At 29.1% G+C, this 57,479-nt stretch carries 68 protein-coding genes (1 of these 68 running past the window's edge); 57 read left to right on the top strand and 11 right to left on the bottom strand.

Features of this window, described 5'->3' with window-relative positions:
• The first annotated feature begins 245 nt into the window (after window positions 1-245).
• From cmk to codY, 7 genes are all read left to right on the top strand, one after another.
• On the top strand, window positions 246-920 hold the full coding sequence (gene cmk / locus O3801_RS00005; protein ID WP_371453430.1) for a (d)CMP kinase: 675 nt from the start codon (window positions 246-248) through the stop codon (window positions 918-920).
• Window positions 921-939: 19 nt separating this feature from the next.
• Window positions 940-1,527, top strand: coding sequence for a lysophospholipid acyltransferase family protein (locus O3801_RS00010; RefSeq protein ID WP_294683402.1), 588 nt, complete (start codon window positions 940-942; stop codon window positions 1,525-1,527).
• 1 nt (window position 1,528) lies between these two features.
• Window positions 1,529-1,960 (top strand): acyl-CoA thioesterase, encoded by a 432-nt coding sequence (locus O3801_RS00015; protein ID WP_294683401.1) that lies wholly within the window; start codon window positions 1,529-1,531, stop codon window positions 1,958-1,960.
• A 255-nt stretch (window positions 1,961-2,215) separates the two neighbouring features.
• Window positions 2,216-3,367 (top strand): cysteine desulfurase family protein, encoded by a 1,152-nt coding sequence (locus tag O3801_RS00020; RefSeq protein ID WP_371453432.1) that lies wholly within the window; start codon window positions 2,216-2,218, stop codon window positions 3,365-3,367.
• Window positions 3,357-4,607, top strand: coding sequence for a tRNA uracil 4-sulfurtransferase ThiI (gene thiI, locus O3801_RS00025; RefSeq protein ID WP_371453434.1), 1,251 nt, complete (start codon window positions 3,357-3,359; stop codon window positions 4,605-4,607). Before O3801_RS00020 ends, thiI begins: the two co-directional genes overlap by 11 nt.
• A 20-nt stretch (window positions 4,608-4,627) precedes the next feature.
• Complete coding sequence (gene trmFO, locus O3801_RS00030; protein ID WP_371453436.1) at window positions 4,628-5,932, top strand: FADH(2)-oxidizing methylenetetrahydrofolate--tRNA-(uracil(54)-C(5))-methyltransferase TrmFO; 1,305 nt, start codon at window positions 4,628-4,630, stop codon at window positions 5,930-5,932.
• A gap of 80 nt (window positions 5,933-6,012) precedes the next feature.
• Window positions 6,013-6,795, top strand: coding sequence for a GTP-sensing pleiotropic transcriptional regulator CodY (gene codY, locus O3801_RS00035; protein WP_294683397.1), 783 nt, complete (start codon window positions 6,013-6,015; stop codon window positions 6,793-6,795).
• 89 nt (window positions 6,796-6,884) lie between these two features.
• On the opposite strand, the gene O3801_RS00040 is transcribed toward codY, so the two are convergent.
• The 3 genes from O3801_RS00040 to O3801_RS00050 form a co-directional block, all read right to left on the bottom strand.
• Entirely contained in the window at window positions 6,885-7,289 is a 405-nt protein-coding gene (locus O3801_RS00040; protein ID WP_371453439.1) for a thioesterase family protein, read from the bottom strand.
• On the bottom strand, window positions 7,282-7,755 hold the full coding sequence (locus O3801_RS00045; RefSeq protein ID WP_294682463.1) for an NUDIX hydrolase: 474 nt from the start codon (window positions 7,753-7,755) through the stop codon (window positions 7,282-7,284). Before O3801_RS00045 ends, O3801_RS00040 begins: the two co-directional genes overlap by 8 nt.
• Before the next feature lie 92 nt (window positions 7,756-7,847).
• The gene (locus tag O3801_RS00050; protein ID WP_060914693.1) at window positions 7,848-8,039 is read right to left on the bottom strand and encodes a DUF2929 family protein; all 192 of its coding nucleotides are present in this window, start codon (window positions 8,037-8,039) and stop codon (window positions 7,848-7,850) included.
• 254 nt (window positions 8,040-8,293) lie between these two features.
• Between O3801_RS00050 and O3801_RS00055 the strand changes: the two genes are divergently transcribed.
• The 9 genes from O3801_RS00055 (at window position 8,294) to O3801_RS00095 (ending at window position 15,777) form a co-directional block, all read left to right on the top strand.
• Window positions 8,294-9,178, top strand: a complete 885-nt coding sequence (locus O3801_RS00055) for an NUDIX hydrolase N-terminal domain-containing protein (RefSeq protein WP_371453442.1) — start codon at window positions 8,294-8,296, stop codon at window positions 9,176-9,178.
• 27 nt (window positions 9,179-9,205) lie between these two features.
• Window positions 9,206-9,910 (top strand): YoaK family protein, encoded by a 705-nt coding sequence (locus tag O3801_RS00060; protein ID WP_371453444.1) that lies wholly within the window; start codon window positions 9,206-9,208, stop codon window positions 9,908-9,910.
• 174 nt (window positions 9,911-10,084) lie between these two features.
• Window positions 10,085-10,984, top strand: a complete 900-nt coding sequence (locus O3801_RS00065) for a tyrosine-type recombinase/integrase (protein WP_371453446.1) — start codon at window positions 10,085-10,087, stop codon at window positions 10,982-10,984.
• Window positions 10,985-10,996: 12 nt separating this feature from the next.
• Entirely contained in the window at window positions 10,997-11,698 is a 702-nt protein-coding gene (locus O3801_RS00070) for a segregation and condensation protein A (protein ID WP_371453448.1), read from the top strand.
• Between the two features lies 1 nt (window position 11,699).
• Entirely contained in the window at window positions 11,700-12,248 is a 549-nt protein-coding gene (gene scpB, locus O3801_RS00075) for an SMC-Scp complex subunit ScpB (protein ID WP_060914698.1), read from the top strand.
• 9 nt (window positions 12,249-12,257) lie between these two features.
• A complete protein-coding gene (locus tag O3801_RS00080) occupies window positions 12,258-12,989 on the top strand; it encodes a pseudouridine synthase (RefSeq protein ID WP_294682450.1) in 732 nt (243 codons plus the stop codon).
• Between the two features lie 25 nt (window positions 12,990-13,014).
• Entirely contained in the window at window positions 13,015-13,731 is a 717-nt protein-coding gene (locus O3801_RS00085) for a response regulator transcription factor (protein WP_371453451.1), read from the top strand.
• An 11-nt stretch (window positions 13,732-13,742) separates the two neighbouring features.
• Window positions 13,743-15,044, top strand: a complete 1,302-nt coding sequence (locus O3801_RS00090; RefSeq protein ID WP_371453453.1) for a MurT ligase domain-containing protein — start codon at window positions 13,743-13,745, stop codon at window positions 15,042-15,044.
• Between the two features lie 4 nt (window positions 15,045-15,048).
• Window positions 15,049-15,777 (top strand): type 1 glutamine amidotransferase, encoded by a 729-nt coding sequence (locus O3801_RS00095; protein WP_003145098.1) that lies wholly within the window; start codon window positions 15,049-15,051, stop codon window positions 15,775-15,777.
• Window positions 15,778-15,823: 46 nt separating this feature from the next.
• On the opposite strand, the gene O3801_RS00100 is transcribed toward O3801_RS00095, so the two are convergent.
• Window positions 15,824-17,065, bottom strand: coding sequence for an aminotransferase class I/II-fold pyridoxal phosphate-dependent enzyme (locus O3801_RS00100; RefSeq protein WP_371453455.1), 1,242 nt, complete (start codon window positions 17,063-17,065; stop codon window positions 15,824-15,826).
• A gap of 145 nt (window positions 17,066-17,210) precedes the next feature.
• Between O3801_RS00100 and O3801_RS00105 the strand changes: the two genes are divergently transcribed.
• From O3801_RS00105 to prmC, 12 genes are all read left to right on the top strand, one after another.
• Window positions 17,211-18,062 carry a CPBP family intramembrane glutamic endopeptidase gene (locus O3801_RS00105; RefSeq protein WP_371453457.1) on the top strand — a complete coding sequence of 284 codons (852 nt, stop codon included), beginning with the start codon at window positions 17,211-17,213 and terminating at the stop codon, window positions 18,060-18,062.
• Between the two features lie 244 nt (window positions 18,063-18,306).
• Window positions 18,307-19,515, top strand: coding sequence for an ATP-dependent Clp protease ATP-binding subunit ClpX (gene clpX / locus O3801_RS00110; RefSeq protein WP_294682436.1), 1,209 nt, complete (start codon window positions 18,307-18,309; stop codon window positions 19,513-19,515).
• A 22-nt stretch (window positions 19,516-19,537) separates the two neighbouring features.
• On the top strand, window positions 19,538-21,835 hold the full coding sequence (gene lon, locus O3801_RS00115) for an endopeptidase La (protein WP_371453459.1): 2,298 nt from the start codon (window positions 19,538-19,540) through the stop codon (window positions 21,833-21,835).
• 2 nt (window positions 21,836-21,837) lie between these two features.
• Window positions 21,838-22,434: a ribosome biogenesis GTP-binding protein YihA/YsxC gene (gene yihA / locus O3801_RS00120; protein ID WP_294682432.1), complete on the top strand. Its 597-nt coding sequence runs from the start codon at window positions 21,838-21,840 to the stop codon at window positions 22,432-22,434.
• 345 nt (window positions 22,435-22,779) lie between these two features.
• Window positions 22,780-23,052, top strand: coding sequence for a 30S ribosomal protein S16 (gene rpsP / locus O3801_RS00125; protein ID WP_003145074.1), 273 nt, complete (start codon window positions 22,780-22,782; stop codon window positions 23,050-23,052).
• A gap of 134 nt (window positions 23,053-23,186) precedes the next feature.
• The gene (locus tag O3801_RS00130; RefSeq protein ID WP_371453461.1) at window positions 23,187-23,831 is read left to right on the top strand and encodes an amino acid ABC transporter permease; all 645 of its coding nucleotides are present in this window, start codon (window positions 23,187-23,189) and stop codon (window positions 23,829-23,831) included.
• A 3-nt stretch (window positions 23,832-23,834) separates the two neighbouring features.
• Entirely contained in the window at window positions 23,835-24,464 is a 630-nt protein-coding gene (locus tag O3801_RS00135) for an amino acid ABC transporter ATP-binding protein (RefSeq protein WP_371453463.1), read from the top strand.
• Window positions 24,465-24,475: 11 nt separating this feature from the next.
• The gene (locus O3801_RS00140; protein WP_371453465.1) at window positions 24,476-25,312 is read left to right on the top strand and encodes an amino acid ABC transporter substrate-binding protein; all 837 of its coding nucleotides are present in this window, start codon (window positions 24,476-24,478) and stop codon (window positions 25,310-25,312) included.
• A 273-nt stretch (window positions 25,313-25,585) separates the two neighbouring features.
• On the top strand, window positions 25,586-25,831 hold the full coding sequence (locus O3801_RS00145) for a type B 50S ribosomal protein L31 (protein ID WP_003145327.1): 246 nt from the start codon (window positions 25,586-25,588) through the stop codon (window positions 25,829-25,831).
• A gap of 85 nt (window positions 25,832-25,916) precedes the next feature.
• Window positions 25,917-26,495, top strand: coding sequence for a thymidine kinase (locus O3801_RS00150; RefSeq protein ID WP_371453466.1), 579 nt, complete (start codon window positions 25,917-25,919; stop codon window positions 26,493-26,495).
• A 14-nt stretch (window positions 26,496-26,509) separates the two neighbouring features.
• Window positions 26,510-27,598 carry a peptide chain release factor 1 gene (prfA, locus tag O3801_RS00155; RefSeq protein ID WP_003145535.1) on the top strand — a complete coding sequence of 363 codons (1,089 nt, stop codon included), beginning with the start codon at window positions 26,510-26,512 and terminating at the stop codon, window positions 27,596-27,598.
• On the top strand, window positions 27,598-28,440 hold the full coding sequence (gene prmC / locus O3801_RS00160; protein WP_371453467.1) for a peptide chain release factor N(5)-glutamine methyltransferase: 843 nt from the start codon (window positions 27,598-27,600) through the stop codon (window positions 28,438-28,440). Before prfA ends, prmC begins: the two co-directional genes overlap by 1 nt.
• A gap of 86 nt (window positions 28,441-28,526) precedes the next feature.
• On the opposite strand, the gene O3801_RS00165 is transcribed toward prmC, so the two are convergent.
• Window positions 28,527-29,159 carry a LexA family protein gene (locus tag O3801_RS00165; RefSeq protein WP_371453470.1) on the bottom strand — a complete coding sequence of 211 codons (633 nt, stop codon included), beginning with the start codon at window positions 29,157-29,159 and terminating at the stop codon, window positions 28,527-28,529.
• Between the two features lie 556 nt (window positions 29,160-29,715).
• Here O3801_RS00165 and gpmA point away from each other — a divergent pair.
• Window positions 29,716-30,402 (top strand): 2,3-diphosphoglycerate-dependent phosphoglycerate mutase, encoded by a 687-nt coding sequence (gene gpmA, locus O3801_RS00170; protein ID WP_060914713.1) that lies wholly within the window; start codon window positions 29,716-29,718, stop codon window positions 30,400-30,402.
• A 6-nt stretch (window positions 30,403-30,408) separates the two neighbouring features.
• A complete protein-coding gene (locus O3801_RS00175) occupies window positions 30,409-31,170 on the top strand; it encodes a hypothetical protein (protein WP_371453472.1) in 762 nt (253 codons plus the stop codon).
• A 54-nt stretch (window positions 31,171-31,224) separates the two neighbouring features.
• On the opposite strand, the gene recD2 is transcribed toward O3801_RS00175, so the two are convergent.
• Window positions 31,225-33,561 carry an SF1B family DNA helicase RecD2 gene (gene recD2, locus O3801_RS00180; RefSeq protein ID WP_371453473.1) on the bottom strand — a complete coding sequence of 779 codons (2,337 nt, stop codon included), beginning with the start codon at window positions 33,559-33,561 and terminating at the stop codon, window positions 31,225-31,227.
• Window positions 33,562-34,064: 503 nt separating this feature from the next.
• On the opposite strand from recD2, the gene O3801_RS00185 reads away from it, so the two are divergent.
• Genes O3801_RS00185 through O3801_RS00195 form a run of 3 tightly spaced genes read left to right on the top strand, consistent with a single transcriptional unit; the run spans window position 34,065 to window position 36,190 of the window.
• Complete coding sequence (locus tag O3801_RS00185; RefSeq protein WP_294682626.1) at window positions 34,065-34,841, top strand: Nif3-like dinuclear metal center hexameric protein; 777 nt, start codon at window positions 34,065-34,067, stop codon at window positions 34,839-34,841.
• A 14-nt stretch (window positions 34,842-34,855) separates the two neighbouring features.
• Window positions 34,856-35,245: a transcriptional regulator MntR gene (gene mntR, locus O3801_RS00190; protein WP_003145030.1), complete on the top strand. Its 390-nt coding sequence runs from the start codon at window positions 34,856-34,858 to the stop codon at window positions 35,243-35,245.
• 6 nt (window positions 35,246-35,251) lie between these two features.
• On the top strand, window positions 35,252-36,190 hold the full coding sequence (locus O3801_RS00195; protein WP_294682673.1) for a thymidylate synthase: 939 nt from the start codon (window positions 35,252-35,254) through the stop codon (window positions 36,188-36,190).
• Here the strand turns inward: O3801_RS00195 and O3801_RS00200 are convergent.
• Window positions 36,086-36,325: a DUF1360 domain-containing protein gene (locus tag O3801_RS00200; RefSeq protein ID WP_367249688.1), complete on the bottom strand. Its 240-nt coding sequence runs from the start codon at window positions 36,323-36,325 to the stop codon at window positions 36,086-36,088. The two genes, O3801_RS00195 and O3801_RS00200, sit on opposite strands and share 105 nt — an antisense overlap.
• Between O3801_RS00200 and O3801_RS00205 the strand changes: the two genes are divergently transcribed.
• The 24 genes from O3801_RS00205 to O3801_RS00320 all read left to right on the top strand — a co-directional run bounded on the left by O3801_RS00205 (window position 36,213) and on the right by O3801_RS00320 (window position 55,221).
• The gene (locus O3801_RS00205; protein ID WP_367249690.1) at window positions 36,213-36,689 is read left to right on the top strand and encodes a dihydrofolate reductase; all 477 of its coding nucleotides are present in this window, start codon (window positions 36,213-36,215) and stop codon (window positions 36,687-36,689) included. The two genes, O3801_RS00200 and O3801_RS00205, sit on opposite strands and share 113 nt — an antisense overlap.
• Window positions 36,690-36,692: 3 nt before the next feature.
• Window positions 36,693-37,535, top strand: a complete 843-nt coding sequence (locus tag O3801_RS00210; protein WP_294682630.1) for a DegV family protein — start codon at window positions 36,693-36,695, stop codon at window positions 37,533-37,535.
• A 15-nt stretch (window positions 37,536-37,550) separates the two neighbouring features.
• On the top strand, window positions 37,551-37,805 hold the full coding sequence (locus tag O3801_RS00215) for an IreB family regulatory phosphoprotein (RefSeq protein ID WP_003146016.1): 255 nt from the start codon (window positions 37,551-37,553) through the stop codon (window positions 37,803-37,805).
• Window positions 37,806-38,234 (top strand): Holliday junction resolvase RuvX, encoded by a 429-nt coding sequence (ruvX, locus tag O3801_RS00220; protein ID WP_294682633.1) that lies wholly within the window; start codon window positions 37,806-37,808, stop codon window positions 38,232-38,234.
• Between the two features lie 24 nt (window positions 38,235-38,258).
• Window positions 38,259-38,564 (top strand): DUF1292 domain-containing protein, encoded by a 306-nt coding sequence (locus O3801_RS00225; RefSeq protein WP_003145557.1) that lies wholly within the window; start codon window positions 38,259-38,261, stop codon window positions 38,562-38,564.
• Window positions 38,565-38,567: 3 nt separating this feature from the next.
• A complete protein-coding gene (mltG, locus tag O3801_RS00230) occupies window positions 38,568-39,698 on the top strand; it encodes an endolytic transglycosylase MltG (RefSeq protein WP_294682636.1) in 1,131 nt (376 codons plus the stop codon).
• Between the two features lie 186 nt (window positions 39,699-39,884).
• Window positions 39,885-40,634 carry an RsmE family RNA methyltransferase gene (locus tag O3801_RS00235; RefSeq protein ID WP_294682638.1) on the top strand — a complete coding sequence of 250 codons (750 nt, stop codon included), beginning with the start codon at window positions 39,885-39,887 and terminating at the stop codon, window positions 40,632-40,634.
• A gap of 12 nt (window positions 40,635-40,646) precedes the next feature.
• The gene (locus O3801_RS00240; protein WP_294682640.1) at window positions 40,647-40,970 is read left to right on the top strand and encodes a DivIVA domain-containing protein; all 324 of its coding nucleotides are present in this window, start codon (window positions 40,647-40,649) and stop codon (window positions 40,968-40,970) included.
• 21 nt (window positions 40,971-40,991) lie between these two features.
• Window positions 40,992-42,167, top strand: a complete 1,176-nt coding sequence (coaBC, locus tag O3801_RS00245; RefSeq protein ID WP_294682642.1) for a bifunctional phosphopantothenoylcysteine decarboxylase/phosphopantothenate--cysteine ligase CoaBC — start codon at window positions 40,992-40,994, stop codon at window positions 42,165-42,167.
• Window positions 42,168-42,196: 29 nt separating this feature from the next.
• Complete coding sequence (gene priA, locus O3801_RS00250) at window positions 42,197-44,560, top strand: replication restart helicase PriA (RefSeq protein ID WP_294682644.1); 2,364 nt, start codon at window positions 42,197-42,199, stop codon at window positions 44,558-44,560.
• Window positions 44,561-44,747: 187 nt separating this feature from the next.
• Complete coding sequence (gene ylxM, locus O3801_RS00255) at window positions 44,748-45,071, top strand: YlxM family DNA-binding protein (RefSeq protein WP_294682646.1); 324 nt, start codon at window positions 44,748-44,750, stop codon at window positions 45,069-45,071.
• A 10-nt stretch (window positions 45,072-45,081) separates the two neighbouring features.
• Window positions 45,082-46,434: a signal recognition particle protein gene (ffh, locus tag O3801_RS00260; RefSeq protein WP_060914725.1), complete on the top strand. Its 1,353-nt coding sequence runs from the start codon at window positions 45,082-45,084 to the stop codon at window positions 46,432-46,434.
• Window positions 46,435-46,437: 3 nt separating this feature from the next.
• Window positions 46,438-46,914, top strand: coding sequence for a tRNA (uridine(34)/cytosine(34)/5-carboxymethylaminomethyluridine(34)-2'-O)-methyltransferase TrmL (gene trmL, locus O3801_RS00265; protein ID WP_294682675.1), 477 nt, complete (start codon window positions 46,438-46,440; stop codon window positions 46,912-46,914).
• Window positions 46,915-46,986: 72 nt separating this feature from the next.
• Window positions 46,987-47,460, top strand: coding sequence for an rRNA maturation RNase YbeY (gene ybeY, locus O3801_RS00270; protein WP_060914727.1), 474 nt, complete (start codon window positions 46,987-46,989; stop codon window positions 47,458-47,460).
• 2 nt (window positions 47,461-47,462) lie between these two features.
• Window positions 47,463-48,371, top strand: a complete 909-nt coding sequence (gene era / locus O3801_RS00275) for a GTPase Era (protein ID WP_294682652.1) — start codon at window positions 47,463-47,465, stop codon at window positions 48,369-48,371.
• Window positions 48,355-49,086 carry a DNA repair protein RecO gene (gene recO, locus O3801_RS00280; RefSeq protein ID WP_294682654.1) on the top strand — a complete coding sequence of 244 codons (732 nt, stop codon included), beginning with the start codon at window positions 48,355-48,357 and terminating at the stop codon, window positions 49,084-49,086. Before era ends, recO begins: the two co-directional genes overlap by 17 nt.
• Window positions 49,087-49,100: 14 nt before the next feature.
• Window positions 49,101-49,895 carry a glutamate racemase gene (racE, locus tag O3801_RS00285; RefSeq protein ID WP_294682656.1) on the top strand — a complete coding sequence of 265 codons (795 nt, stop codon included), beginning with the start codon at window positions 49,101-49,103 and terminating at the stop codon, window positions 49,893-49,895.
• A 10-nt stretch (window positions 49,896-49,905) separates the two neighbouring features.
• A complete protein-coding gene (locus tag O3801_RS00290; RefSeq protein WP_294682664.1) occupies window positions 49,906-50,490 on the top strand; it encodes an XTP/dITP diphosphatase in 585 nt (194 codons plus the stop codon).
• Window positions 50,480-50,692 carry a ferredoxin gene (locus O3801_RS00295; protein ID WP_294682666.1) on the top strand — a complete coding sequence of 71 codons (213 nt, stop codon included), beginning with the start codon at window positions 50,480-50,482 and terminating at the stop codon, window positions 50,690-50,692. The genes O3801_RS00290 and O3801_RS00295 overlap by 11 nt, the downstream gene beginning before the upstream one ends.
• A gap of 211 nt (window positions 50,693-50,903) precedes the next feature.
• Window positions 50,904-53,027 (top strand): DNA translocase FtsK, encoded by a 2,124-nt coding sequence (locus O3801_RS00300; RefSeq protein WP_371453702.1) that lies wholly within the window; start codon window positions 50,904-50,906, stop codon window positions 53,025-53,027.
• Between the two features lie 66 nt (window positions 53,028-53,093).
• Entirely contained in the window at window positions 53,094-53,927 is an 834-nt protein-coding gene (locus O3801_RS00305) for a hypothetical protein (RefSeq protein WP_294682670.1), read from the top strand.
• A 122-nt stretch (window positions 53,928-54,049) separates the two neighbouring features.
• The gene (pgsA, locus tag O3801_RS00310) at window positions 54,050-54,619 is read left to right on the top strand and encodes a CDP-diacylglycerol--glycerol-3-phosphate 3-phosphatidyltransferase (protein ID WP_294682671.1); all 570 of its coding nucleotides are present in this window, start codon (window positions 54,050-54,052) and stop codon (window positions 54,617-54,619) included.
• A gap of 60 nt (window positions 54,620-54,679) precedes the next feature.
• Window positions 54,680-54,880 (top strand): GrpB family protein, encoded by a 201-nt coding sequence (locus tag O3801_RS00315; protein ID WP_371453478.1) that lies wholly within the window; start codon window positions 54,680-54,682, stop codon window positions 54,878-54,880.
• A 47-nt stretch (window positions 54,881-54,927) separates the two neighbouring features.
• A complete protein-coding gene (locus O3801_RS00320) occupies window positions 54,928-55,221 on the top strand; it encodes a GrpB family protein (RefSeq protein ID WP_371453704.1) in 294 nt (97 codons plus the stop codon).
• Between the two features lie 25 nt (window positions 55,222-55,246).
• Here the strand turns inward: O3801_RS00320 and O3801_RS00325 are convergent, their stop codons facing one another.
• The 4 genes from O3801_RS00325 to O3801_RS00340 all read right to left on the bottom strand — a co-directional run.
• Window positions 55,247-55,483, bottom strand: a complete 237-nt coding sequence (locus O3801_RS00325; protein ID WP_294683288.1) for a CBU_0592 family membrane protein — start codon at window positions 55,481-55,483, stop codon at window positions 55,247-55,249.
• Between the two features lie 62 nt (window positions 55,484-55,545).
• The gene (xerS, locus tag O3801_RS00330; RefSeq protein WP_371453480.1) at window positions 55,546-56,592 is read right to left on the bottom strand and encodes a tyrosine recombinase XerS; all 1,047 of its coding nucleotides are present in this window, start codon (window positions 56,590-56,592) and stop codon (window positions 55,546-55,548) included.
• Window positions 56,593-57,158: 566 nt separating this feature from the next.
• Entirely contained in the window at window positions 57,159-57,347 is a 189-nt protein-coding gene (gene rpmB, locus O3801_RS00335) for a 50S ribosomal protein L28 (RefSeq protein ID WP_003144993.1), read from the bottom strand.
• 117 nt (window positions 57,348-57,464) lie between these two features.
• Window positions 57,465-57,479: the 3' end of a GntP family permease gene (locus O3801_RS00340; protein WP_294683289.1), read on the bottom strand. 1,386 nt of this gene lie beyond the right edge of the window; only the last 15 of its 1,401 coding nucleotides appear in the window; the start codon falls outside the window, past its right edge — the gene reads right to left on this strand; the stop codon is at window positions 57,465-57,467.

The raw sequence follows: 57,479 nt of genomic DNA on the forward strand, positions 1-57,479 counted from the left end.
TCGCTTAATAAAAGCTTTTTAGATATCTAATAAACTTTGCGGGGGTGACTCTACAAAATCGATTTCTCTGAAATCACGATTTTTGAGTCACTCCTAATGTAAAATTATTTATAGTGTAATATATTTTTTAATTAAATTTATCGATTAATTATAGCTGATAAATTAACTTTTTTCACTTTAATCTAGTGTTTAAAACAACTCTATGCTATAATATATATTGAAAAAATTTGTCTGAGAGGTAAATGATGAAATATGTATCAGTGGCTGTAGATGGGCCAGCAGGATCAGGAAAAAGTACAATAACAAAAATGGTAGCAAAATCATTAGGATTCAACTATGTTGATACTGGTGCAATGTATAGAGCTTTAACGTATAATTTCTTATCTAATGGATTAGATAAATTAGAAGAAGAAATAATTAAAGACTTATTAAGTAAAATTGAATTCAGAGTCGAGTATGTTGAGGGGGTTCAACATGTATATGTTAACGACGAAGAAGTAAGTGATAAAATTAGAACAGCAGAAGTATCGAAATTTACATCGTTATTCGCTAAATCTCCAGCGGTGAGAGATTTCTTAATTGATACTCAAAGAAATCTAGCGAATACTAATAATATTATTATGGATGGTAGAGATATCGCATCTGTAGTGCTTCCAAATGCTGATGTTAAAATTTTCTTAACTGCGTCAGTAGAAGAAAGAGCTAGAAGAAGAGTACTAGATTTCGAGCGTCAAGGTATCGAAAATGTAGATTTTGAAAAAGTAAAAGAAGATATTAAAGCGCGTGATTGGCAAGATGAGAATAGAGATATAGCGCCACTAGTTAAAGTAGATTCGGCTACATTATTAGATACAACAAGCTTAAGTATTGATGAAGTTGTTGAAAAGATGACTGAACTAGTTAAAAGTGTAGAAAAATAGAAATTAGTAGGAGAGTACTATGTATAATTTTATTAGAAAGTTATTAGCACTGTATTATAAAACTTTTTACAAGGTTACTATTGTTAATAAAGAAAAAATCGAGAATGCTAAGGGTGTTGTAATTTCTGGAAATCACTTGAGTAATCATGACCCACTATTATTTCCGGCGTTCTTTGACAAAAAAATACGCTTCATAGCAAAAGAAGAATTGTTTAAAATTATTTTTGTGAAACAGGCTTTAGAAGCTACAGGAGCAATTCCAATTAAGCGTGGAACGTTCGATAGAACTGCTATTAATAATAGTATTAAATTACTTAGAGAAGGTGAAGTTGTTGGGATATTTCCTGAAGGGACACGTTCGCACTCTAAAGAACTAGATTTAGGTGAATCTCATAATGGTGCGTCATTTATAGCGACAAGAGCAAAAACAAAAATTATCCCATTTGCAATTATTCCTAATAAAAATTTCAGAATTTTTTCTAGTATTAAGATTGTAGTTGGGGATGAAATTGATGCAGCTTCTTTAAAAGAAGAAGGCAAGAGTCATGATGAAATTACTGCGATCTTAATGGAAAAGATTTCTGAGTTAATTGCGAAGGAGAAATAAAGTGTACGAAAAAACAATAAAATTCAAATTAGAAAAAAAATTCTTTAATCAAGCAGGTTTCTTAGATAATAAATATGTTTATGATTGGATGAATTTAGCTAAAAAATATTATTTAAATGGTTTAGGAATTGATATTGATTCATTAATAAACTATGATTTATATTATGCTGATATCGATGTTAAATATTCAATTAGATCAAATATTAGATATAATAGTCAAGATATTTTCATTAAAACATGGATAGAAAAACATAGTGGTATTAAAACTATTTTTTCTTATGAATTCTATGTAGACGGGGAAGTTGTGATTCTTGCTACAAGTTCTCACAATATTCTTGGTACTGATAGTGATCGTGCTATTAGAATAGACCGTAATTTACCGAAATGGGATCAAATCCTTAAAGATGTAGTAGGTAATGAATATACAGAGTAAGATTTTTAAAAAATTAGTGAGCAATTAGTAACTATATACATAAAAGATAGTTACTAGTTGTTCATTTTTAATTACACTGTTAGTCACTACAGGAGAAACTTGAATTTTTAATCATCGTTAAGTTACAGTTTGTTTATTTACAATAGCCACTTTAATTGATAAAATATCTATTTTGTTATATACTTTAAGGTGGTTTAAAATGTAATTATTTTAAAATTAGATATTTTTAAAAATAAAAAAAGAAAGGTAGATAGTATGATATATTTAGATAATTGTGCTACAACTAAACCGTATAAAGAAGTACTTGATACATTTGTTGAAGTTAACAATTCATATTTTGGTAACGCTGCTAGTATCAATAAGTTTGGGAAAACAACTAATAAACTTCTTTCAGCTGCCAGAGGACAAGTAGCATCTATCTTACAAGTTGCTGAAGATAGTATATTTTTTACTTCTTGTGCTACTGAAAGTAATAATATAGCTTTACTAGGAAGTGTTGAACATAAGAAAGATTTTGGTAATAGGATTATTGTTTCAAAAATAGAACACCCGTCTGTTTTAGAATCTTTTAGAGAGTTGGAAAGAAGAGGATTTATACTAGACTATTTGAATGTTGATGAAGATGGAGTAGTGGATTTAAATCATCTAAAAACATTATTAACAAAAGAGACAATTCTATTAAGTGTGATGCAAGTTAATAATGTATTTGGAGCAATTCAGCCGATTGAAGAAATTTCAGAAATATTAAAAGATTATCCAAAGGTACACTTTCACGTAGATGGGGTGCAAGGGGTATTAAAAGATAAAATAGATTTATCAAAAGTTGATAGCTATGCAATTTCTGCGCATAAGTTTCACGGAATAAAAGGTGTTGGAGTACTGTACTTAAAATCTAGAAGAACAGTTCACAATATTACTTTTGGTGGAGGTCAAGAAGATGGCTTACGAAGTGGGACTGTTAATGTTGCAGCTGCAGCAAGTCTTGCAAAAGCTCTAAGATTATCACAAGAAAAAGTAGATTCTGTAAAAGTAAAACATAAAGAATTTAAGAATATGATTGTTGAAGGTTTTTCAGAATACAATCACATAGTAATTAATTCTCCATTAAGTGAAAAGTATATTGATTCAATTATAAATATCAGTTTACCTAAGATCAAAGGAGAGGCGATTGTCAATGCTCTTAATGAGAGAGGGATAATGGTATCAACTACTAGTGCATGTTCTTCTAAAACTTTCCATCTAAATGAGGCTCTTTTCGCAAGAGGATTATCGAGAGAGAATATTGAGGGAAGTATTCGAGTAAGTTTTTCAAATGAAACTACTAAAAAGGAAGTAGAAACATTTATCGAAGTGTTTATTGATGAATATAATAAAAAATTTAAAGAGGTAATTGAAAGTGGAATTTAGTCATATTATAGTGAGATATGGAGAACTTACTCTGAAATCTGGTAACAGAAATGAGTTCTTAAAAAAATTAACAAAAAACATACGTTATAATCTTCAAGGTTTAACAGGTTTCCATGTTCAAACTAAAAGAGATAGAATGTATATACATCTAGATCATAATGAAGATGTACAGGAGATTATGGAACGATTAAAGAAAGTTCCAGGTATTCACAACTTTTCTCCAGTATTAAGAGCAGGATTAGATGTTGAAGAAGCTAAAAAAGTTATAGACAGACTTCTAGAAACTAAGTTAGATAAAGAATATAAATTTAAAATTCAAACTAAACGACCAAATAAAAACTTCCCACATAATACAAATGAATTAAACAATGTATTTGGAAGCCATGTTCTAATTAATTATAAGAATTTAAAAGTAAATGTTAAACAACCTGATTTTATAATTAATGTTGAAGTAAGAAGTGAAGGGATTTTTATCTTTACCGACTTTATTAAAGGTGTAGGAGGATTCCCAGTAAATACATCTTCTAAAGCATTGTTATTATTATCTGGAGGAATCGATTCACCAGTAGCGGCTCATACGTTACAAGTAAAAGGTGTAGAAGTTGAAATGATTCACTTCCAATCGCCACCATTTACTTCAGCAGAAGCTTTACAAAAGATTTTTGATTTAACAATTAAATTAAGTCAGGTTGTGGGTAGAATTAAACTTCATGTTGTAAACTTTACTAAGTTACAAACAGAAATTGTAAAACGTGTACCTTCAAATTACACAATGACTTCAACTAGAAGATTCATGTTACGTATTGCTGAAGAAGTAGCGAAAAAAGAAGGTTGTTTAGCAATAGCTACAGGAGAATCACTTGGACAAGTAGCATCTCAAACTCTTGAGTCAATGAATTGTATCAATGAGGTAACTAACTTACCAGTTTTACGTCCATTATTAACTATGGATAAAGTTGATATTATTAAAATTGCACAAGATATTGATACTTTAGAGATTTCCAACTTGCCGTTTGAAGACTGTTGTACAATTTTCACACCTAAAGCTCCAAAAACTAAGCCAAGATTAGAAAAAATCAAAGCTTACGAAGCTCGTGATGATTATTCAGATCTTATCGCTGAAACGCTAGCTAGTGTAGAAACATATTTATTCGATAAGAATGGTAGAGTAGTAACGCAAGACATGAGAGAAAAAGAAGTTAAAAACGAAGAAAAAGAAGATTTTTCAGGATTATTATAATATAGAAAGTGAGATAATTAATGGAAAAAAAAGTAATAGTAATTGGAGCTGGTTTAGCAGGTAGTGAAGCTGCTTGGCAACTAGCAAAACGTGGTGTTAAAGTGGATCTTTATGAGATGAGACCGAAAAAAATGACACCTGCACATAAGACTCAAAACTTTGGAGAATTAGTATGTTCTAACTCATTAAGAGCAAACAATATAACTAATGCTGTAGGTCTTTTAAAAGAAGAAATGAGAATGTTAGATTCTATTATAATTAAATGTGCAGATGCAACACAAGTACCTGCAGGTGGCGCATTAGCCGTAGATAGAGATAAATTCTCAGAGATGATTACTGAAACAATTAAAAATCATCCGAATATTAATGTAATAGGCGAGGAACTTCCAACAATACCTAAAGGTGATATTCCTGTAATTGTTGCGACAGGTCCACTTACATCAGATGCATTAAGCCAAGATATTAGAAATTATACTAAACAAGATGGATTATACTTCTACGATGCTGCGGCTCCTATTATTGAAAAAGATTCAATCGATATGGATAAAGTTTACCTTAAATCAAGATATGATAAAGGTGAAGCTGCATACCTAAACTGCCCGATGACAAAAGAAGAATTCACTAACTTTTATAATGAATTAATAAATGCAGAAGCTGCACCATTAAAAGAATTTGAAAAAGAAATTTATTTTGAAGGTTGCATGCCTTTTGAAGAAATGGCTAAACGTGGTGAAAAAACGTTATTATTTGGACCTATGAAGCCAGTAGGTTTAGAAGATCCAAAAACAGATAAACGTCCATATGCAGTAGTGCAACTACGTCAAGATAATAGCGAAGGAACTTTATATAATATCGTAGGATTCCAAACACACCTAAAATGGGGAGAACAAAAGAGAATTATTAACATGATCCCTGGGTTAGAAAATGCCAATATTGTACGTTATGGTGTTATGCACAGAAATACTTACTTAAATTCTCCGCAATTATTAGAGAAAACATATAGACTAAAAGAGGAGAAAAATATCTACTTTGCTGGTCAAATGACTGGTGTTGAAGGTTATGTTGAAAGTGCAGCTTCTGGAATTGTTGCAGCATTAAATGCTTTATACAATACTGAGGATAAAGAAATAGTATTCCCAACTGAAACTATGATAGGTGCTATGGCAAACTATATTGTAGATAACACTAGTAAAAATTTCCAGCCTATGAATGCGAATTTTGGAATTATTAAACCACTTCCAGAAAGAATTAAGGATAAAAAGGAAAAATATGAAAGATATGCTAAAAGATCTTTAGAATTGTTAGAAAATTTCAAAATTGATTAAATTAATTTCTTAAAAAGTCTTACAATTTATAAAAATTAATGGTATAATAGTCAAGGAAGTATTTTGTAAGGAGAAAATTAATGGCAAGTTTATTACAAAAAACACGAAAAATTAGTACAATTTTACAAGAAGGACGCCATGAAAATGTTGACTTTGAGGCTATGGCAATGCGCTTAAGCCCAATCTTAGATTCAGTCGTGTATATTCTTGATACTGAAGGTAATATACTTGGATACGATTCGATTATTGATTACTCTAATGAGCGAATGGAAAAAATTATTCAAGATAGAAAGGTGCCAAAAGCATACTTAGACGCAACATTAAAAGTGTATGCGACTAAAGTAAATATCCCATTCCAAGATCCATTATCTATCTTCCCTGAGGAAGAACAAGAACGTTTCGAAAGTAACAGTTATACGGTTATCTTACCTATTCGTGGTGGGGGAGATCGTTTAGGAACATTAGTTATTGGTAGAATGGATAGTGATTTTAAGGATGAGGATTTAGTTTTAGCTGAATATGCATCAACAGTAGTAGGAATTGAAATTTTACACGAGAAACAAGATAAAGAGAAAAACTTAGCACGTGATAAAGATATGGTTAATATGGCATTGAATTCATTATCATTCTCTGAAAAAGAAGCTATTGAACATATCTTTAGAGAATTAGATGGAACTGAAGGATTGCTTATCGCAAGTAAAATCGCAGATAGAGTGGGGATTACTAGATCTGTAATCGTTAATGCATTAAGAAAATTAGAAAGTGCTGGAATTATTGAATCTAAGTCTTTAGGTATGAAAGGAACTTATATTAAAGTTCTAAAAGAGTATTTCTTAGAATTAATGTTTTCTAATGAATTTTAATAAGTAAAATTGTAAAAAAAAAAAGAAAGATCGTTTGTGTACGGTCTTTCTTTTTTTGGTTGATTTAGTTTTGAATTAGGTATTTTATATTATTGCAATTTACTTAAGAATTTTTCGTTATTAATTATAACTCTTGTATGAGAAGCATCTCCGATTTTTTTATCTTGCTCGTATGCTTCTAAAGAAAAGATGATTATTTTTTCTTTGATGATTTCAGTTATCTTACCTTGTACTGTTATTTCTTTGCCTACTAGAGTAGGTGCTATGTGATTAATATTTATGTTGCTTCCAACTGAACCTAATTCTTCAGGTAAAAATGTGTTTAAGTATTCTTTTGCAGCATTTTCCATAAATGCAACAAGACTTGGTGTGGCAAATACTTCTAGGTCGCCACTCCCCATACTAATCGCAGTATTATTTTCTTGAACTAAATAAGTTTTTTTAAACTCTTTATTGATTTCTATATTCATAATATTATCCCTCTGTTTATTCATAAAATGTTACTTCATAATCTACAAATTTATTATCTTTGTAATTAAATTTGGCTGAAAAGAATGGTTTTTCTTTTACTAACCAATCTAGAAAGATATAATCACCTTCCCAAGTCTTAATATTTTGTATTTCTGACTTTTTAACCCAAACTAAATCACCTTCGTTGCAGTCTTCGGTTAAAGTACCTTCATAGTTAGTTGCTGTATATACGTATGTGTACCAATCTTTTTCACCATCAAAATTAGGAAATGTGATGATTCCTCTTAATTTAGGTTTAATAATATCTAAATTTGTTTCCTCTTTGACTTCTCTTATTACGCAATCTTCTGGACTTTCTCCTGGTTCAAACTTTCCTCCAACACTGATAGTTAGTCCTTCGTGTATATCATTTTCTTTTTTTGTTCTTTTAAGCATCAGAAAGTTTTGTCCATCATCAACATAACACATAGTTGCTAGTACGTTGTTCATATAATATCTCCTGTATTTAAATAAAAAGTAGGAAGGAGGAAAAACTCCTCGATACCTACTTTATAAAATTTCTATATACTAATTGTTAAAGTTTATTTTTCTTCGCGTTTTTTATCGATACCTACTACGTCAAATAAAGCAGCAAAAATTGTAAATAATACAGCTAAAATTGCGCAGTCACGAATTGTATTGATTTCACCGTTGCTTCCTAAAATAGATGATACGATAAATACTATAACAGCTGAAAATATAAATGACCAAAATAGTGAAATAATATATCTCATTGTTACCACTCCTTAATTTTTATCTACATTAATTATTATACAACTATTCTTACGATCTAGCAAGATTTTTATTGATAAATTGTTTAATAAATATATTGCTTTTAAATATAATTAAATAGGTGTAGAATTAATTTAGTTAAAAATCATTTTGAAATAAATATGTAAATAGTGAAAATGTCTATGGTTTATTTTCAAAAAATCTAGATTAAAATTAAAAATGTGTTATAATATAAACAATAGTAAGGAGAATGCTTATGTACAAAAAAATATACATTGACAAAAATATGGAGCAATTAATATCAGAAGATTTTAAAAGAATATTAATTGATAGCAGTATTCCTTTTGATTTTACAGATGAGTTGAATATTGTTGACAGGAATACGTTATATTTAACTAATGACAAGAACCGACTTAGCAAAAATTTAATAAATGTATTTTTATTAACAAATGACTATGATTTTTTAGATGTAAAAAATTCAATTTTTATAAAAAATATAGAAGATATTGCTAATGTTATAAAAAATGATGTTTGGAAACAATGGGCACAAGAACTACAGTTTTTAGCTCAGTGTAGCCTAGCATATAGTAAAGATAAATTTGATAGAGAACGCTCTGAGAGAATTAGAGAGATTGCTTGTGAAATGTTATCCTTTAAATATGATTTACCTCTAGAAAAGATTAAGATGGATTTTGCAGGAGAGATTGGCTATCAAACGCCTAAGGTGGAAACAAGGGCAGCAGTTATTAAAGATGATAAGATATTATTGGTAAAAGAACAATTTGATGGAAAATGGGCATTACCAGGTGGGTATCAAGATGTTAATGTAAGTATTAGAGAAAATGTAATTAAAGAATCAAGTGAAGAGGCGGGTGCCGTAGTTAATCCGATAAAGGTAGTTGCAGTACTAGATTATAATAGACATCACCATGTCAATTTCCCGTATGGAATGGTTAAGATCTTTGTATTATGTGAGTATATTACGCATAGCTTTAATGAAAATACGGAGACATTAGGAGCGGATTTCTTTTCTCTTGATGAATTACCTGAATTATCTATAACAAGAACTACCAAAAAACAGTTAGAAATGTGTTTTGAATGTTATAAAAATCCTCAAAATTGGGATACAATTTTTGATTAAATTAGACAAGGAGTTGATTTATAAAATATGAATTTGAGAGAGACTTTAATTAATAAAAATCTTCCAGTCCATGAGCAACTAATTTTTTGTTTATTATTAACAGCAGTTGGAGGTTTTTTTGATGCGTATACCTTTGTTAATTGTGATGGAATATTCGCAAATGCCCAAACTGGGAATTTGATTTTTGTTGGTATTGACCTAATCGAAGGGAATTATCGTGATGTTATACATTATTCAATTCCTATTTTATCTTTTATTATAGGGGTATTAGTAAGTAAATTTATTGAGTCGAAGTATAAGGAATTATCAATATTTAAACATATTTATATGTTGTTACTTATTCAGATATTTGCATTACTAGTTATTTTTATAAAATATAAGTTTTTTGGACTAGATATTAGACCAATTGTTATTTCTTTTATTTGTGCTATACAATTTGATGGATTTAGAAAAGTAAATAATTTAGTTTTTGCAAGTGTATTTTGCACTGGGAATTTACGTTCGATGAGTGAACACTTATATAAATTTGTTGTTTTAAAAAAGAAAGAGAGTAAAATTCCATTATTAATATACTTTACTCTTATTTTGGTATTTTTAACAGGGGTAATTTTAGGTGCAGCAATGTCTAAATACTTCATGCATAAAGCGATATTTTTACCTCTAGTTATTATATGTATTAATTTGATTTTTGTTACAATTATTTATCATAAATTTGGAAGAAAAAGAATATAAAATAATAAAATTTCAAGGCGATTTTAGGTAACACTTTTTATCTATGAGAAGCGTCTTGAAATTTTTTATATTTAGCCAAAAATTGTTGTAAATGCATTTACATAAAGTTTTATAGATGTTATAATCAATATAGAAATAAAATTAGGGTAATTTTAATACTAAGGGGGTAATTACATGAGTGAAACAGTATTAAAAAATTTCAATGAATATTTACTAAAAAGAAAAGGATTTTCTACGAATACTATTAATTCATACGATAGAGATTTAAAAAAAATCTTTTTATATTTAGCTGAAAAAGGGTATTCTACTGAAGATTATTCTTGGTTAAATGAAGAGTTTGTGACTAGATATATTGATTATTTAAAAGATAAAGAGTATTCTTCTGCAACACTTTCAAGAACTATTTCTACGGTTCATATTTTTGTGGAGTATTTATGGTCTGCAAAAATTATTCCAAATAGAGTAAATATAGATGTACACATTGATAAAGATGAACATGCTGATTTAGTAATTTTTACAAGACAAGAAATTTCTAAAATCTTAGATATAGAAACAAAGAATCTGATGAACTATCGAGATAAAGCAATATTTGAATTATCTTATTCAATTGGAATTAAACCAACAGAATGTATTAATATAGAACTTGGAGATGTTAATACAAATATAGGGTATATAAAATATAAGAAAAAAGATGGATATAGAACAGTTCCTTTAAACAGGGAATGTGTAGAAGCTCTTGAGAACTATATTGTAGAGTTGAAGAAAGAATATCCAGAAATCAAAGATAACAGCAAGTTATTCTTGAACCACGATGGTGAAAGTATTAGTCGTCAAGGGTTCTGGAAAATTTTCAAAAAACGTCAGCAAGATTTAGGTTTGACAAAAGAATTAAATACTATGAATTTTAGAAATTCTCTAGCTATTCATCTTCTAGAAGAAAAAGTGCCAGCTGAAGAGGTACAAGAATTATTGGGATTAAAAAATATTCATAGTCTAAAATTATATTTCTCTAGTCTTGAGGGAAATAAATCGAAAAGAATGATGACGAATCATCCAAGAAAAACGATTAATTAAAGGAAAAAATAAATGTATAATGTTAACTTAGAGGTTTTTCAAGGTCCACTTGATTTACTTTTGCATTTAATTGAAAAGATGGAGATTGATATTTATAATATTCCAATAGCTCAACTAACAGAAAGTTATTTGGAGTATATTAATAATAGTGATGAATTTTCATTGGAAAATGCAGAAGAATATATTGTAATGGCTGCAACATTACTACATATAAAAAGTAAAAATTTACTTCCTAAGTTTGAAGACGAAACTATAGAAGATGAAGAGGATTTGGTTCAACAACTTCTAGATTATAAAAATTATAAAGAACTTAGTGAAAAACTGGATAATCTTCAAAAAATTCGAGCACAATACTTAGATAAAGAAAGTGTAAGTATTGAAGTAGAAGCTAATGTTAAAAATCTTAGAATACCATCTTCAAAATTACTTAGAGCAATGGAAAATATCCTTAGGTCTTTAGATGATGTAGAAGACGAGGTTTCATTAATTAGCTATAGGAGAGAAGTTTCATTTGAACAAGTAAAAGAAGAACTAAAAGATAAGTTTAAAAATAAGGGAAATATATCATTTTTCGAATTGATTAAATCATATTCACAAAAAAATGAGGTTGTTCTAGTATTTATGGGAATATTGGCAATGATTAAAGACCAAGAATTGCTATGTGTTGACAAAGATAGTGGAATCATTCTAGAATATAAATCAAAGGAAAATTAATATGTTATTAGATGAAATAAAAAAAATAATAGAGGCTTTACTTTTTATGAAAGGTGAAGAGGGTCTTAATATAGAGTATTTTTCAACTTTTATGGAAGTTGAGCCACATGAAGCTGAAAATATGTTAAATGTATTTTGTGAAGAGTACAATAAGTTTAATAATTCTTTAATTATTAAAAAATTTGGAACTACATACAAAATGCTAATAAGAGATGAAATGGCTGAAATAATCAAAAAAGCTGTAATATCTAAAAACCTTGTAAAGTTATCTAAGGCTTCTTTGGAAACTTTAGCGATTATCGCGTATAATCAGCCGATAACAAAAATTCAAATTGATAAAATAAGGGGTGTAAGTAGTGATTCTATATTACACTCTCTTGTTAGTAAAGAGCTTATAGTTTCGAACAAAACTTTAGATACTATTGGTAAACCGAAGTTATACGAAACAACAGATCTATTTTTAGATGTTTTTGGATTAGAGAGTTTAGAACAATTACCTAAATCGGAAATTGTTACTAACGAACAGATAAATAAATTTTTACAAAATTAGGAGGACAACATGGCAGAAAGATTGCAAAAATTAATAGCTGCATCTGGATATACATCAAGAAGAAAGGCTGAGCAACTTATTCTTGATGGAAAAGTAAGTGTAAATGGTGAAGTAGTAAAAGAGCTAGGGGTTAAAGCAGAACCTAGTGATATTATTATTGTAGAAGGTGTGCGTTTATTAAAGGAAAATAAAAGATATTATTTATTCTACAAACCTGAAAAAGTAATTACTTCAATGTCTGATGAAAAAGATAGAACATGTGTAAAAGACTTTTTTGAGAATGTTAATGAACGTGTAGTACCAGTAGGTAGATTAGACTACGATACATCAGGTGCACTTATTATGTCAAATGATGGTGAGTTTATCAATTTAATAACACACCCTAAACATAAGATTAAAAAAACATATGTTGCAAAAATTAATGGGAAATTAGAAGAGCATCACCTAAGAATACTTCGTAACGGTGTTAGAATTGATAATTATAAAACTGCAAAAGCTGAAGTTAATGTTGTTAAAAATAAAAACAAGAGCGGTAATACTCTAGTGAGATTAACAATACATGAAGGGAAAAATCGTCAAGTAAGAAGAATGTTCGAAGCATTAGGGTATGAGGTGATTAAATTAAAACGTGAATCTATCGAAGACCTAACGTTAGAAGGATTAAAAAAAGGTGAATATAGACCTCTTACTATTCATGAAGTGAAACGACTTATTAATAAGGCTAAGAATGGTGAGAAGTAAATAAAAAATTAGGAAGTGATGTATAGTGGCAGAGAGAATATTAATAATAGATGATGAGGAAAGAATAAGAAAATTATTAATAATGTATCTTGAAAAAGAAGGATATATTGTCGATGAAGCTAGTAATGGTCATGATGGTTTAGAAAGATTGAAATATATGGACTATTCTTGCGTGCTTCTAGATGTTCAATTACCAATGTTAAATGGAAAATCTATTTTATCAGAACTTAGAAAAACTAAAGCTACACCAGTAATAATTATGTCGGGGCAGGCAGACGAACAGAGTAGAGTAGAAGGATTCGAGTTAGGGGCAGATGATTATGTAATTAAGCCTTTTAGCCCAAGAGAATTGATGCTAAGAATTAAAGCTATTCTGCAACGTACTAAGAGAAGTGTGTTTTATACTCCAGAACTTTATGCAAAAGATGTACTTGTTTTTCCTGGTTTAATCATTGACGTGAATTCTCATAAGGTTATAGTTGATGATAGTGAAGTGTTATTAACACCGAAAGAGTTTGACCTTTTACTATTTTTGGCTAAATCTCCAGATAAAGCATTTAAACGTAATGAGATATTGCGTGCTGTTTGGGATTATGATTTTTATTCCGATCTTAGAACTGTAGATACGCATATTAAACGAGTTAGGAAAAAATTTGATAAAATATCTCCGATAGTTGCTCAGATGATTGTAACTGTTTGGGGTATAGGATATAAATTTGATACATCACAAAATAGTCTATAAAAGGAGAAAATATGCTAGCATTTTATAGAAATTTAGCAAAGTTAACTAGAACTGCAAGTAAATTAGCAGGAAAAAAGGGAACAGATTTACCAGGTAAGGTACTAAGAAAAGTAAATGACAATGTCCTTACTAAATTAGCTAGTGATTTCGATGAAATTGTTTTTGTAACAGGGACTAATGGAAAAACGACAACATCAAATCTTATAGGTCATACTTTAAGAGCTGCTGGTGAAAACTTTATTAATAATTTTGAAGGAGCAAATATGTTAGATGGTATTATCTCAACGTTTGCTATTCAAGGGAGAAATAATACTAAATTAGCCATTATTGAAATTGATGAAGGTTCCATTAAACGTGTTATGAAATATATTACACCAACAAAATTTGTTATCAATAATTTCTTTAGAGATCAGATTGATAGATTTGGAGAAATTGATACTCTTATTGCTACAATTGGAGAACAACTTGAAGGGAAAAAAATCCAGTTAATCTTAAATAGTGATGATCCTTTTGTTACAAGACTTTCTAAGTATGGTGAAGATAATATTTATTTTGGAATTGCAAAGGATGCATATCAATTTTCTGATTTTGGAATTTCTGAATCAAAATTCTGTCCAAATTGCGGTATGGAGTTGATTTATGATCATGTTCATTATAGTCAACTTGGGTTTTACCATTGTTCTAAATGTGATTTTGAACATCAAAATGTAAATTATGAAGTTACAAAAGCAACTGTTGAACCATTTATTAATATGAGCGTAAATAATGGAGAAGCGATTGAGACAAAACTTGCTGGAGATTATAATATTTATAATCTACTTGCCGCATATTCTTTACTAAAAGAATTAGGTTTATCTGAAGACAAAATTAAAAAAGGTTTAGGGACATATACTCCTACCAACGGACGTATGCAAAGTATAAGTTTTGCTAACGGATCTACAGTGTTATTAAATCTTGCAAAAAATCCAGCTGGATTAAATGCGTCATTAGCTATTGCTAATTCGATTAAGGAAGAAATAAATTACTTATTAGTGCTTAATGATAATGGGGCTGATGGAATTGATATATCATGGATATGGGATACAGACTTTGATATATTATTAGGTCAAAATATTAACAATATTGTATGTTCAGGAAAAAGAGCAAAAGAATTAGCATTAAGATTAAAATATTGTGGAATTAACGCTAATGTTGTAGTGAATGAGGATATACCAGAAGCTGTAGCTAAACTGAAAAGTTATAATGAAAAGTATGCAATTGCTATTCCGAACTACACAGCATTAGTAGAAACTCAAAGAGAATTGGAGAAATAATTCTATGGATTTAAAATTATATCATTTTATGCCAGATAAATTAAATTTATATGGTGATATAGGTAATGTTATCGCATTAAAGAAACGTTGTGAATGGCGTGGAATTAATCTTGAGATTGAAAATATCACTTCAACTGATGGAGTGAAATTAACAGATTGTGATATGTTCTTTATTGGAGGAGGATCTGATAGAGAGCAGTGTATAGCGACAGAGCAATTTAGTAAGATTAAGAATGAATTTAAATCTGCTATTGAAGATGGAATTCCAGCTCTTACTATTTGTGGTGGTTATCAATTTCTTGGTGAGTATTATAAAACTGTAGATGGTGACAAACTTCCAGGATTAAATATACTAGATTTCTACACAGAGTCAAAAAAAGATGCACCGCGTCTTATAGGTAATATACTAGTTGAATCTGAAAAATTTGGTAATATAGTAGGATTTGAGAATCATGGTGGAAGAACATACCACAATTATGAAACTCTAGGTAATGTAGTGGTTGGATATGGAAATAATGATGAAGATAAAAAAGAAGGAATTCTTTATAATAATCTTATTGGAACTTATCTTCATGGTCCAATTTTACCTAAGAACCCTAATGTAACAGATTATTTAATCAAAGCTGCATTAGATAATAAATATGGAACTTATGACTTTATTGAATTAAACAATGATATAGAGTTAAATGCCAATAAACACATGGTCGAGTTATTAAAAAAATCTGTAAAATAAATAATAAAACTAGGTGATTCCTTATTTGATTCACCTAGTTTTATTTTTAAAATTGTTGGATACATTCTTTGAATTTAGTTATTAATTCAGGAATTAGTTCTTTATCTAAGCATGAAAATGCTATTCTTATATGTTCATCATCCATAGAATATACCCCGTACTTGTATTCGTTTAGGAATTTTAGTCTAAATTCGTGAGCATTAATTGTGTTTGGTAGTTTAATAGTGAAGAAATAACCAGAGTTGAATGGTAAGATTGTGACTAGTGTATCTATTTTTTCTTTAGCGATAGCTGATTTAAGTTCGTTGTATCTATCTTGGATAATACTGTCATTTTGTTCTTTTTCTTTAATTGATTCTTTATTATCTAATAATCTTATTGCAATTTGTTGAGATAAGTTTGAAGGAGAAGATGTAGTACTTCTTAAGAATCCTTGAGTTTTTTCTAAAAGTTTTTGTCGTAAAGGTGCATCTTTTGTGTAATATGTGATGAATCCTACACGTAATCCCCAACTATAATATTCTTTAGTGATTCCGTCTAATTTAACTATTAAGCAGTTAGAATTCTCTGCAAGTTTATATGTTGCACTAAGAGTAGGAGTTTTGTGATTATCCTCGAAAAATAGTCCGAAGTATGCATCATCAGAAACGATGATAAGTTGTTTATTTGGTTGCTCTTTAGCAAAAATATTAATTACTTCAACTAATTGAGTTAATTCATCATCTGATGGTGTATACCCTGTTGGGTTATTTGGGAAGTTTAATATTAATGAAATTTTATCTTCTTTTATACCATAGAGTGCTGTTTTAAAGTTTTCAATGCTAAATTTATTATTTTCATCAAATTGATTGTATTTATAAATGTTATTACCTAACTTAATAGTGTATATTTGTGCATAGTTTTGCCAAAATAAATTTGGTAAAAGTAGTGCATCGCCCGCTTCACTAAATAAGTTTGCTGCAATGTCAATACCTTGAGTAATTCCTGTTGTTACCATTGGTAAAGATAAATATTCATTATTAATTTTTGGGTTATCTTTTAAGATTTTTTCTTTCCATAATTCTCTCATTTTTGGTAATCCTGGTGTTGGAGAATATGGTAAATATTCTGAATTATTAATTTCTGTTATTACTTTGTTAATTGACGGTAATGCCATCGCTTTTTTATTTGCTGTAGCAATACCGATAGTGGCATTTATTGCGCCTGCAACTGCTGCTGTTTCTTTCGATTGAATTAGTACGTCTTGAGGTAAAATAATATTTTCACCTAATTTTGAAAAAAATGACATAGTATTCCTCCTATTTCGTATATAAATTAATTATACCACTAATAACTGATTACTAAAAGATTTTAACAAGAGTATTTTTTAATCGTAGATAAAATTTGCTATTTGTGTTAGGATAGTAATATCTGATTAAAGTAGGAGAATTTGAATGAAAAGTGTAGATTTATTAAAAAACAAAGGTGTAATGAATTTTACTCCGATATTCTTACTGATTATTGTATATTCATTTTTACAAGGGATACTATTTGAATATGTCTTTAAAAATATAGTTGGTTATAATATTAAATCAGTTTTATGTTCATATATATTTTCAGCTGTTATTTTATTACTTTTTGTTAAATATTTTGAAAAAACAACGTTTGAATATTTTGGTTTTAGTAAAGAAAATTATTTAGAAGCTATTAAAGTAGGGACAGGATTAGCTATATTTAGTATTGTAGGAATAGTAGCTATTTTATTGATGTCGGATAACCTATCTCTATCCTTATCAAAGGATTTAAAAATTGGTATAATAATTATTCTTATAATACTAGTTTTAATACAAGGCTTTTTAGAAGAGGTTGTTTTTAGAGGGTATTTAATGACTAGATTAGCAGCGAAAAAAGGAAAATGGATTGCTATTATATTAAGTTCGATTTTTTACTTAGTATTTCGCATGTCTAATCCAAGTACATCAAAATTAGATTTAATAAATATATTTTTAATATCAATTGTGATGTCATTATTATATTGGTATTATGATAATATTTTAGTTATTGCAATTTTTCATGCTTTCTGGAATTGTATATCTGGTGTAGTATTTGGATTTAATATAAGTGGGATTAAAGTATCCGATACAATATTTACTGTTGACGCAATTAGTGATAAGCAAATACTAACTGGAGGAAGTTATGGAATAGAAGGTAGTATTATTGCTACAGTTTTCTTTGCTATTTTAGGACTTTTAGTGTATATGGGCTTGTATTTAAAAATGTTTAGAAGAATTGCGAAAAATAAATAGAAATTGAATAAGATATAAAATTTTAAGTTTTGAATTTTATATCTTATTTTTTATTTGGAAAAATACAAATAGATATGTTATATTACCTTCTAATAGTACTTATATTAATTATTTTGTAGTACTATTTGCTAGAAAATATAGTTAGAATATGTTATAATAATGTGTATCTTTTTGGGCTTTATATCGCTTTGATAATAAAAAGATAATAAGATATAAGAAAAGTTCAATAATGCGAGGTGTAATTATGGTTAAAAATAAAGATGAAGTAAGATGTTCATTTTGTGGAAAAAATACTAACGAAGTTTTTAAAATGATTGCTGGGAATGACGTATTTATATGTGATGAGTGCGTTGATTTATGCTCAGATATTATCGAAGAAGAAATTGACTATAGAAATGCGAAAAATAAACCAGTGTTTAAGTTATTAGAACCTCAAAAAATCATGGAGCACTTGAATGAATATGTAATCAGTCAGGATAAAGCAAAAAAATCTGTAGCGGTAGCTGTTTATAATCATTATAAAAGAATTATAGCTAAAGAAAATAATGATATTGAATTACAAAAGAGTAATATTGCTTTAATAGGTAGCACAGGATCAGGGAAAACATTAATAGCTCAAACATTAGCGAAGATGCTTGATGTACCTTTTGCGATTTCTGATGCAACTACATTAACAGAAGCAGGATATGTAGGTGAAGATGTTGAGAATATTCTTCTTCGACTTATCCAAAGTGCAAATTATGATATAGAAAGAGCTGAAAAAGGTATTATCTATATCGATGAGATTGATAAAATCGCTAAAAAAGGTGAGAATGTTTCAATAACTCGTGATGTTTCTGGGGAAGGTGTTCAACAAGCTCTTCTTAAAATTTTAGAAGGTACTGTTGCTAGTGTTCCACCACAAGGAGGAAGAAAACACCCAGGTGAAGAAATGATAAAAATAAATACGAAGAACATATTATTCATCATTGGGGGTGCATTCTCAGGTATTGAAGAAATCATTAAACGTCGTCTTGGGGAAAAAGTTATTGGTTTTTCTAAGAGTGATGAGTTAAATGACAATGAGGATATCATTTCTAAAGTAAAACATGAAGATCTAGTTAAGTTTGGTATGATTCCAGAATTTATAGGGCGTATTCCTGTAGTATGTTATCTTGAAGAACTAGATGAAAAAGATTTAGTTAGGGTTTTAACTGAGCCTAAGAATTCGGTAGTTAAACAATATGAATATTTATTTGAACTTGATGGAGTAAAACTAGTATTTGAAAAAGAAGCATTAGAAGAAATTGCTAAAGAATCGATTAAGAGAAAAACAGGAGCTCGAGGCTTACGTTCTATTATCGAAGAGCTGCTTTTAGATGTAATGTTTGAAATTCCAAGTAAAAAAGATATTAAAACATGCACGGTAACACGTGATAATGTAATTAATAAAACAAAACCAATTTTAAAATAAATAGGTTAGAGAGGAGTTCGTTTTGACAAAATATTATTTATTAGAGAATAGAGATTTATTCTTTCCGTCTAATACTTATACAATAGATGTAACGGACAAAAAATTTTTAAAAACGATAAAAACTGTAAAAAAAGATAAAATTCCAGTTTTTGTAACGTATAAGAGAAAACCAATTGATAGCTATGATGATTCATTTTCTGAAGAGGATGTATTTGATAGTAATGGGTTCAATGTTTTCTTTGGGACATATGGTCAACTTACAATTGATAAAAAAAATAAAAAATATGAATATCACTGCTATGGTATAGCTGAGGTTAAAAGTGGAGTGTATAACAATAATCTTGTAGAGCACTTAGATATCAATATAAGAGAAGTTGTGGATAATGGATTTGATAAAGAAGGGTTATTAAATAGCATTAAAACAAAGTTTGAAAGTTATTTAAAAAGAGAAAACTTTGATATAGATTACTATAAAACTGACGATTTAGAAAAATTCATTAATAAAAATATTAAATTCTTCCCAATTGATAAAATGCTAAAACAAAGAGTATTGTTTTTACTAGATTTAGAGAAAAAAGCAATATTCTTAAATAGAAGTCTAGAAGCATTCTTAGTTGGTAATAGTTTTAAACGAGAAATTGATGAAAAAGTTCGTACAAATATAGATAATCAACAGAAAGAATACTTTTTACGTGAACAGATGAAAGTAGTTCAAGATGAACTAAGACAAATTTCACCTGAGGATGATGATATTGAAAAAATTCGTCAGGCGATTAATGAAATCGAATTATCTGAGGAAGATAAAGCAGTACTATTAAAAGAAGTAGATCGTTTAGAAAAAACACCTGTTATGAGTCCAGAACACTCAATTATAAGAACATATCTGGATACAGTAATAGCTTTACCTTGGAACACATTAACAGCAGATGAAATAGATATAAAAAATGCTGAAAAAATTCTTAATGAAGATCACTATGGTCTAGAAAAAATAAAAGAAAGAATTTTAGAATTCTTAGCTGTTAAAAAGTTACGTGATGATATGAAGTCACCAATATTATGTTTATCAGGACCTCCGGGTGTTGGTAAGAGTTCATTAGCTAAGTCAATTGCCGCTTCTATGGGAAGAAGTTTTGTACGTATATCTCTAGGAGGGGTTCATGACGAAGCTGAAATTCGTGGTCATAGAAGAACATATCTAGGTGCATTACCAGGTAAGATTATTCAGTCGCTGAAAAAAATTAAAACTAAGAATCCTGTAATATTATTAGATGAAATTGATAAAATGGCATCTGATATTAAAGGAGATCCAGCAGCTGCGATGCTAGAAGTAATTGATCCTGCACAAAACAATGAGTTTGTGGATCACTATCTAGATATTCCTTTTGATTTATCAAAAGTTCTATTTATTGCTACAGCAAATAACCTAAGTTTAATTCCGGCACCGCTTAGAGATAGAATGGAAGTTATCGAATTAGAATCATATACAATTAAAGAAAAAGAAAATATTGCTGCTAAATATTTAATTCCACGTCAAATTAAAGAGAATGGTCTGAAAAAAGGACAAATTACTTTCAGTAAACAAGCCATTAATAAAATAATTAATGGTTATACTTATGAAGCGGGAGTAAGGAATTTAGAGCGTGTTTTCGGAGCTATCTGTAGAAAAGCTGCTTTAAAAGTTCTTCAAGGTGAAGAAAAAATTAAAGTTGGAGTTAATAACCTAGAAGATTTTGCCGGTCCTGAAAAATATAGTGGAAAAGATAAGAATGTAAAACCAGAGATTGGATTAGTTAATGGATTAGCGTATACTGTAGTTGGTGGAGATACATTGGAGATTGAAACAAGTATCTCAAAAGGTACAGGTAAAATTATCCTTACTGGTAAACTAGGCGATGTAATGAAAGAATCAGCTCAAATGGCAATTTCGTTCTTACGCTCTAATGCAGAAAAACTAGGAATTGAAGATGTTAATTTTTCAGAAATTGATATACATCTACATGTACCGGAAGGAGCAGTTCCTAAAGATGGTCCATCAGCAGGTATTACGATTACTACTTCAGTATATTCAGCTTTAACTAAAAAGCCAGTTGATAATAACATTGCGATGACTGGAGAGATGACTCTACATGGTAAAGTACTGCCAATCGGTGGGGTTAAAGAGAAAATCTTAAGTTCTGAAAAAATGAATATTAACACTATTATTATTCCAACTAAGAATAAAAAAGATTTAATTGATATACCTGAAGAAGTTCTTGAAAAATTAACTATTCACGCAGTAGACAATATTCAAGAAGTGTTTAAAATAGTATTTGGAGAATAATAATGAAAAAGTTAAATACACATAATGTAGATTTACTTATAAGTGCCGTATCAAAAAAACAATATCCAGAACATGATAAACCAGAAGTTGCGATGTGTGGTCGTTCAAACGTTGGGAAATCATCTTTTATTAATACAATTTTAGAGAGAAAAAACTATGCTCGTGTTTCTTCTAAACCAGGGAAAACTCGTACACTGAACTTTTTCGATGTAAATGATCAAGTAGTCCTAGTAGACGTGCCGGGATATGGGTATGCAAAATTATCAAAACCTGAAAAAGAAAAACTATATGATATGATAGTTGAGTATTTTACTAATAGTGAAAACCTTGGATTTGTATTACATTTAATTGATAGTAGACACAAGCCTTCGCAAGATGATATTGAGATGAATGAATTTTTAAATTACTATGAGATACCATTCGTAATCGTTATGACAAAAATTGATAAAATATCAAAAAATGAATTGGCTAAAAATACGGGGATTATAAAACGAGAATTAGACCTAACGAATAATATGGCGATTATTCCATTTTCTTCGGTTACTAAAATAGGTAAAGATCAAGTACTTAGTGAAATTGCTAAAGTATTAGAAGATTAAAATTTGAAATATAGATGAGAGGTGATTCAAAAATCATGATTTCGTGGAAATCGATTTAGTTGAGTCACTTCTTATTTTTGATTGTTAATAGGGTGATAGAGGTAAAATATTTATAAATATTTTATCTTTACATGTTAAAATAAACCTGTTATAATAAGGTTTAGGTGAGTCAACAAAAAAAGTTGACATTTTTCACCGAAAAGTATTGACATACTTTTAGTTTAATGTTAGAATAATATCTAGCTTAGAAAACTTAGCGTTATAGATTCAACTTTTTCATTAAAACACTTCATAAACACACACACATAAAATTAATAAAAAAGTTGAAACATAAGGAGTACAAACATGGCAGTAAAAATCCGTTTAAAAAGATTAGGTGCTAAAAAATCACCTTTCTACCGTATCGTTGTTGCTGATTCAAGATCTCCACGTGATGGACGTTCTATCGAAACTATCGGTACTTACAATGCTGTTAAAGAACCAGCAGAAGTTAAAATCGATGAAGAGTTAGCATTAAAATGGTTAGGTAATGGAGCTCAACCTTCTGACACAGTTAGAAGTTTATTATCAAAAGAAGGAATTATGAAAAAATTCCACGATTCAAAATTAAATAAATAATATATATTTAGCCCCTTATTTATTAAGGGGTTTTTGTTTTATAAAAATTATGCTATAATTAAATATAAAATTTTTAAAACAACCAATTTCATTATTAATAATGAAAACAAATTAATATAAAAGGAGGATAATATATGGAATATTTAATAGAAATATTACCTAGTCTGATGAATGGTGCACTTATAACATTAGAAGTGTTTTTTCTAGTTTTAGTATTATCGATTCCATTAGGTGTAGTAATAGCGTTTATTATGCGCTTTAATATTAAGTTATTAAATTACTTTATTAATATCTATATATGGATTATGCGTGGTACGCCGTTGTTACTACAATTGATTTTTATCTACTATGTATTACCATCTGTGGGAATAAGATTCGATAGATTACCTGCTGCAATAATCGCATTTACGTTAAACTATGCAGCTTACTTTGCTGAGATTTTCCGTGGAGGTATTGAATCAATACCTAAAGGTCAATATGAGGCAGCTAAGGTATTGAAATTTACTCAATTTCAGACAATTAGATATGTTATTTTACCGCAAGTAATAAAAATCGTGCTACCTAGTGTATTTAATGAAATAATGAGTCTTGTTAAGGATACATCTTTAGTTTATGCATTAGGAATTAGTGATCTAATATTAGCAAGTAGAACTGCTGCAAATAGAGATGCTAGTTTATTGCCGATGTTTGTTGCGGGGACAATATATTTAATCTTAATAGGTATTGTAACAATTGTATCTAAACAAGTAGAAAAACGTTATAATTATGACAGGAGGTAATGTATGTTAGAATTAAAAAATATTAGTAAAAAATTCAAAGATAGACAAATACTTTCAGATTTTAATTTAACTGTAGAAAAAAATAAAATTTTAGCGATAGTTGGTCCTTCTGGTGGTGGAAAAACAACATTATTAAGAATGTTAGCCGGTCTTGAAAAGATAGACTCTGGTGAAATTATTTATAATGGTGAGAATCTTCCGATTGATGAATTGGAAAAAAGAAATCTTTTAGGTTTTGTATTCCAAGATTTTCAGCTTTTCCCACATCTTACTGTCCTAGAAAATCTTGTTTTATCTCCAATGAAAACAATGAATATGGCAAAAAATGATGCTGAGAAAAAGGCGATCGAATTGTTAGAAAAACTTGGTTTAGAGAAACAGATTAATAATTATCCAATTTCGTTATCTGGTGGACAAAAACAGCGTGTTGCATTAGCACGTGCCATGATGATAGATCCAAAAATTATAGGTTATGATGAACCGACTAGTGCATTGGATCCTGAATTAAGATTAGAAGTTGAAAAATTAATACTTAAAAATAGAGAGCTTGGTATTACACAAATTGTTGTAACTCATGATTTACAGTTTGCTGAAAATATTGCAGATAGCATTCTGAAAGTAGAACCGAAATAAGAGGTGATTAAATGAGAAAATTAAAATTCTTTCTAACACTTGTTATTACTGTTTTGATAATTACGGGTTGTGCTTCTGGAGGGAAAGATAAGCCTAAAAAAGATAATTGGAATGATTTTCAACAAGATAGGAAAATTGTTATTGGTTTTGACAACACATTTGTACCAATGGGCTTCCAGGATAAGAGTGGTAAAAATGTAGGTTTTGATATAGATTTAGCAAATTCAGCATTTGAAAAGTACGGAATCAAGGTACAGTGGCAAGCTATAAACTGGGATTTAAAAGAAACAGAATTGAAGAATGGGAATATAGATTTAATTTGGAATGGTTATTCTAAAACTGCAGAAAGAGAAGCTGTCGTGCAATTTACTAAGCAGTATATGGTAAATGAACAGGTTGTAGTTGTAAAGAAATCTAAAGGTATTAAAAAAGTAACAGACTTAAAAGATAAGGTTCTAGGTGCTCAAAATGGTTCATCTGGATACGATACTTTTAATGAGAATCCTGAAGTTCTTAAAAATATTGTGAAGAATAATGATGCTACTCAGTACGAGAGTTTCAATGAAGCTTTAATTGACTTAGAAAATGATAGAATAGATGCATTATTAATCGATAGAGTGTATGCGAACTATTATTTAAAACAACAAAACAAATTAGAAGACTTTGATATTTTAAATGCTGGATTCGATAGTGAGGCTTTTGCAGTCGGAGCTAGAAAAGCAGATGTAACGCTTGTTAATAAAATTAATGAAGCATTTTATGAAATGTATAAAGAAGGTAAATTTCAAGAGATTTCTAATAAATGGTTCGGAGAAGATGTTGCAACTGAAGAATTAAAAAGTAAATAATAATATTTGGGAGTGACTCAAACATCGTGATTTCTGAGAAATAAGATTTTGTTGAGTTACTCCCATTTTTTGTAATATAAAATAACAATGTGAATCTTTGTATATAATTATTAAAAAATATATAAGGGTGTCAACAAAAAAAGTTTACAAATATTAGTAAAAGTACTTGATTTTTTTTAGAATATTATTTATAATAAGTAGGTATGTGATTAACTCACTGAAAAATAACTCTGTTCGTATTAAAAGCGTTCAGGGCAGAAGGAGACGATAATAATGAGAGAAGGAATTCACCCAGATTACCGTAAAGTTGTATTCATGGATACTACAAGTGGTTTCAAATTTTTAAGTGGTTCAACTAAACCATCTAAAGAAACTATCGAGTGGGAAGATGGAAATACATACCCATTATTAAAAGTTGAGATCTCTTCAGATACACACCCATTCTACACAGGGCGTCAAAGATTCGCTCAAGCAGATGGTCGTATCGAACGTTTCAACAAAAAATACGGTATCAAGTAAGAAAAATAAAACAGACATTTCTTTATTGGATTGTCTGTTTTTATTCTATTAGTAATTGTATAATATAAGCCCGAGGGGATTAATAATGATAGAAAATAGAAAATTCGGATGGATAGAATGTATTTGCGGTAGTATGTTCTCTGGTAAATCGGAAGAACTGCTAAGACGTATAAAACGTGGAGTAATTGCTAAACAAAACGTTCTTCTATTCAAACCGTCTATAGATAATAGATACGAAGAGAACAAAGTCTCTACACATAATGGAAATAGTTACGAATCTGTAAATATTGATAAAGCAGAGCAGATTTATGACTATATAAATGATAAAAAATATGATATCATAGGAATTGACGAAGTGCAGTTCTTTGATGAAAAAATTGTTGAAGTTATAAATAAACTTGCGGATGATGGAGTTCGTGTTATTGTTGCAGGTTTAGATATGGATTTTAAAGCTGAGCCATTTCATCCTATGCCTGAGATTATGGCTATTAGTGAAATGGTAACTAAGCTTCATGCAGTATGTAATAAATGTGGAAAAGAAGCAAGCCGTAGTCAAAGATTGATTAATGGTGAACCTGCTAAGTATGATGATCCGATAGTAGTTATTGGAGCGAGTGAATCATATGAAGCTAGATGTCGTCATTGTCACGAAATTAAAAGATAAATTAGGAGGAAGAAATGGAAATTTTTGGACAACTTGAGATAGTTGAAGAGCGTTATGAAAAGTTAAACGAATTACTTAGTGATCCAGATGTTGTAAGTGATACGAAAAAACTTATGGAATATTCAAAAGAACAACGCTCAATTGAAAAAACAGTAGCTGTATTTAGAGAATATAAAGATATAGTTCAACAAATTAAAGATACAAAAGAACTTCTTGAAATTGAAGAAGATAAAGAAATGAAAGAAATGATGCAAGAAGAGATTAAGGAATTAGAACCAACTCTTGCACCTATGGAAGAAGAATTAAAAATTCTATTATTACCAAAAGACCCTAACGACGGCAAAAACGTTGTTGTTGAGGTTCGTGGAGCAGCTGGTGGGGATGAAGCACAATTATTCGCAGGTGATTTATTACGTATGTACACTAGATTTGCTGAATCTCAAGGATGGAAAGTTGATGTACTAGAACGTTCTGAAACTGGAATTGGTGGTATTAAAGAAGCAATCTTTATTATTTCTGGTGAAGATGTTTACTCTAAGATGAAATTCGAAAGTGGAGCACACCGTGTTCAACGTGTCCCTACAACAGAATCAAGTGGACGTATTCACACATCTACTGCAACAGTAGTAGTACTACCAGAAGCTGAAGAGATTGAAATCGATATTAATGAAAATGATATCCGTGTTGATACTTTCGCATCTAGTGGTGCCGGAGGTCAATCGGTAAATACAACTATGTCAGCTGTACGTTTAACTCACATTCCTACAGGTGTTGTAGTATCTATGCAGGATGAGCGTTCTCAGATTAAGAATAAAGAGAAAGCTATGAAAGTTTTACGTGCTCGTGTATATGATAAATATCAACAAGAAGAGCAGGCTAAGTTCGATGCTGAGCGTAAATCTAAAGTTGGAACAGGGGACCGTTCTGAACGTATTAGAACATATAACTATCCTCAAAACCGTGTTACTGACCACAGAATTGGTTTAACTATTCAAAAATTAGACCAAATTATGGAAGGTAAACTTGATGAAGTTCTAGAAGCGCTTCGTATAGCTGAACAAGCTGAAAAAATGGCAGAACTTAATAAAGGTGAAGAACTATAATGAACAGAAGGCAAGCTATAACAAAAGCTTGTCTTCTTTTAAGAAGACAAGGAAAAGAAGAATCTCTAGCAAGATTTTTACTAATGTATATGCTAGACGAAAGTTCACAGTTATTCTCGAATAAACTTTCAGAGCAATTATCTAAAGAGATTGAAGAAAAATATTTTTCTTTAATTGAAAAACACATTAGAGAAGATGTTCCATTAAGTCATCTAGTAGGATTTGAATATTTTTATGATAGAAAATTTAAAGTTACTAAAGATGTACTTTCACCAAGGATGGAGACTGAGGAGCTTATTTATAAAGTAGTTGAATATGTAAAGGCAACTAAGAAAAATAATTTGAAAATTCTAGATTTATGTACAGGAAGTGGGATAATAGCTATTACATTAAAAAAAGAACTAGATCAACTTTTAATTGATGTCGTGGCTAGTGATATAAGTGAAGAAGCTATAAAAGTTGCAAAAGAAAATGCACAGTTCCATGATGCTACTATTAAATTTATACAATCGGATATTTTTGATAATATTGATGAAAAATTTGATATTATTGTTTCAAATCCTCCGTATATAGACCGTAAGGATGAGGTTACAATGCAGGATAATGTGCTAAAATATGATCCGCATCTAGCTTTATTTGCTGAAGAAGAAGGTATGTACTTCTATCGTAATATCGTTGAAAAGGCGAGTAGTTATTTAAATGACAATGGAGTTATATTTTTTGAAATAGGATATGATCAAAAAGATAAGATAATAAAATTAGCAGATATGAATGGATATTCTGCTGAAGTTTATAAAGATATAAATGGCCGAGATAGAATGGCATTTTTAGTAGAAAAATAAAAAAGACGAGGGTGTGACTTAGAAAAATATCTAAGTTAATTAACTCTCGTCTTTTTGTCGTGTGATAATCTGTTTAAAATCAAAAATTACAGTTCCCTATATACTCCAACGCATTCTCCGATTATTTCCACGTTACGTGTAACGATAGGTTCGTAATCAGGATTACAAGGATAAAGAATAACATTGTCGTTTTTAACGAATATTTTCTTTAAAGAAGCTTCGTTCCAATCAGTTAAACGAACTGCTGCAATTTTTCCGTTTCTGACTGAACTTTGTTGACGGATAAATACTAAATCTCCATCAAAAATTCCAGCTTCAATCATACTATCTCCCTTGACACGTAATGCGAAATCAGCTCGCATACCTTGATCGATGAAAATATGCTCATCATATTCTTCTTCAATATACACTCCATCTCCAGCGCAAATTGTGCCTAATATTGGTAACTTGGATACATCATCAGAAAAATCTTGCGCTGATGATACTTTGCCATCATTACTGTTGATTTCCATAGTATCACAATCACCTACGAGCCAATCTGGATTAACCGATAAAAATTCAGCGATTATTTGAAGTTTATCCCTTTTTGGTGTATATTTTCCTTTTGACCAATCACTAATAGATGAGGGTGTAATATTAGTACAACGAGCAAGTTCAGCTTGTTTTATATTCTTTTCTTTTAAACACTTTTTAAATCTAATACTAAATGTTGTAGTCATAATATTTTTCCAATCTAATTTTTGTCTATATATAAATTATAAAGTAAACCGTATATAAAATCAAGTAACTTTATAAAAAAAATTAAGAAATATGAATTTTTTACTTGATTTTCGGTTTTCCGTATGTTATTATATAAGTACGATAAGAAATTAAGTTTTACGTATAAAAGAAAGAAGGTTAATTTTATGTTTATATATTGGATAATTATACTTGTATTATTAGCAAAAGTTTTTACATTTTTTGAAACTAATAAATTAAAGATTGTAAAAAGGGGAAAATTGAATCGTAAAGTGTATTAGTATATTTTATTAATTCAATGAAGTTATTATGACGAGAAAATATTATTTACTATTATAAGATTAGATGAACTATAATAATGATCTAATCTTATTTTTTTTATCTTATATATATCAGCAAAGTATAAACGTTATTTAATTAAATAAAACAACGTTGATGCAACGTTTTCATAGATGAAATTATCATAAAAACTATGTACTAATACTAGAAAATATTGTATAATAAAAATATAATAACAAAACTAGGAGGATTTCTTAAATGAAATTAGTATTAACTAGACATGGTGAAAGCCAATGGAATCTTGAAAACAGATTTACAGGATGGGTTGATGTAGATATCACTGATAAAGGTAGACAAGAAGCTATTAAAGGTGGACAAACTCTTAAAGAATTAGGTCTTACTTTTGATGTAGCTTACACTTCATACCAAAAACGTGCTATCAAAACTTTAAACCTATTCTTAGAAGAATTAGATTTATTATGGATTCCAGTGCACAAAAGCTGGAGATTAAATGAAAGACACTATGGAGCTTTACAAGGTCTTAACAAAGCTGAAACTGCTGAAAAATACGGTGATGAACAAGTTCACATCTGGAGAAGAAGCTTTGATGTAGCTCCACCTGCATTAGATAAATCTAGTGACATGTACCCAGGAAACATCGATAGATATAAAGAAATTCCAGAAGGAGAAATTCCAACAGGAGAAAGCTTAAAACTTACTATTGATCGTGTATTACCTTACTGGGAAAGCGATATTTCTAAACAAATTAAAGCTGGTAAAAACGTACTTATCTCTGCTCACGGTAACAGTTTAAGAGCGTTAATCAAATACTTATTAAACATCTCAGATGAACAAATCTTAGATCTTAACTTACCAACTGGTACTCCATTAGTATTTGAAATCGACGAAAACTTAAACATTATCTCAGCACCAGAATTATTCTAATAAGTAATGAAAAAGCTGATAATATTACTAACAACCTTGCTAATTTTGCAAGGTTGTAGTTCTAAAGGAGATATTTCTACTGAACAATTACAAAACCTTACTAATTCTGTTTCAATAAGCCAGCTAGAAAAAACGGAATTTAACAAAAAAGACAATAAACTAGTTATTTCAACAAATGATGAAGTAATAAGTAAAGAAGGTTTTGACACGCTTTTAAAATCGTTAAAATTAAATAGTTTTAACGGTAAAACGATCAACGTTGATGGTATTAACTCAAACGAGTTTAATAATAAAGACTTTAACGTAGCTATTGTTACTAAAAATAATAATACTGTTACATTTAGTGTTAAAGATAGTAATAATAAAAACTATGAAATTACTAATAAAAAATATTCAAAAGATTACATGAAAAATAAATTAGATGAATTTTCTAAAGAATTAATCAGATTTGATGAATTAGCAGGAACTATTCAGACTGATCTTGATAAGGGGCGTTCTTTAGGTGATAAAGTAGATAAGTTTAAAGAGGTATCTGAGAAGGTAAATACTTCTATGTTAACATTAAAATCATTATCTGCTGATAATATTGAATATGGAAAATTAGAAGAAGTTAAGCAAAGAGTCCAACGTTTAGAAACTTTAACTAAAAATGTAGTCGCTGCTGTGAATACTTCAGTAGAAAGTAAAAAAGGTACTGCAATAGATGCGGCTTTCTTAACTATCAATGATATTGATAAGATAGCTCGCGATTTAGCAGCAATGCAATAAAAAAAGGAAACCTAGAAGTAGTTTTTTAGCTACATCTAGGTTTTGTTATTTGACTTAGATAAAGTCACTAGGTTTTATATCTCCCATTCCAATCATTGGATCGATTGTATTGATATTTTGAAAATTCAATATGTATTCTTTAATTTCATCTTCTAATTCAAGTTCTTGCATTTCCGCTTCTTTGTCTGTTGTAAAGAACCATTCTAGTGCTGTTTGTCTAGTTACAACATTTGTTGGTTCTATCGATTTGTAAAATACATTAGAACTACCACAAAGTATTAATTTTTTCTTAGCACGTGTTATTGCAGTATATGTCAGGTTCTTATTTAACATAAAATTGTAGTTATCAATAAAAGGAATAATTACATTCTCAAATTCTGATCCTTGGGCTTTGTGAATTGAACAAGCATAAGAAAGGGTAATTTGATTTAGCTCTGTTTTTTCATAGGTAACATAATTACCATCATAGTCTATTACTATTTTTACTTTATTTCCTTCTTTATAAATCTCTTCTATATATCCTATATCACCGTTGAAAATATTATCTTCAGGTCTATTCACTAACTGCATAACTCGGTCATTAACTTTATATATTAATTCACCATATTCTATTTGTTCTTCATTATCGTTAAACCTTGATTGAATAGCCATATTTATCTCGTTGATACCACTTGTGCCTTTATAGATAGGAGCTAATATCTGAATGTTTTCTTTAGAAGAATCTTTTATTAAGTCGTCATAAATGGCTGAGATGACATTTATCATTTCGTTCTTATTCGCTGAGATAAATTCTTTATCATCGAAGTTTTCTAAGACATCGAATGGAATATTGTTTTTTATTGAATGTGAAATATTTATAATACTTGAATGTTCACTTTGTCTAAAAATTTTATTTAATTTTACCGTAGAAATCGCTTTGGAATTTATTAAATCATTTAGGACATTACCAGGAGCGATAGAAGGAAGTTGGTCATTATCACCAACCAATATAATCTTAGCATCTTTATTAATTATTTTGAGTAAATTATACATTAAGAATACATCAATCATACTTGATTCATCTATTATAACCAGTTCTGATTTGATATGTTTTTCACTAACGAATTCTTCCATATTCTCGTCTTCTGTACTCCAACCAATCGCTTTGTGAATTGTTGAAGCATAAAAGCCAGTACTTTCTGACATTCTTTTGGCAGCTTTTCCTGTGGGTGCGCAAAGTGTAAGTATACTTCTAGATTCATCAAGTAAATCATGAATACTATAATTTTTTATTTTTTGGAATATTTTAATTACGGCAAGTATAATAGTTGTTTTTCCGGTACCAGGTCCTCCGGTAAGAATAGCAAAATTATTACGTATACAGTTTTTTATCGCCGCTATTTGTACTATATCGTAAGAGATTTCTAATTCCTCTTCAACTTCATTTATATACTTATCTAGCAACCCATCACTGATTTCAATTGTGTTTTCCTGTTCTGATCTTTGAGTTATATCGCTGTAAATAGAATATTCAGAGTAGTATATTTCTGGTAAAAATACTCTATCTTCAATTTCTATTAGTTTACCAGTATCTAAGGCATATGTATAAGAATTTAATATATCTTCTTTTGAGACTGCTATATTTCGAGATGAGTATAATATATTAAACGTATTGTAAAGCAGGTTGTTTTTAGAAATATATGTATTTCCTGTTGAAAAACAATATGAATTTATAGTGTAAATAAAGGCGTATAGAATTCTTTCGCGATCATTTGCAGCTATTTCGTTAGTTTCAGCTATTTTATCTACGGTTTTAAAGTTGATTCCTTTAATATCTTTAATTAAAGAATAAGGATTTTCTGTAATGGTACGTAGTGTGTTATGTTTATAGAAGTTATATATTTTTAGTATTAAATTATTGCTTAGATTATATTCGTTTAGTTTAAGGATTATATCTTGTGTTTGTTTATTTGCAACAATTGTAGCATATATTGTATCTTTACGTTGCTCAGGTATACCTTTTATACTAAATAAAGTGTCTTTATCTTCGTAGATCTTATCCAAAGCATCTACTCCTAAAGTGTCAACAATTAATTCTGCTGTTTTTCTCCCAACCCCTTGGAATATTGAGCTTGAAAGATAAGAAACAATAGCTTCTTTATCTTTTTCTATTACTGGTTCTACAACGATTGCTGATAATTGAGTTCCATATTTTCTATGTTGAACAATCTCTCCTTTGAATGAATAAAGATCATCTTCTATAAATTCAAAATCATTAAAAGTACCGACAACACTAAGATAATCACCTTCAACAAAGTCGTATTTATCGTTTAAAAAGATAGATAAAATATAATAATTATTTTCTTTATTGTGGAAAATGATTTTATTTAAATAACCTTCTACAGTTTGCATAGTTAACTCCTACTAATTTCTTTATAACAACAATAATAATATAATATATAAAAAAAGTCTAGGGGTTGACCCAAAAGTCCTAAAATTTGACAAAGTACATATGAGAACTCATAGCCTCAGCAGTAGACACAATCCAATCAGTTTCGTCTTATGACTCACTTCTTGGTGTGTCCTTGCATACGTTATACGTAAGAATTTTAACGTGTCTTTGGCACTAAAAATTCTAACGTACAACGCAAGTGGTTTATTGATATCTAAAATTGCTTTATAAAAGCTGTTTAGATATCTAATAAACTGTGCGGAAAGGGGGGACTCGACATAATCAATTTCTACGAAATCACGATTTTTAAGTCACTCCCAAATTGAGAAGTAGTATTGAGAACTATTGGTGAAAAATATTATTGACTACAAATATGTTATTTTAATTACAAACTATGTTTCACTGTGGCAATATTTTTAATAAAATGTTATAATAATGTGATAACAAAAAAGGAGGTTAGGTTTTGAACACTGTAAAAGATATTTATAATAAATTAAATGAGTTGGCGGATGTTAAACTTGCAGAGAAATGGGATAATGTTGGTTTAATGTTAGGTAATTATAATAATAATGTTAATAAGATATTAGTATGTTTAGATGTAACAACAGATGTGGTCAATGAAGCTATACAAAATAATATTGATCTAATAGTTTCTCATCATCCTCTTATATTTAAACCGTTGAAATCATTAGATTTTACAGATGATTTCAAGTCTAACATAATTCGTGATTTAATAAAAAACGATATTTCGGTAATTTCATTTCATACTAATTTGGATTCAGCTAAACTGGGTCTTAATGATCATTTAGCAAAATTATTGGATTTAAATAATATTAGTGTATTGTTTGAACATAATTTAGATAAAGAAGCGGGATTAGGAAGAATTGGACAATTATCTTCTCCTTTATCAATTAGTGAATTTGTAGATTATATTAAAGAGAGATTTTTATTAGATAATGTATCTGCAGTTATTGGAAATGAAAAAGATATTTCTTCTGTAGCATTATTAGGTGGAAGCGGAGCAGACTTTTTATATTCGTTACCTGATGTTGATATCTATTTAACTGGAGATGTGGGATATCATGCCGCTCTAGACGCTATGGAAATGAAAAAGAACATTATCGATATAGGACACTTTACAGAACATTTAGTGAAAGATTTATTGGTTGACTATTTAACTAAATTAGGTGTTGACGTAATTAAATCGTCTGTAGAGAAATCTCCGTTTAAAATTTTATAAAGGAGGAATATTATATGGCAAAAGCGACACCAACAATGGAAGATTATATTGAAGTAATATATTCTTTAGTGAAAAATAAAGGTTATGCAAGAAGTGCAGATATTGCAGAAAAGTTAGATGTTTATCCATCTACCGTAACTAAAATGTTGAAAAAATTAGATGTAGAAGGATATATCGTTTATGAAAAGTATAGAGGTATTGCTCTTACTGAACAGGGTGAAAAAATGGGAGAGTATGCTCTAACAAGACATGAACTATTAGAAGATTTTCTAAGACTAATAGGCGTAGATGAAGATAAAGTTTACGAAGAGGTCGAAGGGATTGAACACCATTTTGGAAAAAGTTCATTAGAAAAAATTAAAGATTTAATGAAATATTTAAGGGAACACAACTATAAAGCGTAATGGAGAATTAGAGTGGCTGATAAAGAGTATTTAAAATTATGTAATCATATTTTAGAAAACGGAATTGAAAAAGATGATAGAACTGGAGTTGGTACAAAGAGTATCTTTGGATACCAAATGAAGTTCGATTTATCTAAAGGATTCCCGCTATTGACTACAAAAAAAGTCAATTTTAATCTAGTATGGTCAGAATTATTATGGTTCATTAAAGGTGATACTAATATTAGATTTTTATTAGAAAATAAGAATAATATTTGGAATGAATGGGCATTTAAAAAATGGATAGAGAGTGACGAATATACTGGACCTGATATGACAGATTTTGGTCATAGAACTTTAGTTGATGAAGAGTTTTCTAAGCAATATAAAGAACAAATGTCACTATTCAAAGAACGAGTTCTAACTGATGATGAATTCTCAGCAAAATACGGTGATTTAGGTAATGTTTATGGTAAACAATGGAGAGACTTTAATGGTATTGATCAATTAAAAAATGTAGTTGAACAAATTAAAAGTAATCCATCATCACGCCGTTTAATCGTATCGTCGTGGAATCCAGCAGAAGTAGATACTATGGCACTTCCACCTTGTCATTCACTTTTCCAATTCTATGTGAATGACGGGAAATTAAGTTGTCAGCTATATCAAAGAAGTGGTGATGTATTTTTAGGTGTACCATTTAATATTGCATCTTATTCATTACTTACTATTCTAATTGCTAAGGAATGTGGGCTTGAAGTAGGTGAGTTTGTTCATACTTTAGGTGATGCGCATATTTACAAAAATCACTTTGAACAAGTAAAAGAACAAATGTCTAGAACACCATATTCATTACCAGAATTAAAAATAAATGATTTCGAAAGCATTTTCGATCTTAAAATAGAAGACGTAGAAATTGTAAATTACGAGAGTCATCCATTTATTAAAGCACCAATAGCAGTTTAGGAGGGATAATATGTTATCACTAATAGTGGCATATGATAAAAATAAGTCTATAGGACAAGAAAATACGATTCCATGGCGTTTAAAAAGTGATATGTTAAGAGTTAAAGAATTAACTACTAACCAGACTATTATTATGGGACGTAAAACATTGGATAGTATTGGTAGAGCACTGCCTAATAGGATAAATAGAGTATTGACACGTGATAAGAATTCTTTAGATCACTATTCAAATATTGAAGTCTATACTGATGATTCGATTCTAGAAAATATAAAAACAGAAAAGGCATATATTTTTGGCGGTGGAATGATTTATAATAAATATTTTGATAAATGTGATGAAATGTTTATTACTGAGGTGGATACAGTTGTAGAAGCTGATACTAAGTTTCCTGAATTTGATGAAAATGAGTGGGAATTAATAAGTCGTGAAGAATTCTTCAAAGATGAATATAATGAGTTTGATTTTGTATTTTTACATTATAAAAGAAAGAGGAAATAATAAATGTTAGAAAAAGTGAAGATAATTATTGATTCATCAAGTGATTTAACTTTTGATGAAATTGAGAAATATAATGTGGATGTAATTCCTCTAACAATTAATATCGATGGAAATGAATATGATTACCGTACAATAAGTAATGATGAGTATATTGAAAGAATGAGAAAAGCTACATCTTATTCAACTAGTCAACCAGCAATCGGGAAGTTTTTAGAAGCTTATGAAAAATGGACGAAAGAAGGGTATAAGGTTATTGTTTTAACACTTTCTTCTGCTTTGAGTGGTACATATAATACGGCGGTTACAGCAAGTTCAGAATTTGAAGGAGTGCACGTTGTTGATACTAAGACAACAACACGAGGAATGGTTTTCTTACTTAAAGAGTGTCTAAAACAACTTGAGGAAAATGTGGCTGTAGAGGTAATCGCAGAGAACTTAAGAGAGAAAGCTAAAAATATTTTAACGTTTGTTACAATCGATAAACTTGACAATTTGGTAAAAGGTGGTAGACTAAGTAAGTCACAAGCTTTAATTGGAGGTTTACTAAATATTAAAGTTTTAACACAGTTAAAAGAAACTGAGTTGGTTGCCTTAGATAAAGTTCGTGGAAAGAAAAAATTGGTTCAAACTTTAATTAAACATATTGAAGAGGCAAAACAAGATAAAACAATAAAAAGTATTAGCTTGCCAAATGCTTTAGCTGATGAATATGTTACATTAATAAAATCGGCTTTAAAAGAATCGTTTGGTTATGAAGTAAATGAAGATGAAATATTCACTACAACACCAATTATTTCAACACATACAGGAGAAAATGCAGTAGGTATCTTAGTAGAGTTAGTATAATCGGAGGTTAAGATTATGACAAATTTCGATGAAACAAGATTATTTGATAGCAATTTTTATGATAAAAATGATATTCACAACATACTAAAAAATGTTGTGGAGACAATTAAACAGCGTGGATATGATCCAATTAATCAATTAATGGGATATATCAAAACTGCTGACCCAGTATATATTCCTAGGGATAATCATGCAAGGGAGCAAATAAGATTAATTGATATGGATGATATACTAGAGTACTTATTATACTTTTTTATACAGGAGTCTTAGATGTTAGATAAAAGAATAATGGGCCTTGATTACGGATCAAAAACTATCGGTGTTGCCGTAAGTGATTTGTTAGGGTTCACCGCTCAAGGTATTGAAACTATAAATATTAATGAGCAGGTTAAAGATTTTAAAATTAAAAGAATTAAGGAATTAGTTCAAGAGCACAATGTAGGAAAAATCGTTGTTGGACTTCCAAAAAATATGGATAATTCTGTAGGTTTTAGAGGAGAAGCAACACTATATTTTGTAGAGGTATTGAAAAAGAAAATTAAAAATGTTGAAATAATTTTACAAGATGAACGTCTGACTACAATGGGTGCTGAAAGAGTACTTCTTGAAGCTAATGTTTCAAGGAAAAAAAGAAAAAATGTTATTGATAAAATGGCTGCAGTATTAATACTTCAGACATATTTAGATAAATTAAATTAATATAAATTTCAGGAGGAAAATAAAATGCAAGAGAAAGATTTAAAAAACATTAGTATCGATAATACTGAAGAGGTGTACACACTTAGTACTTTAGAAGGTGAAGAAAAAGAATACCGTAAAATTCTAGAATTTACTAATCCAACAAATGGTAATCTATATTACATCTTTGCTGAGGAAGAAACTATTGATGAAGAGGAAATTAGTATTTTCCCAATGGTATGTGTTGAAGATGGTGAGGATAGTGTTAGATTTGAACCAGTTGAAACAGATGAAGAATATGATATGATTTCAGAAGTATTAGATACTTTCTACTACGATGAAAGCGAGTAAAAGATGAGAGAAGATAAGATAAGAAGAAGTAGGGAACTTAGAAAGAAAAATAAAAAAAGAAGTTCTATAATCCCTATGATATTAACTTTTATTGTTGTCCTTGGTATTGCTGCATTATCAATATTCTATTATATGATAACACCGGTAGATAAGAGCAACAATAAAGATATTTCAGTAGAAATTAAAGAGAACTATGGAAGTGCTAGGATTGCTCAAGAGCTAAAAGCTAAAGGGTTAATTAAAAATGAAGAAGTTTTTAAAATCTATGCAAGGTTATCACCTAATACATCATTTTACGTAGGAAACTTTAATTTAAAACAAAGTATGAGTTTACCTCAAATTATTCAAGAGCTTGGAGCTAAGAATAAGGCGAATTCTGGAAACACATTTGCTTTAATAGAAGGAGATAGTATCCTTAAGATTGCTAAGAATTTAGAGAAGACTAACTTAAGTAGTGATGAGTTCTTAGAGAAAGTTAATGATGCTGAATTTATTAAAAAGCTTCAAAAACAATTCCCTGAATTAATTACGGATGAAGTTTACGGAAAAGATATTAAATATGCTTTAGAAGGATATTTATATCCAGCTATTTATGACATAAGTGATAATGAGACTGTAGAAAGCTTAATTACTAAAATGGTTAAGTTAACTAACGAAAAAGTAGTACCATTGTACAAAAAAAATAATAAGATTTGGAAAATAAATGGTCAAGATAAACAAATTTCTATTCATGACTACATGACAATGGCAAGTATTCTTGAAAAAGAATCTACGAAATCAGATGAGAATAAACTTATTGCAAGTGTATTCTTAAATAGATTAGCTCAAGGAATGAAATTACAAACTGACCCTTCAGCTAACTATGCAGCTGATAAGTTAACAGGAGCTCCAACACAGGCAGAATTGTCATTAAATTCACCTTATAATACATATGCTGTTATTGGCTTACCTCCAGGACCAATTTCATCGATTGGATCTGCGTCTTATGAAGCATTAAATAATGCTGAGAATACAGACTATTTATACTTCTTACATGCTACTAAAGATGGAAAAGCTTATTTCTCAAAAACTTATCCAGAGCATGAAGAATTAGCTAAACAACATATCGAAGGTTATATTCCAGCTGGAAGCTAACTAATATATTAAATTCAATATTAATGTCAATTTTGTTTGAATTAATTTTAAACTAAAACTGATAAGATAAGTAACGACTTGTAAATTAGATTTATGAGTCGTTACTTTTATATTAGGATTGCTACTATTGAATTAATATGAATTATAAGGTAAAATTAATTGTAAGATTAAAATTTAGGAGTTTTTATGCAACAGTATTTTATAAATGAAGATTTGAATGTTGAATCGACATATGAATTGTCTAAAGATGACAGTAATCATATTGTAAGAATTATGAGAAAGAAAATAGAAGATAAAGTATATGTTGTATTTAATAATGAAGTTAAATACATTTGTACAATTGTTGATAATAATGTGGACAAGGTTCTTATTACGCCGTACGAACAAGTAATTGGTACTAATGAATTATCAACAAAAATAACAGTGGCTATTCCGCCATTAAAAAATGATAAGATTGAATATTTAATGCAAAAATTAACTGAATTAGGTGTTAGTAATATAGTGCTATTTAATTCTGAGAGAAATGTCGCTAAGGTAAAGAAAGATAAGGTAGATTCTAAATTAAATAGATGGAATAAAATCGTAAAAGAGGCTGCTGAGCAATCTAAGAGAAATATTATTCCTGATATCACTTATGTTGATAGTTTAAAAGATTTAATTGCATTTTCTGAAAAATTTGATCATAAAGTTGTAGCTTATGAGAAGGAATCAGTAAATGAGGAAAATATCAACTTGAAAAATTTATTACACTCTGATTTAAGTAATAAAGAGGTTATAGCAGTGTTTGGGAGTGAAGGTGGACTTTCTGAACAAGAGGTTGATTTTTTAACTGAAAATAAATTTGATGTGATAGGATTAGGTAAGAGAATACTAAGAGCTGAAACAGCACCGCTATATTTTGTTAGTTGTGTTGCATATTTTAGTGAATTTAATTAAAGGAGTTAAATTATGAGTGTTGAATTAAATTTAACAGCAAAAGAAATTTACGAAAAAGAGTTTAGAAAAAGTAGAGTTAAAGGATATAGTGAAGAAGATGTTAATGACTATTTAGATTTAATAATAGAAGACTATATGAAGTTAGATAAACTTATGACTAGACTTAAAGAATTAGAAATAGAAAATCAAAACTTAAAAATTAAAATAGAAGCTTTAAAAAATACAAGTCGTGAAGACAAACCTGTTCAGGTAACAAACTTAGATATCTTAAAAAGGTTATCGAAACTTGAAACAGCGGTGTTTGGAACAAATAATGTTGATCATGACTTATATTAATTATGTTTAGAGGAGAATTCCATGAATATTTTATTAATAGTTTCAGGGGGGATTGCAGCATATAAATCAATTGATTTATGCAGTTCTCTTGTGAAGCAGGGTAATAATGTTAAAGTAATACTTACAAAAAATGCTGAAAATTTTGTTACACCGTTACCTTTTCAAACTTTAACAAAAAATAGAGTTTACACTAGTACTTTTGAAGAAATAGACGAGAACGAAATACAACATATTGATTTAACGAAGTGGGCGGATAAGATTATTGTAGCCCCAACGACAGCTAATTTAATTTCGAAATTCGCAAATGGAATTGCAGATGATTTGGCTACTTCATTAATGCTGGCGGTGAGAGATGTGACTAAAGTTTATATTGTCCCAGCGATGAATACATTTATGTATAGAAATCCAATTATTCAAGATAATATGAATAGATTAATTAAACTTGGTTTTAATTTTGTGGAACCTGATAGTGGGCTTTTAGCATGTGGAGATGTAGGAGAAGGTAAATTTCCATCTATCGATAAAATTGAACGTTCTATATTTCAAGAAGTTGAACAGGATTTAAAAGGTAAAAAGGTGTTGGTAACTGCAGGACCTACAAAAGAATTCATCGATCCATTTAGATGCTTAACTAATCCGTCTACAGGGAAAATGGGTATCTCTCTTGCAAATGAATGTGCAAGAAGAGGAGCAGAAGTAATATTAGTGTCTAGTGTTGATAATGACACTATAAGCAGTAAAGTAAAAAAAATAAAAATCACCAGTACAAATGATATGTTTGAAGCGGTGAAAAATAATTTCAGAGATTGTGATTTTATTATAAAAGCAGCAGCTGTATCAGATTATACACCCGTACAAGTTTTCGATAAAAAAGTGAAAAAACAAGATGGAAATTTAACAATTGAATTTCAAAGAACACAGGATATATTAAAATATGTTGGGGATAATAAAACAGATAAACAAAAAGTTGTTGGGTTCGCTGCGGAAACAAATAATTTGATAGAGTACGCGAAAGAAAAGATAGTTAAGAAAAATCTTGATTTTATTGTTGCTAATGACATATCTAAAAAAGATATAGGTTTTGGTAGTGATGATAATGAGGTCTATATTATAGATAGATACGATAATATTAAGAAAATTGATAAAAACAGTAAATCTAATATAGCAAAAGCTATAGTTGATGAAATATCAAAATAAATTAACTTTAAATTTAAGGAGGTGAGATTATGTATGCTGAGGTAATAATTGATGTAAATAATCACAATGTTAATCAAGTTTATTCTTATCTTGTACCTGAGGAATTTAAAGACAGGGATATAGTAGGATATAGAGTCGAAGTTCCTTTTGGAACAAGAACAGTTCAAGGTTATGTAGTAGATACTAGAAGAGAAAATTCAGAAGTAGAAGCAACGAATAAGTTTAAATACATAAAAAAACTAAAGGATGATTTTCCAATATTGACAAAAGAAATGATTCTTTTGTCAAAAGTAATGGCTGATGAACTTTTTTGTACAAGAATACAGGCCATTGAGACAATTGTTCCAACTAGTTTAAAGAATAAGTATGTTGAATACTATGAGCTACTTGATGCTAATAAAACATTGCTTTTAGATTATGCAAAACACTTTAATACGGATAACTTAATTGAAAAGAATAAGTTCGAAAAGTTATTTTCAATTGAACAAATAGGATACTTAATCTCACTAAAAGCAATTAGGCTGATAAGTAGAATTAAAGAAATTAAAAACAACGAAACAGAAGAGTTCTTTGTGTTAGATAAATATAAAGATGTTAAATTAACAAAAAAACAAAAAGAATTAGTCGAATATTTAATTACTAATGAAAAAATAAAGAAATCAGCGGTTAAAGATGAACTTAATATAGGTAGCTCTGTTACGAAAAAACTACTTGAAAAGAATGTAATTATGATAATAGAAGAAGATGTTAAACATGATATAAATACATCTATACTAGAAAATAATACGAAACTAAGTGAACATCAACAAAAAATTTATGACAAGATTAGCGAGAATTTTGATAGTAAAAAGTTCAATGAGTATCTTTTACATGGTGTTACAGGTGCTGGGAAAACAGAGATTTATATAAAACTTGTTGAAGCGGTTATAAAAAAAGAGAAAGACGCTATAATATTAGTTCCTGAGATTATATTAACACCGCAAATTGAAAAGAAATTTAGAAGAGTATTTAGTGATAATATAGCAGTTATACATTCTAGATTAAATGCAAAAGAAAAGTACAATGAATGGAAAAAAATTCGAGATGGTAAAGTTAAAATATGCTTAGGTACTCGTTCAGCAGTTTTTGCACCATTCAATAATCTAGGTATTATTATCATTGATGAAGAGCATGAAAATAGTTATAAACAGACTGAATCACCAAGATATGATGCGAAGGATATTGCTAGAAAGCGTGGAATCTATAATAAATCTACGGTAGTATATGCTAGTGCAACACCTTCGGTTGATTTATATTATAATTTTGAAAAGAATAATCCTCACAATTTATTAAAACTTACTCATAGGTTTAATAATAAATTACCAAAGATAAATATAGTTCATACCGAAGAAAAAGAAGATGTTATTGCTAGTGAATTACTTACTAAGATAAAAGAAAAGATAGAAAAGAAAGAGCAAGTCCTCTTATTAATGAATAAACGTGGATATACTAACTTTATTCGTTGTTTTTCATGTGGACATTTATATAAATGTGAAAATTGTGATATAAGTTTAAACTATCATAAACATGATAATTCATTACACTGTCATTTTTGTGGATATCAGAAGAAAATTTCTAATATACCTAAGTGTTGTGAACAGCCAGAATTAGTGTCAGGGAATTATGGAATACAGCGTGTTGAAGAGTATCTGTATCAAAATATACCAGATGTTAGGATTATAAGGATGGACTCTGACACCACTAGTAGAAAAGGGGCATATGAAAGGTTGCTTACTGATTTTAAAAATCATAAGTCTGATATTCTATTAGGAACGCAGATGATCTCCAAAGGACTAGATTTTCCAAATATTACTTTAGTTGGGGTATTATCTATTGATAATATGATAGCACTACCTAGTTTTAAAGCAAATGAAAAATTATTCCAATTACTAGTTCAAACTGCTGGTAGGGCCGGACGTAGTGAGAAAGAAGGGGAAGTTGTCTTTCAAACTAATATAGCTAGTAATATACTAGATTATGCAATTGAGCATAGCTATGAGAAGTTTTATAAATATGAACTTAACAGAAGAAAGTTAATAGACTATCCACCGTTTTGTAAAATCTCTTTTATAACTATAAAAGGGTATGATGAACAAAAGACGGAACGTGTTGCTAAGATGATTTTTGATTTTATTAGTAAGAAACAAATTAATTTATCGATATTAGGGCCTAATAAGAGTCTATTTTATAAAATAAATAATGAATATAAATTCAATATTGCGATAAGATATCAAGATGAAGATTATAATAAACTTTATCCTTTATTAAAGTATATTAATGATTATTTTGCTGAAAGCTTTTCTAGAGAAAAAATTACAATAACGATTGATAATTCTGCACTGGATTATATGTAAATAATTCAAATTAATTTGTATTGAAAATTAATCAGAGAATATAAAATAAATATAAATAAATCAGCTCAAAATAGTTTTAATTTGAGTTGATTTTATTTTTTAAAAAAGCGGTAAAAATTTGAAAAAAACGCGATTTTATCGTATAATATAATGATGTAGATTTATATTTAATGACTGGAGGAAGATTGTGGAAATAGAACAAGTTATAAAGATTTCACAACTCTATGATTTTTACTCTGAATTACTTAGTGATAAACAAAAACAGTATTTAGATGATTATTATTTTAACGATTTATCGCTAACAGAGATTTCTGAGAATTATAATATATCAAAACAAGCTGTATCTAATAATATTAAGAGAACAATATTAGAATTAGAACAGTTTGAAGAGAAGTTAAATTTAATTAAATTGAACAATCAGAGATTGTTTTTACTAAATGAGATAAAAAAATCAACTACTGATACAGAAGTACTAACGTATGTTGAAGAATTGATAAAACTAGAAAATTAGGAGAGCTTGTATGGCATTTGAGAATTTATCAGAAAGATTACAAAATACAATAGCTAAACTTACTGGAAAAGGTAAAGTTTCAGAAGCGGATGTAAAAGAAATGATGCGTGAAGTTAGGTTAGCTTTATTAGAAGCGGACGTTAACTTCAAAGTTGTAAAAGAATTTGTAAAGAAAATAAGCGAAAGAGCAGTTGGAACAGAGGTTATGAAATCTCTTACTCCTGCACAACAAGTAGTAAAAATTGTAAATGAAGAATTAGTTGAATTACTAGGTGGTTCTAATGTTGAATTAAACCAAGGTGGTAAAATTACTACTGTTATGATGGTCGGTCTTCAAGGGGCTGGTAAAACAACAACAGCAGGTAAATTAGCGCTTAAAGTTAAAAAAACTATGAAGAAAAAGCCGCTTCTTATCGCAGCTGACGTTTATAGACCTGCTGCAGTTCAACAATTAAAAACACTAGGTAAGCAATTAGATATCGAAGTATTCTATGTAGATAAAGATCCAGTGGATATAGTTAAGGATGGATTAGCTTTTGCTAAGGAAAATTACTTCAACTATGTAATTATCGATACAGCAGGACGTTTACACATCGATGAATTATTAATGGATGAATTAAAAAATATTAAAGCTGCTACGACGCCAGACGAAATCTTACTTGTTGTCGATTCTATGATAGGTCAAGAAGCTGTTAATATTGCAACTTCATTTGATGAACAACTTGACATTACTGGTTTAGTATTAACTAAGTTAGATGGTGATACGCGTGGTGGTGCTGCGCTGTCTATTAAGTCTATTACAGGTAAACCAATTAAGTTAGTCGGTATGGGTGAAAAAATGAACGACCTTGAGCTATTCCACCCAGAACGTATGGCATCTCGTATTTTAGGTATGGGTGACGTACTTACATTAATTGAAAAAGCACAAGCTTCTATCGATGAAGATGAAGCTAAAAAAATGCAGGAAAAAATTCTAAATCAAAGTTTTACTTTTGAAGATTTCTTGACTCAATTAGAACAAGTAAAAAAATTAGGTAGTCTTAAAGACATTCTTGGAATGATTCCGGGAATGGGTAAACTAAAAAATATGAATTTAGACGCTGTTGATGAAAAACAATTTGTCTATATTGAAGCTATTATTAAGTCGATGACAATTGAGGAAAGACAAAATCCTGATATTATAAATGTACCACGTAGAAAACGTATCGCACAAGGTAGTGGTCGTCCTCTTAACGAGGTTCATAAACTTATCAAACAGTTCGAAGAAATGAGAAAAATGATGAAACAATTCGGTGGACTTATGAATGATAAATCTAAAAGAAAGGGTCTTGGAAGAATGTTTGGTGGCAAACTTCCATTCTAGTTAATTATGAATAATATAGTTTTATTCCAACCAGAGATCCCAGCTAATACAGGAAATATTGCGCGTACATGTGTTGGGACTAATACAAGATTACATTTAATTAGACCGCTAGGTTTCTCAATTGATGATAAACACGTAAAAAGAGCTGGTTTAGATTATTGGGAACATCTAGATTTAGTTGTTTGGGATAGTTTTGATGAATTTTTAGAAGCAACTAATGATAAGCACTATTATCTTATAACTAAATTTGGAACAAAAAATTATTGTGATTTTGATTTTTCAAATGAAGATAATGAAGATATCTATTTTATTTTTGGTAGAGAGACAAAAGGTTTACCAAAGGAATTTAGAGAGAAATATAGTGAACAGGCATTACGTATTCCAATGAGCGAAAATGTTCGTTCCCTAAACTTGTCTAATACAGCAGCGTTAATAATTTACGAAGCTTTAAGACAACAAAATTTTAATAAATTAAAATAGTGAGTGAGGGGAGAATTTAGGGTTTTTGTCTTGAATTATCCCCTCTCAATAAGAATATATAAGGAGAAAATCATGACATTTGTTGAAATTATAGATGATAATAACTTAGTAGAAGATAGTACAAAAGATATGTTACTAAAACTATTAGATTGTGCTGCTGAGTATGAAGGTGTTGATACTGAGATTACTGAAATGTCGTTATCATTTGTTAGTAAAGAAGAAATACAAGAAATTAATCGTGATTATAGAGGAAAAGATGTTCCTACTGATGTGATTTCTTTTGCTTTAAATGATGAGGTAGAAGATGAAATCGATATAATTGGTCTTGAAGATGAGATTAATTCTATAGGTGATGTAATTATCTGTGTTGATATTGCTCATGAACAAGCAAAAGAGTATGAACATAGTTTTGATAGAGAAATAGGTTTTCTTGCAGTACATGGATTTTTACACTTACTAGGTTATGACCACATGACTGAAGAAGATGAAAAAGAAATGTTTGGTAAACAAGATGAGATTCTTGAGAAGTTTGGTTTAAGGAGATAAGCATGTTTGAAGAACAAATTAAAACGGGATTTGTCACTATTATAGGTAGACCTAATGCTGGTAAATCTACGTTATTGAACAATATATTACAACAAAAAATAGCAATAATGTCAGATAAACCACAAACAACACGTAACATTATAAATGGTGTGTATACTGATAATGATTCACAGATTGTTTTTATTGATACACCTGGTATTCATAAGCCAAAACATAGACTTGGTGATTACATGATGAAACTTGCTAGTAGTGCAATTCAAGAGTCAGAGATAGTTTACCTAATTATAAATGCGAGTGAGAAGTTTGGTCCTGGTGATCAACACTTAATAAACATAGTTAAGGAATTAAAAGTTCCAACGTTTTTACTAATTAACAAAATCGATTTAATCACACCTGAACAACTTATTCAGATAATTGAATTTTATAAAGATTTATATGATTTTGTTGAAATAGTTCCTATTTCAGCATTAAAATCAATAAATGTTGATAATCTATTAAACACAACAAAAAAATACTTACAACCAAGTTTCAAAATGTATCCTGATGATGTAATTACTGACTCACCAGAGTATTTTGTTATTTCAGAATTCATTAGAGAGAAAGTATTACAATTAACAGAGCAAGAAATTCCTCATTCAATTGCTGTTGTAATTGATAGAATAGAGAAGCAACCAGGTAAAAAGAAAAATATCATCGCTACAATTGTTGTTGAAAGAAAATCACAAAAAGGTATGATTATTGGAAAACAAGGTAAGATGATAAAAGAAATCGGTTCTAGAGCAAGAAAAGATATAGAAGTTCTTCTAGGAGAGAAAGTATTTTTAGAGCTTTGGGTTAAAGTGATCGATAACTGGAGATCAAAACCAAACCAAATCCGTGACCTTGGATATAGGGATGATATCTTTGACTAATAGAAACTTTGTTACAGGAATTATTATAAAAAAAATAAGATATAGAGATTACCATGAAATACTACATGTTTTAACTGAGCAAGGTAATATAGAAAGTTTTTTTTATGAAAATGTCCACAAAAGTAAGAAAAAAATTAAGGTGAGTACACCATATGAGGTATCGATTAATTTTTTTCCTACTAGTGGTATGAACAAAATTACAAATCTTGAAATTGAAAATACATATACAAATATTGTATATGACATATTAAAAAACAGTTATGTTGCTAATATGTTGGAATATGTTAATTTAATAAATGACGATACTTTTAATATGTATAAGTTATTAAAATTATGTTTAAAAAATATAGAAAATGATGTTTCTGAAAAACTTGTTTTAATATATTTTTTATGTCAAATTTTAAAAGGTCAGGGTTTTATGTTTAAATATCAAAAAACAGATCAAACTTATGTAGGATATAGCTTTTTAAAAAATACCTTTGTTGACAAGTTTAATATAGATCATAGTATATATGGTCTTAGTGATTCACTTGTGAAGCTTACATACTATATGACTGTTAAAAATATTGACTTTTTAGAAAGTTTAGAAATAGAAAACAAAGATTTAATTAGATTATTCTCATTTTTAAATATGGTATTTAAAGAATTTGTAGGAATAGAAACTAAATCTTATACTAAAATATTAGAACTAGAAGAGATGCTTGGTTCTAATTAAGAAAGAGGCCATATATGAATAATGCAATAGGAGTATTTGATAGTGGAGTAGGTGGACTAACAGTTGCTCGTGAGATTATGAGACAGTTACCAAACGAAACTATCTATTATTTCGGCGATGTTAAAAATTGCCCTTATGGTGATAAAACAAAGGAAGAAATAATAAAAAATACGGATAGAGCAGTAAAATTCTTAATAGATAAGGGAGTAAAGCTAGTTGTTTTAGCATGTAACACTGCAACAGCGGCGGCACTAGAATATCTGCAAAGTAAATATGAAGTACCAATTATTGGTGTTGTTCAACCAGGAGCAAGACGAGCTATCCAAGCAACTGTGAATAATAAAGTACTAGTATTAGGAACAAAGTTCACAGCAAATTCAAAAGTATATGATATAGAAATTGAAAATATCAATTCTGATATTATAGTTTTTGATAAAGCTTGTCCAGCTTTTGTACCCTTTATAGAATCAGAAGGAAATCTTGATAAAGAAGCTACTAAGAATTTAATAACGGAAACCTTAGGTAATACTAACACGCTTGGCGTTGATACTGTCGTTCTTGGATGTACACATTATCCTATACTAAAAGAAGATATTGAGGAATATTATGGTAATAACATTAAAGTTATATCTTCAGGAAGAGAGGCAGCCCGTGAAGTTAGTACTGTTTTAGGATATGCAAAATTACATCAGAAAAAGTTAAATAAAAAAGAACACAGATTTTTTATTTCACAAGAAAGTGAAAATTTTAATAGTATTGCTTCAAAATGGTTAAACAAAGATATAAATGCAGAAGTAGTTGATGTATAGGAGTGATAAAATGAAAGAATTAATTTTAGCATCGAATAATGCACACAAAGTTGAAGAAATTAAAAGCATATTGAGTGATTATAATATTCTAACATTAAAAGATATTAATTTTACTGAAGAAATCATTGAAGATGGGACAACTTTTGAGGAAAATGCTTTGATCAAAGCAAGAACAATTTCTAAATATTCAGGGAAAGCTGCTATAGCTGATGATAGTGGACTTAGTGTTGATCTTCTAGATGGTCGCCCTGGAGTTTATTCAGCAAGATATTCAAAAGAACAAACTGATTCAAAAAATATAGAGAAAGTTTTATCTGAATTAGATGGTAAGAAATCAAATGCTAAGTTTGTATCAGTTATAGCTTTAGTTAAACCAGATGGGACAGAATTTACTTTTAGAGGGGAATGCCATGGTGAAATTATCTCTGAGTTAAGAGGTAGCAATGGCTTTGGATATGATCCTATATTCTATGTTCCGAGTTTAGATAAAACATTTGCAGAATTAAGTTCTGAAGAAAAAAATAGTATCAGTCATCGAAAAGAATCATTGGAGAAATTTTCTAATTTTTTGAAAGAAGAAAATAATGAAAACTAAAATAATACGAGAAGATTGTATTGCCTGTGGTAACTGCAATGCGATATGTCCGGATGTATATGATTATGATGAAGATGGAATAGCGTATTGCATTATCGATGATAATAAGATGACTGAGGAAGTTGCTGAAAAGTATCGTAGTTTAGTCTTAGAAGCAAAAGATAATTGTCCTACTGAGGCAGTTTTTGTAGAAGAAGACTAGAAAGGAGAGAAGATTGAGCAATAAAAAAACAAAAAGTACAAAAAAAACAAGTAAAACTAATAAAAACAAGAAAACCACTAAGGTAAGTGGTAAAAATACAAGTGTAAAGAAAACTCCGAAGAAAAATGTTATTCCTGTTTTGTCTAAAGAAGCCTATCGTGGATTATATTTTGTAATTTCTGTTCTTATAGTAATTTTATCTGTTTTACAAATGGGATTTATTGGTAGATTTTTTGATACACTTTTTAAATATTTATTCGGAAGTTTTAGTTATCTTATCTATATAATTATAGTTGCAACTCCAATATATTATATTATGAATAAAAAACTAAAAACACCAGCAATTATAGTAATATTATTAATTTTGATAGATTTTCTATTTCAGTTAATTTACATTGGTAATAGTGAGAATAATTTATTAGGTTTTAACGATATTTATAATAATAGAATTAGTTCATATGGTGGTGGATTGATATCATACTATCCTGTTAGATTCTTAATTTATTTATTATCTTACTATGGTTCATTATTAGTAATAATATCAGCTATTATAACAGTTATATTTTTATATTTTAATATTAATCATAGGGAGTTAGTCTTAAGGACTAAACATCATATAGTTAATGCATTTGATAAAAATGAATATGTAGAAGATACATTAGATGATTATCAAGAAGAAGATGATATTATTTATGATGAATATAACTCGACTGATGTTAATAGAGAAAACTCTAATGAACAAAGATATAATAAAATTAAAGATAAGGATTTAGTTGTTGATATAAGAGAATTCAAAGAAGACGAAGAATTTTATGACGAGGAAGTTGTACAACGTCCTTCTAGAAAACAACCTAAGTTAAATAAAGAGCATATTTCTGTTGAAGAAGAAACGGTTAATGAAGTAGTTTCGGAAGAGTCATATGATAATTATCAACTTCCACCAGTTACACTATTGAATAATCCAGTTAAGAAACAAACTATTACTAAAGGTGATGTAGTAGAGAAATCAAAAATTCTTCAAAGTACATTTAATAACTTTGGTATTGAGGTTAAGATTGTCAAAGCAATAGTAGGGCCATCGATTACACAGTTCCAGATATTACCGACTCCAGGAACTAAAGTTAGTAAAATAGTAAACTTGAGCAATGATATTGCATTAAATCTAGCGGCTAAAGATGTACGTATTGAAGCACCAATTCCTGGTAAATCATTAATAGGTATAGAAATACCGAATACTGTAAATGAGCTTGTAACGATGAAAGAAGTTTTTGTTAATGATGAGGATAATTCACCACTATCTGTTGCATTAGGTAAAGATGTATCAGGTGAATCGATATTCACGAGAATTGATAAAACGCCTCACCTATTAATAGCAGGTTCTACAGGAAGTGGTAAGTCAGTTTGTGTAAATACGATAATTACTAGTATATTATTAAAAAATAAACCAGATAAGGTTAAATTGATAATGATAGATCCTAAGATGGTTGAGCTATCGATTTATGATGGTATTCCACATTTACTTACTTCTGTTGTTACAGATCCTGTAAAAGCAGCTGATGTTCTTCATAAAGTTGTTCTTGAAATGGAAAACAGATACAGAGAGTTTGCAAGAGCTAGAGTAAGAAATATGGAAGGTTATAACAAGATAGCAGCAAAAGATCCAGATTATAAAGAACTTCCTTATATAGTAGTTATTATAGATGAGTTAGCTGATTTAATGATGGTATCTTCTAAAGAAGTAGAAGAATCAATTGCTCGAATAGCACAGAAAGCTAGGGCGGCTGGTATACATATGATAATAGCAACTCAAAGACCATCAGTTGATGTAATTACAGGGGTTATTAAAACTAACATTCCTTCAAGAATTGCGTTTGCGGTAAGTTCTAGTATTGATTCAAGAACTATTCTTGATAAATCAGGTGCAGAAACATTACTTGGTAAGGGTGATATGCTTTACTTATCAGCTGATTCAAGTAAACCTGTTCGTGTACAAGGAGCTTTCTTATCTGATGAAGAAGTAGAGAAAGTTGTCGACTTTGTTAAGAGTCAGTCTGAAGCACAGTACGATCCAAATATGACTCCAAGTGAAGTAAGTTCACAAAATGGAGGCTCATCAGGAGAAGATGTAGATCCGTTATATAAAGAGGTACTATTATTTATAGCTAAAACACAGAAAGCTTCTGCTTCGTTACTACAAAGAAGATTTAAAATAGGATATAATAGAGCAGCTCGAATAATAGATATGCTTGAAGAAGATGGGTACATTGGACCTGTAGATGGAAGTAAACCAAGAAAAGTATTTTTAGAAAAAGAATACGCTGAAGATTACGAATAAAAATAAAAACAATAGTTTACGTAATTTAAATTATGTCAACTAAAACTAAATTAGAGGTGAATAAAAGTGAAAAAAAATAGTAAATTATTAATAGGATTACTAACTATAGTAATTTTAGCAGTTATTGGATTATCTGCTTATGCATACCAAAAGCAACAAGCACTTAATAATAATAAACCAAAAGTTGAAAAGAAAAAAGAAGATTCTAAATTAGAGAAATTAATAAAAGAAACAGTTTCTAAATTTGATAAAGAGAATGATTTAAATAAAAAAATTGAAATATTTAAATCAATTCTTGATAAAAAGGATGAAGTAGCAAAAGAAAACAAAGATAAGCTAAACAGTGAGTATAATGATGCAATTAAAAACATGCGTGAAAAACTAAATAACTCTGTTAAGGATAAAATTAAAAATGCTTCATTAAATGATGAAGATAAGAAAAATTCTGAAAAAGTGGACTCTGTTAAGAAAGAGTTAAATGACTTACAATCTACTCTTGAAAAAGAAAAATCAGTTTTATTTGAAAAAGAAGAAGACTACAATTCTATCGCTCAGAGTATTAAAGATGCGTTAACATCTTTAGAGGCTCCTAAGTCTACAGAATCTAATCAAACACAACAACAGCAGGAAACACAGGCACCAGCTACTGCAGAAACACATGAAGCACCAGCTCCTCAACAACCTGCAAATACATACACACCAAACTATAGTAATAGTAGTAACTCTTCTAGTTATAATTCTAATAGTAATACTTCTACTGAGCCTAGAAGATCTAATACTCCATCGAATAGTACAGCAACTACTGAAACACCAACTAACAGTGGTGCTACTACAATTCCAGCAGCACCAGCTACTCCAGCAGCACCAGCAGGGACAGAAGCTACGGGAACTGGAGAATAACCATATTAAAATACAGGATATATCTAATTATCCTGTATTTTTTATTGTAGCAAATTATAGAATATGTTATAATTATTAGTGAATTGAATTTATACTTTAAGTTAGAAGGGTAAGTAAAAATAATGAATCTACCGAATAAAATAACATTATTTAGAACAATATTAATACCTGTATTTATAGTATTTTTACTAGTTGATATGGGAGGAAGTATTTCTATTCTAGGAGGAAGAGAAATATCCTTAAATATATTTATAGCAGCATTAATATTTATATTTGCATCATTTACTGATTTTATTGATGGTTATTTAGCAAGAAAATATAATTTAGTTACAAATATGGGGAAATTCTTAGATCCATTAGCAGATAAACTTCTAGTTGGAAGTGCATTTATAGTTATGGTTGAATTAGGATTAATGCATAGTTGGATGGTAGTTGTTGTTATTGCGAGAGAATTTGCTGTAACTGGTTTAAGACTTTTAGCTGTTGAAAAAGGTGAAGTTATACCTGCTGGTATTTTAGGAAAACTAAAGACTATTAGTCAATTAATCGCCATAATTCTTATACTATTAGGAAATCCTATTTTTAATACTATAGGATTTAAATTAGATTATATTCTATTATGGATATCAGTAATTTTAACGATACTATCTGGAATTGAGTATTTCAAAAACTCATTACACGTATTCAAATAATGTTAGTGATAGGTTCATCCTATCCTAGCATTTTTATTTTTTTGGAGGTGTTTTTTATAAATGAATAATATATTGAGAGATGAGAAATTTAAAAAGAAATTTCCTATAAAACTTGTTAAGCATAATAGTGACTGGATAAATTGGTATGAAGATGAAAAGAAAAGTTTACTAGCTATACTTGAAAAACATAAAGTAAGTTTATATCACATAGGAAGCACAGCAATTCCAAATATATATTCAAAGGATATAATAGATATATAATATTAGAAATCAATGAAAGTAATGATTTTGATAGTATAATTGATATACTGAATCCTGAGTGGGAACTACGTTGGAAAGAAGAGGATAGAGCTTTTCTAGTTAAAGGATATGGTCAAGATGGTTTTCTAGATAAAGTATACCACCTACATGTAAGAAAAAAAGGTGATATTGAAGAAGTTAAGTTTAGAGATGTATTAATAGAAAATCCAAAATTAGCAAAACAATATGAAAGATTAAAATTAGATTTAGAAACAACATATAAGTATGATAGAGAAGGATATACAGCTGGCAAAACGAAATTCATAAAAGATATTATAAAAGAATATAGTTTACATAATTAATAATATGTAAACTATATTCTTTATTTTACTTTTTTTTATTGAAGTACTTAACTAACCCTTGAATTGCAACTATTGACCAAACACCTTCAAGTAAAACAAATCCCCATTGTTTTCCTATAAATGCGTCTATTCCAAGAATTAAAGCACCAATAGCATTAAGCAATAGATAGTTAAGTGAAGTTGTTTTAAGCTTTCCTAATTGACTAAATACAAATCCTATAAGAATTAGTAATGATCCTATAACTTGAACAATAATACCCATTATTACCTCCATAAAATTTAATAACTTTTATATTTTACCTCAATTGGAGATATATTTCAATACTAATCATCTAGTTTATCAATGTTTTGTTTAATAATCTTTTTTGATTCATTAATGTATAGCATTGATGTGTCACTATTTGAATGGCCCATTTGTGTCATAATTATAGGTATATTCCCATTTGTTTTTAGAGCTAGTTTTGTACCGTAACTATGTCTTAATTTATGAGGTGACATTGGAACATTAAAGGCATCTGTATACTTCATCACTAATTTTTGAATAGCTCTTATTGATAGTCCAGTTTTATTTTTACTAATAAATACATAATCTTCTCTATTAAGTTTAAAAGGTAGGGAAGTAATGTATTCATTTAGTCTATCTAAAGCCGATTTAGTAATTATAACTGTATCGACCTTATTACCTTTTCTGATAACATTAATCTCACTATTTAGAAAATCAATATCTTTTACTTTAAGATTAGCAAGTTCATTAACACGAATACCACTCTTTAAAAAAAGTGTAAGTATAGCTAAATCTCTTGCTTTATCTCTTAAGAAAAATGATTTAGCATGATTAGACAAAGTCTTTTCATATTCGAATTCAACATACTGTAAGAATTCTTCGTCTTGAGAATCTAAAAATATCTTTTCTGATATTTTCTTTGATCTTGAAGATAATGTTTCTTTAACACGATTAATAGGGATTTTAAGCATAACATTTCTTTCGAAATAAGCTTTACCTTGCTCAGTTTCACTTGTTACTGTAAGGAACTTATAAAGTGATCTCATAGCAGCTTTATAGTTATTTATAGTAGTTTGACTACGATATTTACCATTAACTTGTTCACGAGATAGACTCTTGAAATAACTTTCCATTTCTTTTTTTGAAATATTTTCTAATGTAGAAAGACTAACATCTTTAATTTGTTCAGCCTCAGATATAGTTTCCCTAATAGTCCAATTTAAAAAGTTCTTATATGTTTCTAGATATCTATGCAAAGTTAATGGAGATAAATTGTCATAATATGTATCAATAAAATCTTCTATATAGTCAGGAAATTCTGGAAGTATTTTGTTGATCTTTTGTTTATAATAATCACGTTGATTCATTGGTATTACTACATTCTCCTTTAATTTATAAATTATACATATAATATGTATTATACGAACAATTATATTATATCATATATAAATGATTCTTTCAATATATGTTTGTCCCCTCATAATATTTGAATCTTATGTAATATTATATAGTTTTATTTAATTCTTACTAATTTGATTTTTATATTTTAACGAGACTTAACATCTTTTATTTGTATTGTTTTTTGTTGAGTTTTATTATAAAGAGATATTCAAATTGTTTTTTTATATTTTAAAACTACTGCGTTTACGTGTTGTCAAATATACCCTACTAAATAAGGAATTTTTGGAGAGATTTTCTTATTTTTAACTATATTGTTTAGTTTCAGTTTCTTCACAAAAATATCACCTATTTAAACGCCGTTTAAGCGTCCTAAAATTATTTTTTGTATAATTATCCCAAAAACCACTAAAAACGCTCAGAATGGATTTAAACGTCTATTTTGCTTTTTTTTATCATTTTTCTTTTATTTTTTTGTAATCTAATGTAAAAAGCTACCTAAGTTTCCTTAGATAGCTTAAAGTTTATCGCTTAATTATACACGCTCAACTTTTCCAGATTTTAAAGCTCTAGCAGAAACCCAAACTTTTTTAGGTTGTCCGTCTACTAAAATTGTTACTTTTTGTAGATTAGCTTTGAATTTTCTTTTATTTGCGTTCATTGCGTGTGAACGAGTATTTCCTGAACGAGCTTTACGTCCAGTTACGTAACAAACTTTTGCCATGAATTAATCCTCCTTTTGGAAATAGTTTATTCATAACATTTACTACATACACAAGTAATAATATAACATACCTTAACATAAATATCAAGTAAAAACTTTAATTTATAATAATTTTCTTTATGCAAACGATGT

Source organism: Gemella sp. 27098_8_149, from assembly GCF_041433745.1.
Lineage (GTDB): Bacteria > Bacillota > Bacilli > Staphylococcales > Gemellaceae > Gemella.

What these genes read in the sequence shown, in the direction of transcription:
- priA (WP_294682644.1), top strand. Translation starts at nt 42,197, where the DNA reads ATGTATGCTGAGGTAATAATTGATGTAAATAATCACAATGTTAATCAA.
- trmFO (WP_371453436.1), top strand. Translation starts at nt 4,628, where the DNA reads ATGGAAAAAAAAGTAATAGTAATTGGAGCTGGTTTAGCAGGTAGTGAA.
- O3801_RS00325 (WP_294683288.1), bottom strand. Translation starts at nt 55,483, where the DNA reads ATGGGTATTATTGTTCAAGTTATAGGATCATTACTAATTCTTATAGGA.
- O3801_RS00315 (WP_371453478.1), top strand. Translation starts at nt 54,680, where the DNA reads ATGAATAATATATTGAGAGATGAGAAATTTAAAAAGAAATTTCCTATA.
- rpmB (WP_003144993.1), bottom strand. Translation starts at nt 57,347, where the DNA reads ATGGCAAAAGTTTGTTACGTAACTGGACGTAAAGCTCGTTCAGGAAAT.
- mntR (WP_003145030.1), top strand. Translation starts at nt 34,856, where the DNA reads ATGGCAAAAGCGACACCAACAATGGAAGATTATATTGAAGTAATATAT.
- O3801_RS00065 (WP_371453446.1), top strand. Translation starts at nt 10,085, where the DNA reads ATGAGTGAAACAGTATTAAAAAATTTCAATGAATATTTACTAAAAAGA.
- ybeY (WP_060914727.1), top strand. Translation starts at nt 46,987, where the DNA reads ATGACATTTGTTGAAATTATAGATGATAATAACTTAGTAGAAGATAGT.
- yihA (WP_294682432.1), top strand. Translation starts at nt 21,838, where the DNA reads ATGAAAAAGTTAAATACACATAATGTAGATTTACTTATAAGTGCCGTA.
- O3801_RS00040 (WP_371453439.1), bottom strand. Translation starts at nt 7,289, where the DNA reads ATGAATAAACAGAGGGATAATATTATGAATATAGAAATCAATAAAGAG.
- era (WP_294682652.1), top strand. Translation starts at nt 47,463, where the DNA reads ATGTTTGAAGAACAAATTAAAACGGGATTTGTCACTATTATAGGTAGA.
- O3801_RS00135 (WP_371453463.1), top strand. Translation starts at nt 23,835, where the DNA reads ATGTTAGAATTAAAAAATATTAGTAAAAAATTCAAAGATAGACAAATA.
- ffh (WP_060914725.1), top strand. Translation starts at nt 45,082, where the DNA reads ATGGCATTTGAGAATTTATCAGAAAGATTACAAAATACAATAGCTAAA.
- coaBC (WP_294682642.1), top strand. Translation starts at nt 40,992, where the DNA reads ATGAATATTTTATTAATAGTTTCAGGGGGGATTGCAGCATATAAATCA.
- mltG (WP_294682636.1), top strand. Translation starts at nt 38,568, where the DNA reads ATGAGAGAAGATAAGATAAGAAGAAGTAGGGAACTTAGAAAGAAAAAT.
- O3801_RS00165 (WP_371453470.1), bottom strand. Translation starts at nt 29,159, where the DNA reads ATGACTACAACATTTAGTATTAGATTTAAAAAGTGTTTAAAAGAAAAG.
- O3801_RS00080 (WP_294682450.1), top strand. Translation starts at nt 12,258, where the DNA reads ATGGCAGAAAGATTGCAAAAATTAATAGCTGCATCTGGATATACATCA.
- pgsA (WP_294682671.1), top strand. Translation starts at nt 54,050, where the DNA reads ATGAATCTACCGAATAAAATAACATTATTTAGAACAATATTAATACCT.
- O3801_RS00010 (WP_294683402.1), top strand. Translation starts at nt 940, where the DNA reads ATGTATAATTTTATTAGAAAGTTATTAGCACTGTATTATAAAACTTTT.
- O3801_RS00225 (WP_003145557.1), top strand. Translation starts at nt 38,259, where the DNA reads ATGCAAGAGAAAGATTTAAAAAACATTAGTATCGATAATACTGAAGAG.
- prfA (WP_003145535.1), top strand. Translation starts at nt 26,510, where the DNA reads ATGGAAATTTTTGGACAACTTGAGATAGTTGAAGAGCGTTATGAAAAG.
- clpX (WP_294682436.1), top strand. Translation starts at nt 18,307, where the DNA reads ATGGTTAAAAATAAAGATGAAGTAAGATGTTCATTTTGTGGAAAAAAT.
- O3801_RS00090 (WP_371453453.1), top strand. Translation starts at nt 13,743, where the DNA reads ATGCTAGCATTTTATAGAAATTTAGCAAAGTTAACTAGAACTGCAAGT.
- recD2 (WP_371453473.1), bottom strand. Translation starts at nt 33,561, where the DNA reads ATGCAAACTGTAGAAGGTTATTTAAATAAAATCATTTTCCACAATAAA.
- O3801_RS00215 (WP_003146016.1), top strand. Translation starts at nt 37,551, where the DNA reads ATGACAAATTTCGATGAAACAAGATTATTTGATAGCAATTTTTATGAT.
- codY (WP_294683397.1), top strand. Translation starts at nt 6,013, where the DNA reads ATGGCAAGTTTATTACAAAAAACACGAAAAATTAGTACAATTTTACAA.
- O3801_RS00145 (WP_003145327.1), top strand. Translation starts at nt 25,586, where the DNA reads ATGAGAGAAGGAATTCACCCAGATTACCGTAAAGTTGTATTCATGGAT.
- O3801_RS00105 (WP_371453457.1), top strand. Translation starts at nt 17,211, where the DNA reads ATGAAAAGTGTAGATTTATTAAAAAACAAAGGTGTAATGAATTTTACT.
- O3801_RS00060 (WP_371453444.1), top strand. Translation starts at nt 9,206, where the DNA reads ATGAATTTGAGAGAGACTTTAATTAATAAAAATCTTCCAGTCCATGAG.
- O3801_RS00300 (WP_371453702.1), top strand. Translation starts at nt 50,904, where the DNA reads ATGGGATTTATTGGTAGATTTTTTGATACACTTTTTAAATATTTATTC.
- O3801_RS00140 (WP_371453465.1), top strand. Translation starts at nt 24,476, where the DNA reads ATGAGAAAATTAAAATTCTTTCTAACACTTGTTATTACTGTTTTGATA.
- O3801_RS00055 (WP_371453442.1), top strand. Translation starts at nt 8,294, where the DNA reads ATGTACAAAAAAATATACATTGACAAAAATATGGAGCAATTAATATCA.
- racE (WP_294682656.1), top strand. Translation starts at nt 49,101, where the DNA reads ATGAATAATGCAATAGGAGTATTTGATAGTGGAGTAGGTGGACTAACA.
- cmk (WP_371453430.1), top strand. Translation starts at nt 246, where the DNA reads ATGAAATATGTATCAGTGGCTGTAGATGGGCCAGCAGGATCAGGAAAA.
- O3801_RS00130 (WP_371453461.1), top strand. Translation starts at nt 23,187, where the DNA reads ATGGAATATTTAATAGAAATATTACCTAGTCTGATGAATGGTGCACTT.
- recO (WP_294682654.1), top strand. Translation starts at nt 48,355, where the DNA reads ATGATATCTTTGACTAATAGAAACTTTGTTACAGGAATTATTATAAAA.
- rpsP (WP_003145074.1), top strand. Translation starts at nt 22,780, where the DNA reads ATGGCAGTAAAAATCCGTTTAAAAAGATTAGGTGCTAAAAAATCACCT.
- O3801_RS00175 (WP_371453472.1), top strand. Translation starts at nt 30,409, where the DNA reads ATGAAAAAGCTGATAATATTACTAACAACCTTGCTAATTTTGCAAGGT.
- O3801_RS00050 (WP_060914693.1), bottom strand. Translation starts at nt 8,039, where the DNA reads ATGAGATATATTATTTCACTATTTTGGTCATTTATATTTTCAGCTGTT.
- O3801_RS00100 (WP_371453455.1), bottom strand. Translation starts at nt 17,065, where the DNA reads ATGTCATTTTTTTCAAAATTAGGTGAAAATATTATTTTACCTCAAGAC.
- O3801_RS00095 (WP_003145098.1), top strand. Translation starts at nt 15,049, where the DNA reads ATGGATTTAAAATTATATCATTTTATGCCAGATAAATTAAATTTATAT.
- prmC (WP_371453467.1), top strand. Translation starts at nt 27,598, where the DNA reads ATGAACAGAAGGCAAGCTATAACAAAAGCTTGTCTTCTTTTAAGAAGA.
- O3801_RS00235 (WP_294682638.1), top strand. Translation starts at nt 39,885, where the DNA reads ATGCAACAGTATTTTATAAATGAAGATTTGAATGTTGAATCGACATAT.
- O3801_RS00150 (WP_371453466.1), top strand. Translation starts at nt 25,917, where the DNA reads ATGATAGAAAATAGAAAATTCGGATGGATAGAATGTATTTGCGGTAGT.
- O3801_RS00290 (WP_294682664.1), top strand. Translation starts at nt 49,906, where the DNA reads ATGAAAGAATTAATTTTAGCATCGAATAATGCACACAAAGTTGAAGAA.
- O3801_RS00070 (WP_371453448.1), top strand. Translation starts at nt 10,997, where the DNA reads ATGTATAATGTTAACTTAGAGGTTTTTCAAGGTCCACTTGATTTACTT.
- O3801_RS00020 (WP_371453432.1), top strand. Translation starts at nt 2,216, where the DNA reads ATGATATATTTAGATAATTGTGCTACAACTAAACCGTATAAAGAAGTA.
- O3801_RS00210 (WP_294682630.1), top strand. Translation starts at nt 36,693, where the DNA reads ATGTTAGAAAAAGTGAAGATAATTATTGATTCATCAAGTGATTTAACT.
- ruvX (WP_294682633.1), top strand. Translation starts at nt 37,806, where the DNA reads ATGTTAGATAAAAGAATAATGGGCCTTGATTACGGATCAAAAACTATC.
- O3801_RS00295 (WP_294682666.1), top strand. Translation starts at nt 50,480, where the DNA reads ATGAAAACTAAAATAATACGAGAAGATTGTATTGCCTGTGGTAACTGC.
- gpmA (WP_060914713.1), top strand. Translation starts at nt 29,716, where the DNA reads ATGAAATTAGTATTAACTAGACATGGTGAAAGCCAATGGAATCTTGAA.
- O3801_RS00045 (WP_294682463.1), bottom strand. Translation starts at nt 7,755, where the DNA reads ATGAACAACGTACTAGCAACTATGTGTTATGTTGATGATGGACAAAAC.
- O3801_RS00240 (WP_294682640.1), top strand. Translation starts at nt 40,647, where the DNA reads ATGAGTGTTGAATTAAATTTAACAGCAAAAGAAATTTACGAAAAAGAG.
- xerS (WP_371453480.1), bottom strand. Translation starts at nt 56,592, where the DNA reads ATGAATCAACGTGATTATTATAAACAAAAGATCAACAAAATACTTCCA.
- scpB (WP_060914698.1), top strand. Translation starts at nt 11,700, where the DNA reads ATGTTATTAGATGAAATAAAAAAAATAATAGAGGCTTTACTTTTTATG.